The sequence below is a fragment of the Streptomyces canus 299MFChir4.1 genome (assembly GCF_000383615.1).
In the GTDB taxonomy this organism is placed as follows: Bacteria; Actinomycetota; Actinomycetes; order Streptomycetales; family Streptomycetaceae; genus Streptomyces; species Streptomyces canus_C.
The window spans coordinates 87,306-142,973 of the sequence record NZ_KB911593.1 but is presented as its reverse complement, the minus strand read 5'-3'; the positions used below and the strand labels follow the sequence as shown (position 1 = coordinate 142,973).

General features: G+C 70.5%; 55 protein-coding genes (1 of these 55 cut by a window edge). 36 read left to right on the top strand and 19 right to left on the bottom strand.

Going from position 1 to position 55,668, the window contains the following annotated elements; all coding sequences use genetic code 11:
• Together H293_RS0125375 and H293_RS55165 are read right to left on the bottom strand one after the other, a co-directional pair.
• A protein-coding gene (locus tag H293_RS0125375) for a DUF3631 domain-containing protein (RefSeq protein WP_028808185.1) crosses the window boundary here: on the bottom strand, positions 1-1,041 show its 5' portion. Its footprint begins 126 nt before the window's first position; the window shows 1,041 of its 1,167 coding nt (coding positions 1-1,041); the start codon lies at positions 1,039-1,041; its stop codon lies off the left edge, out of view.
• Between the two features lie 678 nt (positions 1,042-1,719).
• The gene (locus tag H293_RS55165) at positions 1,720-1,962 is read right to left on the bottom strand and encodes a helix-turn-helix transcriptional regulator (protein WP_028808184.1); all 243 of its coding nucleotides are present in this window, start codon (positions 1,960-1,962) and stop codon (positions 1,720-1,722) included.
• A gap of 468 nt (positions 1,963-2,430) precedes the next feature.
• Between H293_RS55165 and H293_RS0125365 the strand changes: the two genes are divergently transcribed.
• On the top strand, positions 2,431-2,748 hold the full coding sequence (locus H293_RS0125365) for a helix-turn-helix domain-containing protein (protein WP_028808183.1): 318 nt from the start codon (positions 2,431-2,433) through the stop codon (positions 2,746-2,748).
• A gap of 1 nt (position 2,749) precedes the next feature.
• On the top strand, positions 2,750-4,093 hold the full coding sequence (locus H293_RS0125360; RefSeq protein ID WP_028808182.1) for a tyrosine-type recombinase/integrase: 1,344 nt from the start codon (positions 2,750-2,752) through the stop codon (positions 4,091-4,093).
• Between the two features lie 67 nt (positions 4,094-4,160).
• On the opposite strand, the gene H293_RS0125355 is transcribed toward H293_RS0125360, so the two are convergent.
• Positions 4,161-4,808: a hypothetical protein gene (locus tag H293_RS0125355; RefSeq protein ID WP_199790195.1), complete on the bottom strand. Its 648-nt coding sequence runs from the start codon at positions 4,806-4,808 to the stop codon at positions 4,161-4,163.
• A 303-nt stretch (positions 4,809-5,111) separates the two neighbouring features.
• On the opposite strand from H293_RS0125355, the gene hemL reads away from it, so the two are divergent.
• From hemL to ccsB, 7 genes are all read left to right on the top strand, one after another.
• Positions 5,112-6,431, top strand: coding sequence for a glutamate-1-semialdehyde 2,1-aminomutase (hemL, locus tag H293_RS0125350; RefSeq protein ID WP_028808181.1), 1,320 nt, complete (start codon positions 5,112-5,114; stop codon positions 6,429-6,431).
• Positions 6,428-7,117, top strand: coding sequence for a histidine phosphatase family protein (locus H293_RS0125345; protein WP_020120646.1), 690 nt, complete (start codon positions 6,428-6,430; stop codon positions 7,115-7,117). Before hemL ends, H293_RS0125345 begins: the two co-directional genes overlap by 4 nt.
• A gap of 187 nt (positions 7,118-7,304) precedes the next feature.
• Entirely contained in the window at positions 7,305-8,570 is a 1,266-nt protein-coding gene (locus tag H293_RS0125340) for a polysaccharide deacetylase family protein (protein WP_028808180.1), read from the top strand.
• Between the two features lie 66 nt (positions 8,571-8,636).
• Positions 8,637-9,245, top strand: a complete 609-nt coding sequence (locus tag H293_RS0125335; protein WP_028808179.1) for a TlpA family protein disulfide reductase — start codon at positions 8,637-8,639, stop codon at positions 9,243-9,245.
• Position 9,246: 1 nt separating this feature from the next.
• Positions 9,247-10,020, top strand: a complete 774-nt coding sequence (locus tag H293_RS0125330; RefSeq protein WP_020120643.1) for a cytochrome c biogenesis CcdA family protein — start codon at positions 9,247-9,249, stop codon at positions 10,018-10,020.
• Positions 10,021-10,023: 3 nt separating this feature from the next.
• Positions 10,024-11,805: a cytochrome c biogenesis protein ResB gene (gene resB, locus H293_RS0125325; protein WP_020120642.1), complete on the top strand. Its 1,782-nt coding sequence runs from the start codon at positions 10,024-10,026 to the stop codon at positions 11,803-11,805.
• The gene (ccsB, locus tag H293_RS0125320) at positions 11,802-12,920 is read left to right on the top strand and encodes a c-type cytochrome biogenesis protein CcsB (protein WP_020120641.1); all 1,119 of its coding nucleotides are present in this window, start codon (positions 11,802-11,804) and stop codon (positions 12,918-12,920) included. Before resB ends, ccsB begins: the two co-directional genes overlap by 4 nt.
• A 32-nt stretch (positions 12,921-12,952) precedes the next feature.
• Here ccsB and H293_RS0125315 read toward each other — a convergent pair whose 3' ends face one another.
• From H293_RS0125315 to H293_RS0125305, 3 genes are all read right to left on the bottom strand, one after another.
• Positions 12,953-14,515, bottom strand: a complete 1,563-nt coding sequence (locus H293_RS0125315) for a type 1 periplasmic-binding domain-containing protein (RefSeq protein ID WP_020120640.1) — start codon at positions 14,513-14,515, stop codon at positions 12,953-12,955.
• Positions 14,515-16,632, bottom strand: a complete 2,118-nt coding sequence (locus H293_RS0125310; protein WP_020120639.1) for a hypothetical protein — start codon at positions 16,630-16,632, stop codon at positions 14,515-14,517. Before H293_RS0125310 ends, H293_RS0125315 begins: the two co-directional genes overlap by 1 nt.
• Before the next feature lie 107 nt (positions 16,633-16,739).
• Positions 16,740-17,066: an ArsR/SmtB family transcription factor gene (locus tag H293_RS0125305; protein WP_020120638.1), complete on the bottom strand. Its 327-nt coding sequence runs from the start codon at positions 17,064-17,066 to the stop codon at positions 16,740-16,742.
• 96 nt (positions 17,067-17,162) lie between these two features.
• Here H293_RS0125305 and H293_RS0125300 point away from each other — a divergent pair, with 96 nt between their 5' ends.
• On the top strand, positions 17,163-18,137 hold the full coding sequence (locus H293_RS0125300) for a quinone oxidoreductase family protein (protein ID WP_020120637.1): 975 nt from the start codon (positions 17,163-17,165) through the stop codon (positions 18,135-18,137).
• A 58-nt stretch (positions 18,138-18,195) separates the two neighbouring features.
• Here the strand turns inward: H293_RS0125300 and H293_RS0125295 are convergent, their stop codons facing one another.
• Complete coding sequence (locus tag H293_RS0125295; RefSeq protein WP_020120636.1) at positions 18,196-19,458, bottom strand: PucR family transcriptional regulator; 1,263 nt, start codon at positions 19,456-19,458, stop codon at positions 18,196-18,198.
• 93 nt (positions 19,459-19,551) lie between these two features.
• Here H293_RS0125295 and H293_RS0125290 point away from each other — a divergent pair, with 93 nt between their 5' ends.
• Together H293_RS0125290 and H293_RS0125285 are read left to right on the top strand one after the other, a co-directional pair.
• Positions 19,552-20,001, top strand: a complete 450-nt coding sequence (locus tag H293_RS0125290; RefSeq protein WP_020120635.1) for a nucleoside deaminase — start codon at positions 19,552-19,554, stop codon at positions 19,999-20,001.
• A complete protein-coding gene (locus H293_RS0125285) occupies positions 19,994-20,968 on the top strand; it encodes an isopenicillin N synthase family dioxygenase (RefSeq protein ID WP_020120634.1) in 975 nt (324 codons plus the stop codon). Before H293_RS0125290 ends, H293_RS0125285 begins: the two co-directional genes overlap by 8 nt.
• A gap of 144 nt (positions 20,969-21,112) precedes the next feature.
• On the opposite strand, the gene H293_RS0125280 is transcribed toward H293_RS0125285, so the two are convergent.
• Both H293_RS0125280 and H293_RS0125275 read right to left on the bottom strand, forming a co-directional pair.
• Positions 21,113-22,504: a purine-cytosine permease family protein gene (locus tag H293_RS0125280; RefSeq protein ID WP_020120633.1), complete on the bottom strand. Its 1,392-nt coding sequence runs from the start codon at positions 22,502-22,504 to the stop codon at positions 21,113-21,115.
• 81 nt (positions 22,505-22,585) lie between these two features.
• Positions 22,586-22,975 carry a PLD nuclease N-terminal domain-containing protein gene (locus tag H293_RS0125275; RefSeq protein ID WP_020120632.1) on the bottom strand — a complete coding sequence of 130 codons (390 nt, stop codon included), beginning with the start codon at positions 22,973-22,975 and terminating at the stop codon, positions 22,586-22,588.
• Positions 22,976-23,062: 87 nt separating this feature from the next.
• On the opposite strand from H293_RS0125275, the gene H293_RS0125270 reads away from it, so the two are divergent.
• Genes H293_RS0125270 through mqnP form a run of 3 tightly spaced genes read left to right on the top strand, consistent with a single transcriptional unit; the run spans position 23,063 to position 25,907 of the window.
• Positions 23,063-24,520 carry a menaquinone biosynthesis decarboxylase gene (locus H293_RS0125270; RefSeq protein WP_020120631.1) on the top strand — a complete coding sequence of 486 codons (1,458 nt, stop codon included), beginning with the start codon at positions 23,063-23,065 and terminating at the stop codon, positions 24,518-24,520.
• On the top strand, positions 24,517-24,987 hold the full coding sequence (locus H293_RS0125265; RefSeq protein ID WP_020120630.1) for a hypothetical protein: 471 nt from the start codon (positions 24,517-24,519) through the stop codon (positions 24,985-24,987). The genes H293_RS0125270 and H293_RS0125265 overlap by 4 nt, the downstream gene beginning before the upstream one ends.
• The gene (gene mqnP / locus H293_RS0125260) at positions 24,984-25,907 is read left to right on the top strand and encodes a menaquinone biosynthesis prenyltransferase MqnP (RefSeq protein ID WP_020120629.1); all 924 of its coding nucleotides are present in this window, start codon (positions 24,984-24,986) and stop codon (positions 25,905-25,907) included. The genes H293_RS0125265 and mqnP overlap by 4 nt, the downstream gene beginning before the upstream one ends.
• A 67-nt stretch (positions 25,908-25,974) precedes the next feature.
• Here mqnP and H293_RS0125255 read toward each other — a convergent pair whose 3' ends face one another.
• Positions 25,975-26,568 (bottom strand): rhomboid family intramembrane serine protease, encoded by a 594-nt coding sequence (locus H293_RS0125255; RefSeq protein ID WP_020120628.1) that lies wholly within the window; start codon positions 26,566-26,568, stop codon positions 25,975-25,977.
• 79 nt (positions 26,569-26,647) lie between these two features.
• On the opposite strand from H293_RS0125255, the gene H293_RS0125250 reads away from it, so the two are divergent.
• The 7 genes from H293_RS0125250 (at position 26,648) to H293_RS0125220 (ending at position 31,485) form a co-directional block, all read left to right on the top strand.
• Positions 26,648-27,331: a UbiX family flavin prenyltransferase gene (locus tag H293_RS0125250; protein ID WP_051138155.1), complete on the top strand. Its 684-nt coding sequence runs from the start codon at positions 26,648-26,650 to the stop codon at positions 27,329-27,331.
• A gap of 78 nt (positions 27,332-27,409) precedes the next feature.
• Positions 27,410-27,865 carry an Lrp/AsnC family transcriptional regulator gene (locus H293_RS0125245; RefSeq protein ID WP_020120626.1) on the top strand — a complete coding sequence of 152 codons (456 nt, stop codon included), beginning with the start codon at positions 27,410-27,412 and terminating at the stop codon, positions 27,863-27,865.
• A 49-nt stretch (positions 27,866-27,914) separates the two neighbouring features.
• On the top strand, positions 27,915-29,078 hold the full coding sequence (gene mqnE, locus H293_RS0125240) for an aminofutalosine synthase MqnE (protein ID WP_020120625.1): 1,164 nt from the start codon (positions 27,915-27,917) through the stop codon (positions 29,076-29,078).
• Positions 29,079-29,172: 94 nt separating this feature from the next.
• Complete coding sequence (locus H293_RS0125235; protein WP_020120624.1) at positions 29,173-29,820, top strand: UdgX family uracil-DNA binding protein; 648 nt, start codon at positions 29,173-29,175, stop codon at positions 29,818-29,820.
• A 16-nt stretch (positions 29,821-29,836) separates the two neighbouring features.
• Positions 29,837-30,361, top strand: coding sequence for a GNAT family N-acetyltransferase (locus H293_RS0125230; protein WP_020120623.1), 525 nt, complete (start codon positions 29,837-29,839; stop codon positions 30,359-30,361).
• A gap of 91 nt (positions 30,362-30,452) precedes the next feature.
• Entirely contained in the window at positions 30,453-30,764 is a 312-nt protein-coding gene (locus H293_RS0125225) for a DUF4229 domain-containing protein (protein ID WP_020120622.1), read from the top strand.
• A 46-nt stretch (positions 30,765-30,810) separates the two neighbouring features.
• Complete coding sequence (locus H293_RS0125220) at positions 30,811-31,485, top strand: TetR/AcrR family transcriptional regulator (protein ID WP_020120621.1); 675 nt, start codon at positions 30,811-30,813, stop codon at positions 31,483-31,485.
• On the opposite strand, the gene H293_RS0125215 is transcribed toward H293_RS0125220, so the two are convergent.
• Together H293_RS0125215 and H293_RS0125210 are read right to left on the bottom strand one after the other, a co-directional pair.
• Complete coding sequence (locus tag H293_RS0125215; protein ID WP_020120620.1) at positions 31,478-32,458, bottom strand: MaoC family dehydratase; 981 nt, start codon at positions 32,456-32,458, stop codon at positions 31,478-31,480. The two genes, H293_RS0125220 and H293_RS0125215, sit on opposite strands and share 8 nt — an antisense overlap.
• Positions 32,458-33,747, bottom strand: a complete 1,290-nt coding sequence (locus tag H293_RS0125210; protein ID WP_028808175.1) for a 3-oxoacyl-ACP reductase — start codon at positions 33,745-33,747, stop codon at positions 32,458-32,460. The genes H293_RS0125215 and H293_RS0125210 overlap by 1 nt, the downstream gene beginning before the upstream one ends.
• Before the next feature lie 88 nt (positions 33,748-33,835).
• Between H293_RS0125210 and H293_RS0125205 the strand changes: the two genes are divergently transcribed.
• Both H293_RS0125205 and H293_RS0125200 read left to right on the top strand, forming a co-directional pair.
• Positions 33,836-35,122 (top strand): acetyl-CoA C-acetyltransferase, encoded by a 1,287-nt coding sequence (locus tag H293_RS0125205; RefSeq protein ID WP_020120618.1) that lies wholly within the window; start codon positions 33,836-33,838, stop codon positions 35,120-35,122.
• A gap of 221 nt (positions 35,123-35,343) precedes the next feature.
• The gene (locus H293_RS0125200) at positions 35,344-37,260 is read left to right on the top strand and encodes an AMP-dependent synthetase/ligase (protein WP_020120617.1); all 1,917 of its coding nucleotides are present in this window, start codon (positions 35,344-35,346) and stop codon (positions 37,258-37,260) included.
• On the opposite strand, the gene H293_RS0125195 is transcribed toward H293_RS0125200, so the two are convergent.
• Together H293_RS0125195 and H293_RS0125190 are read right to left on the bottom strand one after the other, a co-directional pair.
• Positions 37,248-37,439, bottom strand: a complete 192-nt coding sequence (locus tag H293_RS0125195; protein ID WP_020120616.1) for a DUF397 domain-containing protein — start codon at positions 37,437-37,439, stop codon at positions 37,248-37,250. The two genes, H293_RS0125200 and H293_RS0125195, sit on opposite strands and share 13 nt — an antisense overlap.
• Positions 37,436-38,290, bottom strand: coding sequence for a helix-turn-helix domain-containing protein (locus H293_RS0125190; RefSeq protein ID WP_020120615.1), 855 nt, complete (start codon positions 38,288-38,290; stop codon positions 37,436-37,438). The genes H293_RS0125195 and H293_RS0125190 overlap by 4 nt, the downstream gene beginning before the upstream one ends.
• 117 nt (positions 38,291-38,407) lie before the next feature.
• Here H293_RS0125190 and H293_RS0125185 point away from each other — a divergent pair, with 117 nt between their 5' ends.
• On the top strand, positions 38,408-38,824 hold the full coding sequence (locus tag H293_RS0125185) for an ATP-binding protein (protein WP_020120614.1): 417 nt from the start codon (positions 38,408-38,410) through the stop codon (positions 38,822-38,824).
• 655 nt (positions 38,825-39,479) lie between these two features.
• Entirely contained in the window at positions 39,480-41,210 is a 1,731-nt protein-coding gene (gene kstD, locus H293_RS0125175) for a 3-oxosteroid 1-dehydrogenase (RefSeq protein ID WP_020120612.1), read from the top strand.
• Here kstD and H293_RS0125170 read toward each other — a convergent pair.
• Genes H293_RS0125170 through H293_RS0125160 form a run of 3 tightly spaced genes read right to left on the bottom strand, consistent with a single transcriptional unit; the run spans position 41,207 to position 42,856 of the window.
• Positions 41,207-41,845, bottom strand: coding sequence for a class I SAM-dependent methyltransferase (locus H293_RS0125170; RefSeq protein WP_020120611.1), 639 nt, complete (start codon positions 41,843-41,845; stop codon positions 41,207-41,209). The genes kstD and H293_RS0125170 overlap by 4 nt on opposite strands.
• A 31-nt stretch (positions 41,846-41,876) precedes the next feature.
• Entirely contained in the window at positions 41,877-42,173 is a 297-nt protein-coding gene (locus H293_RS0125165) for an AzlD domain-containing protein (protein ID WP_397895351.1), read from the bottom strand.
• 14 nt (positions 42,174-42,187) lie between these two features.
• Positions 42,188-42,856, bottom strand: coding sequence for an AzlC family ABC transporter permease (locus H293_RS0125160; RefSeq protein WP_028808174.1), 669 nt, complete (start codon positions 42,854-42,856; stop codon positions 42,188-42,190).
• 68 nt (positions 42,857-42,924) lie between these two features.
• On the opposite strand from H293_RS0125160, the gene H293_RS0125155 reads away from it, so the two are divergent.
• Entirely contained in the window at positions 42,925-43,476 is a 552-nt protein-coding gene (locus H293_RS0125155) for a helix-turn-helix domain-containing protein (protein WP_020120608.1), read from the top strand.
• Positions 43,477-43,569: 93 nt separating this feature from the next.
• Here the strand turns inward: H293_RS0125155 and H293_RS0125150 are convergent, their stop codons facing one another.
• Positions 43,570-43,773, bottom strand: a complete 204-nt coding sequence (locus tag H293_RS0125150) for a cold-shock protein (RefSeq protein ID WP_003992177.1) — start codon at positions 43,771-43,773, stop codon at positions 43,570-43,572.
• Between the two features lie 285 nt (positions 43,774-44,058).
• On the opposite strand from H293_RS0125150, the gene H293_RS0125145 reads away from it, so the two are divergent.
• The 5 genes from H293_RS0125145 to H293_RS0125125 all read left to right on the top strand — a co-directional run bounded on the left by H293_RS0125145 (position 44,059) and on the right by H293_RS0125125 (position 49,427).
• On the top strand, positions 44,059-44,907 hold the full coding sequence (locus tag H293_RS0125145; protein ID WP_020120607.1) for a menaquinone biosynthetic enzyme MqnA/MqnD family protein: 849 nt from the start codon (positions 44,059-44,061) through the stop codon (positions 44,905-44,907).
• 42 nt (positions 44,908-44,949) lie between these two features.
• Positions 44,950-46,854, top strand: coding sequence for a serine/threonine-protein kinase (locus H293_RS0125140; protein WP_020120606.1), 1,905 nt, complete (start codon positions 44,950-44,952; stop codon positions 46,852-46,854).
• On the top strand, positions 46,851-47,579 hold the full coding sequence (locus H293_RS0125135) for a prepilin peptidase (protein ID WP_020120605.1): 729 nt from the start codon (positions 46,851-46,853) through the stop codon (positions 47,577-47,579). The genes H293_RS0125140 and H293_RS0125135 overlap by 4 nt, the downstream gene beginning before the upstream one ends.
• A gap of 92 nt (positions 47,580-47,671) precedes the next feature.
• A complete protein-coding gene (gene mqnC, locus H293_RS0125130; protein WP_020120604.1) occupies positions 47,672-48,871 on the top strand; it encodes a cyclic dehypoxanthinyl futalosine synthase in 1,200 nt (399 codons plus the stop codon).
• A 7-nt stretch (positions 48,872-48,878) separates the two neighbouring features.
• On the top strand, positions 48,879-49,427 hold the full coding sequence (locus H293_RS0125125) for an imidazolonepropionase-like domain-containing protein (protein WP_020120603.1): 549 nt from the start codon (positions 48,879-48,881) through the stop codon (positions 49,425-49,427).
• A gap of 83 nt (positions 49,428-49,510) precedes the next feature.
• On the opposite strand, the gene H293_RS0125120 is transcribed toward H293_RS0125125, so the two are convergent.
• The gene (locus H293_RS0125120) at positions 49,511-50,539 is read right to left on the bottom strand and encodes a chitinase (protein ID WP_020120602.1); all 1,029 of its coding nucleotides are present in this window, start codon (positions 50,537-50,539) and stop codon (positions 49,511-49,513) included.
• Between the two features lie 392 nt (positions 50,540-50,931).
• Here H293_RS0125120 and H293_RS0125115 point away from each other — a divergent pair, with 392 nt between their 5' ends.
• The 4 genes from H293_RS0125115 to H293_RS0125100 are packed head-to-tail and all read left to right on the top strand — an operon-like array spanning position 50,932 to position 55,600.
• Positions 50,932-51,246, top strand: a complete 315-nt coding sequence (locus H293_RS0125115) for a hypothetical protein (protein WP_028808173.1) — start codon at positions 50,932-50,934, stop codon at positions 51,244-51,246.
• 17 nt (positions 51,247-51,263) lie between these two features.
• The gene (locus H293_RS0125110) at positions 51,264-53,540 is read left to right on the top strand and encodes a bifunctional polysaccharide deacetylase/glycosyltransferase family 2 protein (protein ID WP_020120600.1); all 2,277 of its coding nucleotides are present in this window, start codon (positions 51,264-51,266) and stop codon (positions 53,538-53,540) included.
• Positions 53,540-54,880, top strand: coding sequence for an acyltransferase family protein (locus H293_RS0125105; RefSeq protein WP_020120599.1), 1,341 nt, complete (start codon positions 53,540-53,542; stop codon positions 54,878-54,880). Before H293_RS0125110 ends, H293_RS0125105 begins: the two co-directional genes overlap by 1 nt.
• 24 nt (positions 54,881-54,904) lie before the next feature.
• Positions 54,905-55,600 (top strand): demethylmenaquinone methyltransferase, encoded by a 696-nt coding sequence (locus H293_RS0125100; protein ID WP_028808172.1) that lies wholly within the window; start codon positions 54,905-54,907, stop codon positions 55,598-55,600.
• The last annotated feature ends 68 nt before the right edge of the window (positions 55,601-55,668 follow it).

Sequence of the window (55,668 nt, the reverse complement as noted above, 5' to 3'; positions counted from 1 at the left end):
CGTCTCGGTGAGGTCGGGGCAGTGCCGGGCCCAGCTGTCCAGGAACCGATTACGGGCGTACCCCTTGGCCTGCTTGCCCTTGTCGAAGCGGTAGTTGGCCGGGCGGATGTCGAAGTCCCGCAGCAATCTGCCCAGGTAGTAGACGCTGAGCCCCTTGGTGCCGTGCTCCGCCCAGGGGGCGTCGGGATCCTGGAGCAGGGTGGTGACCAGATCCACGGAGGACAGGGCCTCGGGGTTGCCGTGTGCCTGGAAGATGCGGTGGATGTCGCGCAGCAGCCGCGTCTTCAGGTTGGTCTGCTCGTCCTGGACGGCCTCGAACCGGGTCATTGCCACGCAGGCCGCACGGGCATGGGCGGGCCAATGGCCGCCGGCCAGGTCGGCGATGATGACCAGCGGTTCCCAGGTGTCCGCCGCCCGGTCCTCCACCGGCATGGTCGGCGCCATGCGGGCGGCCGTGCCGCGCAGCGGTCCCAGCCAGGCGGCCAGCTTGTCCCGCAGCGCGTTCAGTTCCGGTGTGGCGCAGCGGGAGCGGAACGGGGTCACCTTCTCGCCGGGCTTGCGCTTTTGCATGCGGAGCACGACCGCCCGGTCCGTGATCGTGTCGGGCAGGTCGCCGATCGAGGCCAGTGCAGCCATGGCGAAGGTCGGATACGGGGTCGGCTTGTGCTCCGGACCGGAGATGCGCCAGGCGGGCCGGTTGCGCTGGTGTCCGGCGTTCAGCAGACCGCGCAGTTCCTCGTTCTCGCCCGCCTTGCTAAAGATGGTGTCGGCCTCGTCCACCAGGATCGTGCGCGGGTTCTTGCCGATGACGCGGAAGAGCACTGCCGTGGACATGTTCACCGTCATGATCGGCTGGTGCACGGTCTCGTGGAGCACGTCCAGCACCCGGGACTTGCCGCAGCCCTTCGTCGGGCCGACGACCGCCAGGCGCGGCGCGTGCTGCAGAACGCTCTGGATGTGCGTGGCCGCCACCCACAGGGTGACCGCCGTCAGCGCCTCGTCACTGGGCAGCACGACGTACTTGCCGATCGCTGCCCGCAACTCATCCAGCAGTACGGCACCCTCACCGGAACCCTGTTCCGAAGGGGCTGCCGGTCCCCGAGGAGGCCGGGGACCGACCTCCTGATCCGGTCCCCGTGCGTCGACGGGACCGGTCCCCTCCTGCTGGACGCTGTCCGCCACGAGGGTGTCGGTCCCCACCGACTGGCGGGGATCGTGCTCACCGTCCCCACTGTGGTCCCCTGGTGCAACTGCCGCCTCTTGGGGACCGGTCCCCGATTTCGCGGCGTTGGCCTGCGGGTTTGCATGGGATGTCGATTCGGGGACCGGGACGTGCGGGGACCGAGTGCCGGGCACGTCGCGGGGACGGTCCCCAACTGCAGCATCGGTAGACGGCTGGGGACGATCCCCGTCTGCTTCCGCTTCCGCCGGGTGTTCGGCGGTCCCCGACGCGGGGGACTGCGTGTCCTGCTGATCCTGGCGGTGCCAGGGGATGCCCTCGCCGGGGACCGCGGGAGTGGGCCAGGTGGCGGGGGAGGTGTTCGTGGTGCTGGGGGACGTAGAGTCCTCCATAGGCGTTCCTCTCCGGTGAGAGGCAGGACGGCAAGGTCCCGCCCCTCACCAGCTCGTTCGTTCAGGGATGGGCAATCCGCAGGGGAGTCTTCGGCCCTCGGCGTTGGCGCGCCGGGGGCCGCTTCGTCGTCCGCGTCAGATGCGGGGTCAGGCCGTGAGGTCGTACGACGTCTGGGCGTCCAGCCACGCGTCCACCTCCCGCCAGCGGTAGCGCAGGTGACGGCCGACCTTGTGGACGCTGGGGCCGATGCCCCGGTACTTCCACTGGTAGAGGGTCTTCACCGGCACCCCGAGATAGGCGGCGACCTCCGCAGGGGTGGCAAGTGGGCCGCGCTGGGCAGCAGCAGCGGCGGCAGGTGAGTTGGTGCTACGGGGAGGGGGCTTCGGCACAGGGCTCCTTTTTCGGTCTTGAACAATGGGCTGGACAACACAGCCACACCACCCGGAGAAAAGTCCAGAGTTGGTTCTGAAACTCCTCACTACTTCTTTCGGCGTGGCTGGGGAGAGGGAAACAGTAAGGGTGGATCCCCGGTTGCCGAAATCGATCCCGCCGGGCCCGAAATTGTCTTGCGGCGAAGCAACTGGTCGAGGTGCCGGAATCCGGTACCTCCGCAGCTCAGAGGTGACACCTGGTGGTCAGGGGCGCCGTGACTGACCCGCCGGGCATCGCGGCTGATGTGTGTTCAAATCGCCCATCTCGAAAACGGCGAAGGAAGGTAACACGGCACCTCGGCCGAAACGCCTCGCGATGTACCGGAATTCGACGAGACGAACGCCACTTCGCCCCCGAACGACTATTGGAGAGTTTAAGAGCTAACTCTTGCCATGGCGCCCGGCTGCAAGTTACAGCTATCTGTCATGCCCAACCGACCTGTCGAAATTGGCCCCGCTGGCCTCCACACCGCCCGCGCCATCGAGCACCTACGTCTCGTGCGCGGCCTGACTCAGCACCAGCTCGCCGCCCGCTGCACCGAGCTGGGCCGTCCGATGGCCAACACCGCCCTCAGCCGCACCGAACGCGCCCGCCGCCGATGCGACGTAGACGACCTCGTCGCCCTCGCCGCCGCGCTCGGCGCCGCTCCCGCAGCTCTGCTGCTCCCGTGGCCGACGCACTCCCCGGAGTCCGACGTCACCTCCCACTCCCTCACCCCCATCCAGGAGACCCTTCTTGGCTGACGTGTACGACCGCTGGCACAAGTCCCACCCCAAGCCCGCCGAGACCGAGTGCGGCGACCACAAGAGCCGTACGAAGCGAATGGTCCCCACCGCCGACCACGGCATCGGCAAGCGCTGGCAGGTCCGTTACCGCGACCTGGACGGCCACCAGCGCAAGGAGAACTTCCACACGAAGGCCGAGGCGGACAACCGCGCCGCCGAAGTCGACGTCGAGATCCGGCGCGGCTCCTACGTCGTCCCGGCCGAGACGAAGCAGACGCTCGGCGTCTACGCGCAGAAGTGGCTCGACGCGAACTCCGTCGGCCCGACGACCGCGCTCCGCTATGAGGCGACCGTTCGCAATCACATCGTCGGACACCTCGGCCGACGCGAGCTGCGGTCTCTCAACCAGCCCTCGATCATTCAGGGTTGGATTCGCGCGCTCCAGGACGCCGAACTGGAGGTGTCGACGATCGAGGGCATCTTCGACATCCTCTCCAGCATCCTCGGCATGGCCGTGGAGGACGGGCTGTTGCCGAAGAACCCCTGCAAGGCGAAGTCGGTCAAGCTGCCGACGGCGATCAAGAAGAAGATCATCCCGTGGTCGTTGGAGCGCGTGCGTGCCGTGATAGCCGGGCTGCCGAAGCGCTTTCAGGCCGGTGGCAAGCTCGCCTTCGGCTGCGGCCTCCGCCAGGGTGAGGTCTTCGGCTTCGCCGTCGAGGACATCGACTTCAAGGGCGGCTGGATCCACGTCAACCGTCAGGTACGGCTCGTCGGCACGAAGCCCGTCTTCGCCCTGCCCAAGGGCAACAAAATCCGGTCAGTGCCTCTATCGGCTCAGCTTGCCGCCGCCCTCAGGGGCCACATGAAGAAGTTCCCGCCCGTCGAGGTCACGCTGCCCTGGGCCAAGCCGGACGGTGATCCGAAGACCTTCCGTCTCCTCTTCGTCGACGCGAAGGGACGGGCCTACAACCGCAGTGTCTTCAACATGGGCGACTGGAAGCGCGCCCTGGCCGCCGCCGGCGTGATCCCTCCGCGAGAGCGGGGCGCGCGCTACCTCCAGGCGGCCCCCAAGGACGGCATGCACGCCCTCCGGCACGCCTACGCCTCCGTACTCCTGGACGCGGGGGAGAGCATAAAGGCGCTCTCCGAATACCTCGGCCACTCGGACCCGGGTTTCACGCTGCGGACGTACACGCACTTGCTGCCGTCCAGCGAGACCCGCACCCGCAAGGCGATCGACGACGCCTTCACGGAAACGGAAGCCGAGGCGGAAGCGGAAGCCGACGGCGGCCCGCCCGCAACCCAGGGCACATCAGCACCCCCAGCAAAACCAATGTGCCCTCAATGTGCCCTGGCCGCCTGATGGCCCCTCTCCGGCACCCAAAAGGGCGAGGTCCGAAGACCCCGCCCGAATCGCGCGAAACCCCAGCTCAGGGCCACACAAGGCAATACGGCTGATGCCCCGCCTCATGCAGCCGATGCGAGAAGTCCTGCCACTCGTGCAGCAGTTGGTACACGTTGAACGCGTCCCGCGGGCCGCCCCGGTCCGGGACCGTCGACCAGATGAACGCCGCCGCGCCGACCGCTTCCTCGCCTATGCCGCGCAGGGGGTCCACGACCGTCATGGGGAGCTTGACCACCGCGTAGTCGGGGTGCAGGACGACCAGTTCGAGCGGGGGGACCTTGTGGAGGGGGACGCCTTCGATGCCGGTGAGGACCATGGCCGCCATGGTCTCCGGCTTGATCTTGGTGAACATGCCGTTCATGCCGAGCTCGTCGCCGCCGAGTTCCTCGGGGCGCATCGAGATCGGGACACGGGCCGCGGTCGCGCCGTCGGGCGCGCCGAAGTACTTGTACGTCACCCCCACCCGACCACCATTCCTGCTTCCCGCCCTCAACGGATCGATCCGACGTTCGATACGTCGTTCGTCGCGTTCCGACTCATCCGGGGTGCCCGAGGCACTGCGTCCCTGACGTGTCTCGGCCGCTTCCTCCGCCTCGCGCCGGTGCCTTCCCCGCCGGGCACGTCGAGGACCCAGGTCATCAGTCCCCTCGCCCAGTCCGCCACCGCGATGCATATCTCCACCCGACTGCTTTTCTAGGACGCGCAGGCCCCGCCGCGCAACCCGATCATCGTGTCAGTGACCTCCCCCACGGCCGCCCGCCGAAACGTGCGTTGAAACACCTGTCCGCAGGATCTTCGCAGCCTCTGAACAGACGGCTCCGTGCCGTCGTCTCCGTGAGCTGTGTGTATCTGCATCCAGTTTCGCAGATCGTGGGGCGCCGGGGGCTTTCGAGGGCTGGCCTACCCTGAGGTAGTCACCGGCAACGGAGTCCGAGAAAGCCGAACAAACCGGAGAAGGTCGGAGTAGTCGCAGGATATGAGTGAATTGCCCTATTCATACGAGGCGCCTGTCTCGCAGGCCCTGTTCGACCGCGCGTCCGCCGTCACGCCCGGCGGCGTGAACTCCCCGGTCCGTGCCTTCCGAGCCGTGGGCGGCACCCCCCGCTTCATGGTGTCCGGCACCGGGCCCTATCTGACCGACGCCGACGGGCGGGAGTACGTCGACCTCGTCTGCTCCTGGGGTCCCATGATCCTCGGGCACTCGCACCCCGAGGTGATCGCGGCCGTCCAGGAGGCGGTGTCGAAGGGCACCTCCTTCGGCACCCCCGGCGAGGGGGAGGTCGCGCTCGCCGAGGAGATCGTCGCCCGGGTCGAGCCCGTCGACCAGGTACGGCTCGTCTCCAGCGGGACCGAGGCCACCATGTCCGCGATCCGGCTCGCCCGCGGCTTCACCCGGCGCACCAAGGTCATCAAGTTCGCCGGGTGTTACCACGGTCACGTCGACTCGCTGCTCGCCGCGGCGGGCAGCGGAGTGGCCACCTTCGCGCTGCCGGACACCCCCGGCGTCACCGGTGCCCAGGCCGGCGACACGATCGTGCTGCCGTACAACGATCTCGAAGCCGTCCACGAGGCCTTCCACCGGCACCCCGGCGAGATCGCCTGTGTCATCACCGAGGCCTCGCCCGGCAACATGGGTGTCGTGCCGCCCCTGCCCGGGTTCAACCAGGGGCTCAAGGACGCCTGCGCGCAGAACGGCGCCCTCTACATCTCCGACGAGGTCATGACCGGGTTCAGGACCAGCCGGAGCGGTTGGTACGGCATCGACGGGGTCCGCCCCGATCTCATGACCTTCGGGAAGGTCATGGGCGGCGGATTCCCCGCCGCCGCCTTCGGGGGCCGCGCGGACGTCATGGCCCACCTCGCTCCCGCCGGGCCCGTCTACCAGGCCGGCACCCTCTCCGGGAACCCGGTCGCCACCGCCGCGGGACTCGCCCAGCTGCGACTGCTCGACGACGCGGCCTACGTCAAGGTCGACGCCGTCTCCGAGCAGATCCAGTCGCTGGTCTCCGAGGCGCTCGGCAAGGAAGGCGTCGCGCACACCGTGCAGAACGCCTCCAACATGTTCTCGGTGTTCTTCACCGACCGGCCGGTGCGCAGCTACGAGGACGCCAAGGCGCAGGAGTCCTTCCGCTTCACCGCCTTCTTCCACTCCCTTCTGGAGAACGGCGTCTACCTGCCGCCGTCCTCCTTCGAGTCGTGGTTCGTCTCCACGGCACACGACGAGCAGGCGGTTCAGCGGATCGCCGACGCCCTTCCGGCGGCGGCCCGAGCGGCGGCGGAGGCCACGGCAGCATGAGCACCCCGAACAACAGCGACATCACCGTCGTCCACCTCATGCGGCACGGCGAGGTCGCCAACCCCGACGGGGTCCTGTACGGCCGTCTCGCCGGCTACCACCTCTCCGAGCTCGGTCGGCAGATGGCCGACCGGGTCGCCGAGCACCTCGCCTCCCGGGACGTCACCTACGTCTGCGCCTCCCCGCTGGAGCGGGCGCAGGAGACCGCCACGCCGATCGCCAAGGCGCACGGCCTCGACCTCGCGACCGACGAGCGGCTCATCGAGGCCGAGAACGTCTTCCAGGGCAAGACCTTCGGCGTGGGCGACGGGGCGCTGAAGAACCCGGAGAACTGGAAGCACCTCGTCAACCCGTTCAAGCCGTCCTGGGGCGAGCCGTACGTCGACCAGGTCGTCCGGATGAAGGGCGCGCTGGACGCGGCCCGGGACCGGGCGCGCGGACACGAGGCCGTCCTGGTGAGCCATCAGCTGCCGATCTGGATCGTGCGCTCGTACGTCGAGAAGCGGCGGCTGTGGCACGATCCGCGCAAGCGGCAGTGCACGCTGGCGTCCTTGACGTCCTTCACGTATCAGGGGGACCGGATCGTGTCCGTGGGGTACTCCGAGCCGGCGATCGATCTTGTGCCGGTTCATCTGCGGGCTGGTGCCAAGCCTGTGAAGGGTAAGTCCAAGGCTTTTGGGGCGTAGTGGTTCGTGGGGGACTGCGGCGCCGTGGTGGCTGGTCGCGCCCACGCGGCGGAGCCGCATATCGAAACGGGCCCGCGCCCCTTTGGGCGCGTTCCTGTTACCGAATCCGCAAATTGTGCCGGAACCTTCCGCCTCCCCGTCACCTCTGACTGGGTGACCACCCAGGAACGTGACGAATCGGGGAAGCATGCCCACTCTCAGCCGAAGGGGAGCACTCGGACTCGGGGCGGGGGCCGCGGCCGCCGTTGGACTGTCGGGGTGCGGGTCCCTCACCGGGTCGGACGGGGTGACCCACACCCCTACCACCTCGGACCCCAAGCCCTCGCCGAAGGCCACGGCCCGCCCCATCGGCGACGGCTCCACCGCCTTCACCGGCAAGCAGCCTCACCAGCCCGGCAAGCCCGTCCCGCTGGAGCCCGGCCAGACCCCGCCGCAGTTCGTCGTCTTCTCCTGGGACGGCGCCGGCGAGGTCGGCAACGGCCTCTTCCCGCGCTTTCTCGACCTCGCCAGGCAGCACGACGCGCACATGACCTTCTTCCTGTCCGGGCTGTATCTGCTGCCCGAGTCCAAGAAGCGGCTCTACGACCCCCCGAACAACCCCCGCGGCGCGTCCGACATCGGCTACCTCACCGACGAGCACGTCAGGGCGACCCTCACCAACGTCCGCCGGGCCTGGCTCGAGGGCCACGAGATCGGCACCCACTTCAACGGCCACTTCTGCTCGGGCTACGGCACCGTCGGCAACTGGACGCCCCAGCAGTGGAAGAGCGAGATCGAGCAGGCGAAAGCTTTCGTCAAGGAGTGGCGCACCAACACCGGCTGGACCGACCTGCCCGCGCTGCCCTTCGACTACGACAAGGAACTCGTCGGCGGCCGTACCCCCTGCCTGCTGGGCCAGGACAAGCTGCTGCCCACCGCCCGCGAGCTCGGCTGGCGCTACGACGCCTCCTCGCCCGGCGGCCGCCAGGTCTGGCCCGAGAAGAAAAACGGCATATGGGACCTGCCGCTTCAGCAGATACCTTTCCCCGGCCGCAGCTTCGAGGTCCTGTCCATGGACTACAACATGCTCGCCAACCAGTCGATCAACTCGACCAACGCGCCCGCCTACAACTACCCGGCCTGGCGCAAGCAGTCCGCCGGTGCCTACATCTCCGGCTTTCAGCGGGCCTACGAGACCAACCGCGCCCCCTTCTTCGTCGGCAACCACTTCGAGCACTGGAACGGCGGCATCTACATGGACGCCGTCGAGCAGGCCTTCAAGCACATCGCAAGGGAGAAGGAGAAGGGCGCGGACGTCCGCATGGTCTCCTTCCGGCAGTTCGTCGACTGGATGGACGTACAGAAGCCGGAGGTGCTCGCGAAACTCCGCACCCTCGATGTCGGCCAGGAGCCGGCGGGCGGCTGGAACTCGTTCCTCAAGGCGCCCGCGACACCCTCGTCGAACGCTGCCTGAAATGCGGGTTTCCGCCCGCAAGGGGGGTGCCCAAGATCCCCGGAACGGGCATGCGAAACTTTTCACATGAGTGCCGCCAGCCGTAGCCGCTCCCGAGTCCGTACCACCCTGTTGACCGCGGGGGCCGCAGCCGCAGCGCTGACCCTGTCCGCCTGCAGTTCGGGCGGCACCTCGGGCGGAGGCGGCGACACCAACTTCGTCATGGGCGCGGACGGCATCTCGACCGCCGACCGGGGCGACCGCGGCACCGCCCCCGACCTGTCCGGCAAGACCGTCGACGGGGGACAGCTCGACGTCGCCGACTACAAGGGCAAGGTCGTCGTCCTGAACGTATGGGGCTCCTGGTGCGCGCCCTGCCGGGCCGAGGCGCCCAACCTGGAAGCGGTCTACAAGGACCTCAAGACCCGGGACGTGCAGTTCGTCGGCATCAACACCCGCGACACCAGCGCCCAGAACGCCCGCGCCTTCGAGAAGGACCTCGGCGTCACCTTCCCCAGCCTGTACGACCCGACGGGCAAGCTGATGCTCCGCTTCACCAAGGGCACGCTCAACCCGCAGGCCGTGCCCTCCACGCTCGTCATCGACCGGGACGGGAAGATCGCCGCCCGCTCCCTGGCCGCGCTCAGCGAGAGCAAGCTGCGCAAGATGATCGACCCGGTCCTCGCGGAGAAGTGACGTGAGCGCAGTCGTCACGCTCGCCGCCGACACGGGCTACAACGGCACCGTCCTCAACGGCGCCCTGCTCGTCGCCCTGCCCATCGCGGTCCTCGGCGGCCTCGTCTCCTTCTTCTCCCCGTGCGTCCTGCCGCTGGTCCCCGGCTATCTGTCGTACGTCACCGGTGTCACCGGTACCGATCTGGCCGAGGCCCGGCGCGGCCGGATGGTCGCGGGCGCCTCCCTGTTCGTGCTCGGCTTCACCGCGGTGTTCGTCTCCAGCGGGGCGCTGTTCGGCTACTTCGGCCAGTCGCTCCAGGAGCACCAGGGCGTGCTGTCCAAGGTGCTGGGCGTGCTCATGATCCTCATGGGCGTCTTCTTCATGGGCCTCATGCCCTGGATGACCCAGCGGGAGTTCCGCTTTCACAACAGGCCCACGATGGGCCTGCTCGGCGCCCCGCTGCTCGGCGCGCTGTTCGGTATCGGCTGGACCCCCTGCATCGGCCCGACCCTCGCCTCGGTGATCGCCCTGTCCTCCCAGCAGGGCAGCGCCGGCCGCGGTGCCATACTGACCGTCGCCTACTGCCTCGGCCTCGGGGTGCCCTTCGTGCTCGCCGCGGTCGCCTTCCGCAAGGCGCTCGGCGCCTTCGGCTGGGTCAAGCGCCACTACGTCTGGGTCATGCGCATCGGCGGCACCATGATGATCGTGACCGGGCTGCTGCTGCTGACCGGCGCGTGGGACCGCCTTGTGCAGGACGTCCAGTCCTGGTCCGCCGGCTTCACTGTGGGGATCTGATCCATGAGCAAGACCACACCCGCCACCCCCGACGCCTCCGTCGGCGACCAGGACCTCGGTGCCGCCGGCTCCCAGCTGTCCACCGCGCCCACGGAGAGCCTGAGCGTGCCCGCCCTGGGGGTCGTCGGCTGGGCCCGCTGGTTCTGGCGCCAGCTGACCTCGATGCGGGTCGCGCTGCTGCTGCTCCTGCTGGTGGCCCTCGGCGCGATCCCCGGCTCGCTGATCCCGCAGTCCGGGACCGACGCCACGAAGGTCGCCGACTTCGTCAAGAACAACCCCACCCTCGGGGACGTCTACGACAAGCTCGGCCTCTTCCACGTCTACAGCTCGGTGTGGTTCTCCGCGATCTACATCCTGCTGTTCGTCTCCCTCGTCGGCTGCATCGTGCCCCGCACCTGGCAGTTCGTCGGGCAGCTGCGCAGCCGGCCGCCGGGCGCCCCGAAGCGGCTGACCCGGCTGCCCGCCTACACCACCTGGCGCACCGCGGCCGAGCCCGAGCAGGTCCGCGAGGCCGCGCTCGCCCTGCTGCGGAAGCGGCGCTTTCGCGCCCACCTCGCCGGTGACAACGTCGCCGGGGAGAAGGGCTATGTGCGCGAGGTCGGCAACCTCGCCTTCCACATCGCGCTGATCGTGCTGCTGACCGCCTTCGCCTGGGGCCAGCTCTTCAAGTCCGAGGGCAACAAGCTGGTCGTCGAGGGCGACGGCTTCTCCAACACCCTCACCCAGTACGACGACTTCAAGTCCGGGAACCTCTTCGACACCGGCGACCTGGTGCCGCTCAGCTTCCGGCTGAACAAGTTCACCGGCACCTACGAGACCAACGGCCCCAACAAGGGCACTCCGCGCCTCTACCAGGCGGCCATCACCTACAGCGAGGGCGCCTACGGCAAGGGGCGCAAGACCCTCGTCAAGGTCAACGAGCCGCTGGAGATCGGCGACGCGAAGGTCTACCTCACCGCGCACGGATACGCCCCCCTCATCACCGTCCGGGACGGCAAGGGCAACGTCGTCTTCCGCGACGCGGTCGCGCTGCTGCCGCTGGACTCCAACGTCACCTCCACCGGTGTGATCAAGGTCCTCGACGGCTACCAGAACGCCAAGGGCGTCAGCGAGCAGCTGGGCATCTCGGCCTTCTTCCTGCCGACCTACACCAAGGGCAGTGAGACGGCCTCCACCTTCCCCGCGCTGAACAACCCGGTGCTCAACCTCACGCCGTACCACGGCGACCTCGGTGTCGACTCGGGCATCCCGCAGAGCGTGTACCAGCTCGACAAGTCGCATGTGAAGGACTTCAAGGACGCCAAGGGCCAGGAGCTCAGGGAGAACCTGAAGCCCGGCCAGACCATGAAGCTCCCGAACGGCGCCGGCTCGGTGACCTACGAGGGCACCAAGCAGTGGGCGAACTTCCAGGTCGTCCAGCAGCCCGCCAGCGGGTGGGCCCTCGCCGGCGCCCTCACCGCGATCTTCGGCCTCGCCGCGTCCCTGTTCATCCAGCGCCGCCGGGTGTGGGTGCGGGCGGTGCGCGGCGCCGACGGCACGACGGTCGTCGAGATGGCCGGCCTCGGCCGCAGCGAGTCGGCGAAGCTGCCGGAGGAACTGGGCGAACTGGCGGGGGTTCTCTACGACCAGGCGCCGGGGGTGCCCGACCGCGACGCCGCCCCCGACGAGCCGCCCGACGCTCAGCGCCCCGCACAGTCCCCGGTTGCCGACCCCGCCTTGGAGCCGAGCACCGAGCCAACCACCCCCGACCCTCAAGTCGTCCCTGCCGAAAGGCCTGAGAAGTGACTCTCGCCGCCGCAACCGAGTTGGCCACCGCCACCAACGAGCACCTCGCCAACATCAGCAACACGCTGATCTACTCCGCGATGGCCGTCTACACCCTGGCCTTCTTCGCGTACATCGCCGAATGGCTCCTCGGCAGCCGCAGCAAGGTCGGCCGCACCGCCGCCGCGCTCACCGCCGACGCGAAGGCCAAGGCCCAGGCCAAGGCCCAGGGGAAGGCGCCGGCCGTCACCGTGAACCAGGGCGGCAGCACCGCCGTACTGGAGCGGCCGCAGGTCGTGGTGCGGTCGGCGGCGGGGTCGCGCGACGTGCCCGACGGGCCCGGGGCGCACGGCGGGGACGCGCAGGGCGACCTCTACGGGCGTATCGCCATCTCCCTCACGGTGCTCGCCTTCCTCATCGAGCTCGGCGGGGTCGTCGCCCGCGCCGCCTCGGTGGAGCGGGCGCCCTGGGGCAACATGTACGAGTTCAACATCACCTTCTCCACGGTGGCCGTCGCCGTGTACCTGGGGCTGCTGGCCCTGAAGAAGAACGTGCGCTGGCTCGGGCTGTTCCTGATCACCACGGTCCTCCTCGATCTCGGCCTCGCCGTCACCGTCTTGTACACCGCCAGCGACCAGTTGGTTCCCGCCCTTCACTCGTACTGGCTGTACATCCACGTCTCCACCGCGATCTTCTGCGGTGCGGTGTTCTACGTCGGCGCGGTCGCCACGATCCTGTACCTCTTCAAGGACAGCTACGAGAACAAGATCGCGTCCGGCGGCACGCCCGGCCGCTTCGCGAACTCCGTCCTCGACCGGCTGCCGGCCTCCGCGAGCCTCGACAAGTTCGCCTACCGCGTCAACGCGGCCGTCTTCCCGCTGTGGACGTTCACGATCATCGCGGGCGCGATCTGGGCGGGCGACGCGTGGGGCCGTTACTGGGGCTGGGACCCCAAGGAGACCTGGTCGTTCATCACCTGGGTCGCCTACGCCTGCTACCTGCACGCCCGTGCCACAGCCGGCTGGAAGGGCCGCAAGGCCGCCTACCTGGCGATGGTCGCCTTCGGCTGCTGGCTGTTCAACTACTACGGCGTCAACATCTTCGTCTCCGGAAAGCACTCGTACGCCGGCGTCTGAGCGGCTGAGCGCCAAAAACCCTGCCTGCCGTCCTATGAGGGCGGCAGGCACTCCTTTGCCGGGGGCTTGCCCTCCGGCCAGGCGATCCGCACGAAGCGGGCGGTGCCCTGCGGGGTCAGTTCCACGATCGGTACGGCCTTGTCGTACGGGTTGCCGTGGTTGTCGAGGCAGATCCAGCCGCTCGCTCCGTTGACGCGCTGCTGGGTGCCCTTGACGAGCCGCCACTCGTTGCGGACCTCTTCGAGGGTGGGGACGTCCTTGCTGCCCTTGGCGAACCGGATGCCCTGGTACGTCAGCCGCATCGCGTCGTAGGCGATGATCAGCTGGCCGTCCTCCAGGTCGACGTCACCGATCGGGCCCACCTTGTCGCCCTGGCCCTCGCGCACCAGGTCCTGCAGGGCCCTGGCCTCGGCGGCCGAACCCCCGGTGGCGGGCGGGGACTTCACCCAGGCGTCCGGGTGGGCGAGCGCGGTGTAGCGGACGGTGAGGTTGCGGTTCAGGGCGTCCCGGTTCAGGGCCTTGTCGCCAGTGAGGTAGGACGCCTCGTCGCCGGTGAGCAGGGTGAACCTCCGCTTCTGGCAGCCGCGTTCGCCGAGCGCGTTGATGAACTGCCGCAGCTGGGTGTGGCGGCCGGCGAACAGGATGGTGTCGGTGCCGGCGTCCGTGTCGCAGACCAGGTGGGTGATCTGCTCGAAGTCGTTGGCGGTACTGCCTTCCAGGCTGCGGTCGTCGGGCGGGTTGAACGACCAGGGGGCGTACGGCGATCCCTTGAGCAGTTTCTCGAAGGAGCGCTGGAGGGTCAGCGAGTAGGGGTCGCCGTTGTCCCTGTCGTCCGCCTTCTGGTCGTAGACCAGGACCGCCTTGTCGGCCGCGACCCGGGCGAAGGAGGTGAGCGCGCGGGCCTCGTCGGTGTTGGTGGGGGCGACCCGGGCGAGTCCGGGGAAGGGGTCCTTGCCGTGCTGTCCGTTGGCGAGGTTGTCGGCGGTGATGGAGGTGCCGATCACCGCGATGCCGCGGGCGGTGAGCGCGGTGACGGCCCGCTTGTTGTCGGCGGTGCTCAGCCCGACGCCGGCGACCGCCCGCAGCCGGTCCTTCTCCCCGGTCATGCCCGCCAGCTGCTCGATGGTGTGTTCCCAGTGGGCGCCGGTGGCACCGGGGTTGGCGAGCACCAGCCGGATCGCGGGGACGGTCCCGTTGGAGCGGTGGTTGGCCTGGTACTGCGCGAGATACGCGCCCTGGAGTTCGTGCAGCACGTCGCCGAGGTTGTCGGCGTCGGTCGCGGTGAAGGGTTCGAGGAGGGCCACGGTGACGTACGGGCCCTTGATGGAACGGTTCTCGCGGTCGATCGCCCGCACGACCGGTCGCAGCGGGGCGCGGTCCCAGTCGTAGCCGGTCGCCGAGACGCCGACGCACTCGTCGCTGCCCTCGGGCCTGACGACCCCGGCCGCGCAGGAGCGGTCGTCGTGGGCGAGGGTGCGGACGACGAAGCCCAGGGCGCCCAGCACCACGAGGGTGAGCAGCAGGGCGACGTACCGGCGCAGGGGGATCTCCCAGACGCCCTCGCGCAGCCATGTTCCGAAGCCTCTGCCGGCCATCACGCCGCCCCCTCGCCGTCGCCGCTGTCCTCGCCGCTGTCGTCGTCGTTGCCGTCGGGGACCCTGAGTGGGCGGCCGGCGAGCGCGTCCTCGGGCCAGTCCCGGGAGGCCCGCCACAGCAGCGCGTTGCCGGCCGGGCGCAGGTTGGACAGCTGCTCCAGTTCGAAGCGCAGCCGGTCGCAGACCTTCGGGTCGGGCAGTGCGAGCGGATCGGTCAGCTGCCACACGGCGTGCAGCAGCCGCCGTATCCGCAGGTGCAGTGCGACGGCCGAGGGGTCCAGGGAGTCCGGCAGCAGCTGGGCGGCGTCCGTGTGGCCGAGCGCGATCGCCGCGCGCCGGTCGTCGTGGGCGGCGAAGTCGTGGCCCTCGGCGTCGTGCGCGTGGAAGTAGGGCGCCGAGGCGACGAAGCGCAGGGTGCGCAGCCAGGTGCGGGTGTCCAGGGCGGTGAAGGTGTCGCGCAGGTGGGCGACGGCCGACTCGGTGGAGCCCAGGGCGAGTTCGTGGTGCAGGCGGTAGCGGGTGTGGGCCTCGTCCGGGCCGGGGGGCGCGTAGTGCGCGATCAGGGTCTCGTGTGCCTCGCGCCAGCGTCCGTGGTCGGCGGAGCGGTGGTGCAGCCGGAGCAGCAGCAGCGTCCGCACGAAGGGGTCGCCGACGAACCGGCCCGGCACCTCCGGCAGCCCCTCCTGGACGAGCCGGGTCTGCAGCGCCCGTACGTCGGCCGGGCCGAAGTCGTCCGGCAGGAGGGCCGCGGCCAGGGCGGTGGCGGAGTCGTGGTCGTGGGCGGCGGCCAGCACCGTCAGCTCCTCCAGCCGGTCGGCGGGCACGAGCCGGTCCAGGAGTTCCACGTAGGCGGGTCTGGCGTCGCGGTCCTCGCGCAGCCGTACGTCGGAGGTGAGCAGTTCGCCGAGGGAGGCCGTGCCGTTCTGCGCGGCGGATTCGGTGAGCAGCGTGATGCCCAGCGGGTTGCCTCCGGTCAATCGGTGGACGGCGTGCGGGAGTTGGGGCGACACCTGGTGCTCGTCGACGATGTGCAGGGTGTCGTCGGCGGTCAGCGGCGGCAGCGAGACCAGCAGGGCGCGGGAGGAGGGGGAGGCGGGGTCGGGCGTCCAGTCGGTGCGCCGGGCGACCTCCGGGAGGGTGCGCCGTACGGCGTTGCGCAGGGCGGGGCGGCCGGTGCCGCGCAGTGCGGTGATGAAGACGACCTGGTCGGCGATGCCCTCGGAGCGGTCGCGCAGGACGGGGTCGGTGAGGCCGGGGCCGGGCCCGGACTGCGCGTTGTCGACGAGGACGAGGGGCCGGCCCAGGCGCTGCATGCGGGGCAGCACGCCGGTGTAGGCGTCGGTGAGGTCGGCGAGCAGGGCGCGGACGAGATGGCGTTCGGCGTGTTCGCGGGAGGTGCCGCCGGCCCTGAAGTGCCCGGACAGCAGCATGAGTCCGCGCCGGGCGTTGCGGCTCGCGTTGGGGTAGTCGCGCCACCAGGTGGCCGCCCGCTGCTGCCGTCGGTGGACGAAGCCGTCGGAGATGGACTCCAGGGTCGCCTCGATGGCGGACTGGAGCAGCGGGCCGGTCCCGGTCGCGGCGGCGGCGACATTGGCGGCGACCCGCCCGGCCCAGCGCCCGGCGAACCCGGCGATCCACGACCCGCTCTCGTTGAGCAGCAGGATCCGCTCGACCTCACGCCGGATGCGCTCGGAGTCGGCGTCCCGCCACCCGCCCGCGGCCACCGCGACCAGCCCCGACATCAGCCGCGGGAAGGTGATCCGCCCGGCGCCGGTCACCGGCTGCGCGAGCTGCTCGGCGATCACCAGCAGGGCCTGCGACACCGGCGACCAGGCCTCGGCGTCCCGGCCCGGGGGCGGCGCCGTGAACTCGGCCGCCCCGCAGTCGACCAGGGCGACCGGGGTGTGCCCGTGGTAGGCCTTCCGCAGTTCGTCGAGCAGGGCGGTCTTGCCCGTTCCGCGGGCGCCGGTGAGCACGACGAAGGGCAGTTCCTGCGGATGCTCCACCGCGGTGGCCCGGTGCTGGTGCGGCCGCAGCCCCACGAGCCGTGGTGCGAGCCCCGCCGGTTCCGTGTCGAACAGCGCTCCGCGCCCGTGCAGCTGTCTGTGCACCCGCATTCCCCCCATGCGCGCTGTTTATCAATACCAGAGTAAGGAGGGGGAGTTGGTTCGCACTAGATCGCGTGATGTCCGTCTGGTTACGAAAAGTCTCGGCACGCGACCGGTTAGCAGTCGGTTCGGAGCACGAGTTCCAGCAGGCCCGGGAAGCGCGCGTCGAACTCCGCCCGGCGGAGCCGGTTGACGCGCCGCGGTCCCTCGTCACGCTGCTCCACGAGCCCGGCCGCGCGCAGCACCGTGAAGTGGTGGCTGAGGGCCGCCTTGCCGACGGGCACGTCGAAGGAGCCGCAGGCCCGGCTCCACTCGGGCGAACCGGACAGCTCCCGCACCAGGGTGAGGCGGACGGGGTCGGCGAGCGCGGCGAGTGCGGTGAGCACCGGGACGTCGTCGGGGTGGGTGTGCTCGGGGGCGGTCCGGTGCCGGGGCGTGCTCATGGATCGCTTCCGTTCCTTCCGTTCCGCTTGCCGAGTGTTCGATGAAAACCATACAGTGGCAAGTGTTCGGTTTTCGTTGAACAGTAGGGGTGAGGCATGCGCGCGGTGGAGTTCCAGGAGTACGGCGGCCCTGAGGTCCTCAAGGTCGTGGAGGCGGGCGTTCCGGCACCCGGGCCCGGCCAGGTGAGCATCGACGTGGCGTACGCCGGGGTGAACTTCGCCGACCTGAAGGCGCGCTCGGAGGGCTACCGGGTGCCCGGGCTGCCCTTCGTCCCCGGCCTTGAGGTGTCCGGGCGGGTCCGGGCGCTGGGCGAGGGCGTGACCGGCCTGAGCGTCGGCCAGGAGGTGACGGCCGCCCTGACGGTGGGCGGCGGGTACGCGGACGTGGCCGTCGCCGACACGGCGAACGTCTACCCGCTCCCGTCCGGCGTCGACCTGCGCACGGCGGCCGGCCTGCCGGCGGTCCTCCCGACGGCGTACGCCCTCGTGCACACCGTCGGCCGGCTCCAGGCGGGCGAGACGGTCCTGGTGCAGGGTGCGGCGGGCGGCATCGGCACCGTGGTGGGCCAGTTGGCGAAGGCGGCCGGCGCGACGGTGTACGGCGTGGTGTCGGGCGCGGCCAAGGCGGCGTACGCCCGCGACCACGGGTACGACGAGGTGTTCGTCGGCGACTTCGCGGAGCCGGTGCGGGCGGCGACCGGCGGCCGCGGGGTCGACCTCGCCCTGGACCCGGTCGGCGGCGACACCCTCCGCGACTGTCTGGCCTCCCTCGCGGTCTACGGCCGCCTGGTCTCCTTCGGCAACGCGAGCGGCGCACCGGCGTGGACCGTGGGCCAGCCCGAGCTGTACCCCCGCGGCCTCTCCGTCGCCGGCTTCTCCATCCTCACCCTCGCCCAGACCGCCCCCGCCGAGCTGCGGACCCTGTCGGAGCGCGCGTTCGCGACGGTGGCCGACGGCACGGTCTCCCTGCCGGTCACCGCGGAGTTCGCCCTTGAGGAGGCGGCCGAGGCGCACCGGCTGATGGGCGCGCGGACGAGCACGGGCAAGCTGCTGCTGAGGGTGAACGGCTGATTTCGGGCTCCGGCCCCGCACCCGCCGACGCAGGGGCCGTTCTTCTCGTCCCCCTTCGCTAGGCCACCGTCCGCAGCCCGCCCCGTGCGACGGCTTTCGCCGTGCGCACCACCCGTTGCGCGCAGGTCGCCGTCAGCAACTCGCCCAGCAGGTCCGGATCGTCGATCTCCAGGCCCAGCAACGACTCGATGCGCTCAAGGCGTTGGTACAGGGACTGGCGGCCTATGTGGAGAAGGGCCGCCGTGCGGGTCGGTGAGCAGCCGTTGCGCAGGTGGACCTCCAGGGTGCGCACCAGGTCGCTCGGGTGGGCCGCCTCCCAGGCCAGCAGCGGCCCCAGGGCGTGCTGGACCAGCGCCGCCAGGCGGTCCCTGTTGGCGTCCACACCGCCCCGGGTCAGCTCCCGCTCCAGCGCCAGGGCCCGGGAGGAGGTCACCAACGGGCCCTCGGGGGAGGCCGGTTCGGCCGGCGGCACGGTCAACGCCAGTTCCAGTGTCGTACGGGCCGCCCGCAGCGTGTCGCTCCAGCGCAGCCAGCCGCCGTCGGAGGCGGAGACGGCGTGGCCCACCGCCACGGTGAGCCCGGGTGCGGCCGCCGTGCGGAAGGCCTCCTGCACCGCTTTCACGGGGTCACCGGGGAGCGTCCCGGGCAGGGACAGCAGCGCCAGGACGTCCCCCGGGAACGCGGCCCGCATGACCCCGGCCCCGCCCAGCAGCCGTACCGCCCGGTCGACGGTGCCCACTTCCCGGGTGCCGTGCAGCGACACCCCGACCAGCCGGGCCCCCGGGCCCGGATGGAACCCGGCGAGCGCCGCCCGCGCCTCCACCTCCGGCTGGTTCAGTGCCGCCCGGTCGGCGAGGTCGGCGAGCAGGGCCGCCGTATGGTCGTCGCCCCACGGCCGTACCACCGAGCGGCCGGACAGCCCGCGCGCGACGATCGCCCGGTTGGCGGCCTCCGTGATCCGCACGAAGGGCACGACCCGGCGCAGGGCCAGCAGGGGCAGGCCCAGACGGCGGGCCTCGTCGGTGACCTCGGGCGGCATGGCGGGCAGGGCGCGGCCGACCTCCACCGCGAGCCCGGCGGCGCCCCGGGCGGCCAGCTCGCGGACGTACCGGCGGCGGACCTCCTCGTCGGCGTCCGTCAGCCCGAAACCGTTGGTGAGTAGCAGCTCACCGCCGTCCAGGAAGTTCGCGCCCTCGTACACCTCGCTCGAATGGACCCAGCGCACCGGGCCGTCCAGCGCGGTGTCTCCGGCCAGCAGCTCGGGCTCGGCGGCGCGGACCGGATCGAGGGCCAGGATCTCGCGAAGGGTGAGTGCGGGCATGCGCGCCTCCCGACAGTTCGTCCGGCTGTGGGCTGCCCGGAGAGTACTTTCCGCACGTTGCCCTCGTGTTTCGACCACAGGAGAGTGAGAGACATGGATCAGGCACAGGCACACCGGTGGCTCGCCACCGCCGTCGAGGAGGCCCGCGCCGGGCTCGCGGAGGGCGGCATCCCCATCGGGGCCGCGCTCTACGGCGCCGACGGCACTCTCCTCGGGCGCGGCCGCAACCGGCGCGTCCAGGACGACGACCCCTCCATGCACGCGGAGACGGCCGCTTTCCGGGCGGCGGGACGGCAGCGGTCGTATCGCGGTACGACGATGGTGACCACCCTCTCGCCCTGCTGGTACTGCTCCGGTCTGGTCCGGCAGTTCGGGATCGGGCGGGTCGTCGTCGGGGAGGCCGCCACCTTCCACGGCGGCCACGACTGGCTGGCCGAGCACGGCGTGGAGATCGTGCTCGTCGACGACGCCGAGTGCGTACGGATGATGACCGACTTCATCGAGAAGAACCCGGCACTGTGGAACGAGGACATCGGTGAGTGACACCCCCCAGCCCCGCATCCCGACCATCGACCTGCGGCCCTGGCTCTCCGCGGACCCCGGCGCCCGCGCCGCCATCGCCCGCACCCTGGACGAGGCCCTGCAGACCGCCGGGTTCTTCCTGGTCACCGGCCATGGTGTCGACCCGGAGCTGCGCTCCCGGATCCGGGAGGCCGCGCGGGCGTTCTTCCGGATGCCCGTGGACGTCAAGCAGCCGTACTCCGCGAAGGTCGGCGGCCGCGGCTGGCTCGGCCCCGGCGCCGAGGCCAACGGCTACTCGGAGGGCACCGAGACCCCGCCGGACCTGAAGGAGTCGCTGACCTTCGCCACCCACGAGCCCTTCGAGGACCCGGTCGTCAACGCGGAGTGGTACGCACCGAACGTCTGGCCCGCCGAGGTGCCGAGGCTGCGGACGCTGTGCGAGGAGTACCTGGAGAAGATGGGCGAGCTGGAGAAGCGGCTGCTCTCCCTGCTCGGTGAGGCCCTCGGGCTCGCACCCGACTTCTTCTCCCGGCACATGGACCATCCGACCTACGGCTTCAACATCAACTGGTATCCGGGGACGGAGGTGACCGGGGAGCCGGAGCCCGGGCAGTTCCGCATCGGCCCGCACACCGACTTCGGCACGGTCACGATCCTCGACCGGCAGGCCGGCAAGGGCGGCCTCCAGGTGTTCACCGACGAGGGCGGCTGGGAGGACGCGCCCTTCGACCCGGACGCCTTCACCATCAACATCGGCGACCTGATGGCCCGTTGGACGGGTGACCGCTGGCGGTCCGGACGGCACCGGGTGCTCCCGCCGCCGGCGGACGCGCCCGCCGAGGAGCTGATGTCCCTGGTCTACTTCGGTGAGTGCACCCCGGGCACGACCGTCGAGTCCGTCCCGGCCCCGGTCGGACGGGTGGCCTACGAACCGGTCGACTCCCACGTGTACCTGCGGGCCAAGCTGGACTCGATCACGGTCGGCTGAGACTCGATCACGGTCGAGTGAAGGGGCACGGGGGGCTCCGTGGGCTTCCTGGCGTGCGGGATCGCCCCCCTCTCCGAGATGACCCGCTGTCACGAGGGATCCATCGGCGGTCCGTGACCCGGACACGCAGGGGCTGAAGAACCCTCAGCGCCCCGGCGACCGCCTCCGCAGCGCCGCGTACAGCAGCGCGCTCAGCGCGAAGCCGACCACGGGGGTGATGTCCCCGAACGACGGCCAGTGCTCCGGTACGTAGCCGACGTAGTCCTCCTGGTTGGAGAACAGCGGCACGGAGACCGCCACGCCGATCAACAGGGCGGCGAGCCCCGGCCAGTTGGTGAAGGAGCGGTCGGTCAGGCGGGCCGCCGACTGCTCCTGCGGCACCCGGGCCCGCAGCCACCGCTCCACCAGGACCACGCCCAGCCAGGGCGCCACCCAGTACGCGATCACCAGTAGGAACGCCTCGTAGGCCGCCCCCGCGTCGGAGAGCGAGGCCCACGCCGCCGCCGTACCGGCGACCCCGGACACCACGACCAGCACGCTCCGGCTCAGCCAGGCCGGGAGGTCCAGGCCGAAGGAGGCGATCGAGATCGCGCCGGAGTACACGTTGAGGGCGTTGGCCGAGACCGCGCCCAGGATGATCGCGATCAGCACCAGGTCGCCCAGCCAGCCCGGGAGATGGCCGGTGAAGGCCGCCGTCGGGGTCGCGTCCTTCGGGGCCAGGATGGTCGCCGAGGCCGCGCCGGTCACGGCCACCACGGTGACCGACAGGAACAGGCCGAGCGCCGGGTAGAGGACCGTCCTGGCCTTGTTCGCCGTACGGGGGAGATAGCGCGAGTAGTCCGAGGCGTACGGGTTCCAGCCCGCCGCGTAGCCCCAGGCCGCGCTGAACGCGAGCAGGAAGCCGCCGATGCCGCCGCCGGTGCCGCCCCCGCCGAGATCGGCGTCCTTGAAGGTCCACACCCCGGCCAGCAGGAAGATCACCGCGAGGGCGGGGAAGGCGTACTTCTCGAAGGCGTGGACGAAGTTGTGGCCGATGAAGCCGATCAGGATCTCGGCGGCCACCACGAGGAGGAGCGACGGCAGCGGGCGCAGCCCGGTCAGGGTGTTGAGCGCGAAGGCCGCGCTGACGCTGTTCACCGCGAACCAGCCGACGCCCGCCACCAGGCCGTTGGCCGCGGCGGGCAGGATGTTGCCGCGGTGGCCGAAGGAGAGACGGCCGATCACCATCTGCGGCACCCCGAACCGGGGCCCGTCCAGGGACAGGACGCCCTGGGTGATCGCCCCGAGAGCGGTGCCGAGCACGATGGCGGCCGTGGCCTGCCAGAAGCTCAGGCCGAAGAAGAGGACCGCGATCACCCCGATGAAGACGGTCGCGAACTCGATGTTGGGGGAGGCCCAGGTCCACAGCAACTGGAGCGGGCCGCCGTGGCGTTCGGCGTCGGGGACGGGTTCCGAGCCCGTCGCCTCGACGGCGATGACCTTGTCACCGTATGCGGGAGCGAGGGTGCCGGCGGAGTCGGCGGGAGCTGTCGTCATGCGAGGTAAGTGTCCGGCCCCCGCCCGCTTCCGCCCAGGGGCGCGATGTCCGCTTCGGGGGGCTCTACGACGTACAGCTTGTCAGCCTGCCTTGGGGTCCTCGCCCTGCTCCCGGCGCTTGAGCTCCTCCTCGCGGCGGCGCAGGTCGGCCTCCCAGTCCTTGAGGAGCGCCTCGTCCCTCTTGTGCTCCGCCTTGAGGGAGTTCAGGAACTCCGGGTTGTCGTCGGGGGCGACGTACTCCATGCGGTGGTTGCGGTGCCACTCGGAGGGGGTGCGGCCGTTCGCCGGCGGGGTGCGCAGCTTGCCCGCGGCGAGCCAGGCGATCGGGCCGACGATCCAGAACAGCAGGATGATGAAGACCCAGGCGATCTTGGGAAGGTGCTTCGCCTCGTCCTCGGGGGTGTTGAGGCAGTCGATGAACGCGTAGATCGTCAGTGCCAGCGGGATCAGGTACATCAGCAGCCGGAACATGTCTTGTGGCCCCCCAGGGAACGTGGTGTGGAGCCTGTGGCGGGCCCCTGACGGGGTCAGGGTAGCGGCTCGGGGATACTTGACCCCATGGCTTACGACGATCTTCGCTCCCTGCTCAGGGCACTGGAACGCGAGGGAGACCTCAAGCGGATCAAGGCCGAGGTCGACCCATATCTGGAGGTCGGGGAGATCGTCGACCGGGTGCAGAAGGCGGGCGGCCCCGCGCTGCTCTTCGAGAACGTCCGCGGGTCGGCCATGCCGCTCGCGATGAACGTCTTCGGGACCGACCGGCGGCTGCTGAAGGCCCTGGGCCTGAAGTCGTACGGCGACATCTCCGACAAGATCGGCGGCCTGCTGCGTCCCGAGCTGCCGCAGGGCTTCGTGGGGGTGCGCGAGGCCTTCGGGAAGCTCGGCTCGATGACGCACGTCCCGCCGAAGAAGGTGAAGTCCGGGGACGCCCCGGTCCAGGAGGTCGTCCTCACCGGCGACGACGTCGATCTGGACCGACTCCCGGCCCTGTTCACCTGGCCGCAGGACGGCGGGTCCTTCTTCAACCTGGGGCTCACCCACACCAAGGACCCGGAGTCCGGGATCCGCAACCTCGGTCTGTACCGCCTCCAGCGCCACGACAAGCGCACGATCGGCATGCACTGGCAGATCCACAAGGACAGCCGCAACCACTACCAGGTCGCCGCCCGGCGCGGTGAGCGCCTCCCGGTCGCGATCGCCTTCGGCTGCCCGCCCGCCGTCACCTACGCCTCCACGGCCCCCCTCCCCGGCGACATCGACGAGTACCTCTTCGCCGGGTTCATCGCGGGCAAGCGGATCGAGATGGTGGACTGCAAGACGGTCCCGCTCCAGGTCCCGGCGCAGGCCGAGGTGGTCATCGAGGGCTGGCTGGAACCGGGCGAGATGCTGCCGGAGGGGCCCTTCGGGGACCACACCGGGTTCTACACCCCGCAGGAGCCGTTCCCGGCGCTGACGATCGACTGCGTGACGATGCGGAAGCGGCCGCTGCTCCAGTCGATCGTGGTGGGCCGCCCCCCGACCGAGGACGGACCGCTGGGCCGCGCGACGGAACGCTTCTTCCTCCCCCTGCTGAAGATCATCGTCCCGGACATCGTGGACTACCACCTGCCCGAGGCGGGCGGCTTCCACAACTGCGCGATCGTCTCGATCGACAAGAAGTACCCGAAGCACGCGCAGAAGGTGATGCACGCGGTCTGGGGGGCACACATGATGTCCCTGACCAAACTGATCGTGGTCGTCGACGCGGACTGCGACGTGCACGACCTGCACGAGGTCGCCTGGCGGGCGCTGGGCAACACGGACTACGCCCGTGACCTCTCGGTCGTCGAGGGACCGGTCGACCACCTCGACCACGCCTCCTACCAGCAGTTCTGGGGCGGCAAGGCGGGCATCGACGCGACGAGGAAGTGGCCCGAGGAGGGCTACACGCGGGACGGCGGCTGGCCCGAGATGGTGCTGTCCGACCCGGAGACGGCGGCGAAGGTCGACCGCCGGTGGAAGGAGTACGGACTGTGAGCCCCATCGCCGCGGGCGGCCCGGCCCTGTTCATCGGCACCGACACCGACTACGTGGCGCTCGTGCGGCCCGCGCTGGACCCGTCCGACCCGGGCGTCCGGCAGGCCGCCGAACAGGCGGGCGTCACCCCGGAGGAACTCGCCGGCCCCGGTGACACCTGGGCGGTCCTCTTCGAGCACGGCGGCGAAGGCGACGGCTTCGAGCTGCCCGGGGTGCGCGACGCGGAACCCGCCGACTTCGCGGAGCGGCTGCGCGCGGGACTCGCCGCGGCGGACGGTCCGTTCACGGTCGACGGCGGAGCGGCGCTGCGACTGGACGCCTCTCCGGCAGGCCCGGACGGATACGCCTTCACGGCGCACGTCACCCCGCCCGACGACGCCGGGACACCGGTGACCGTGGAGACCGGTCCGCTGCCCGCCGCCGCACTCCTGACCGACCTCGACGCCTTCCTCGGGAGCCTCGCATGATGACCACCGCCGACGGGGTCGTGGGCCCGGGCCCGGCGCCGCAGCCGACCGGGAAGGTGAAGGGCTTCCTGCGCCTCGTGATGATCGAGCACTCGGTCTTCGCGCTGCCCTTCGCGTACATCGCCGCGCTGACCGCGATGTACGAGTGGGACAAGAACATCCACTGGGGGCGGCTGCTCCTGGTGACGATCTGCATGGTCGGCCTGCGCACCTTCGCGATGGCGGTCAACCGGATCATCGACCGGGAGATCGACGCACGGAACCCCCGGACGGCGCAGCGCGAGCTGGTCACCGGGGCGATGTCGGTCAAGCACGCCTGGACCGGGGCACTGGTCGCGGTCGTGGTCTTCCTCGGCTCGGCGGCGCTGCTGAACCCGCTGTGCCTGGCGCTGGCTCCCGTCGCGGTGATCCCGATGGTGGTCTACCCGTACGGGAAGCGGTTCACGAACTTCCCCCAGGCCATCCTCGGTCTCGCCCAGGCGATGGGTCCGGTGGGCGGCTGGCTCGCGATCACCGGGGAGTGGTCCTGGGACGCGGTCATCCTCGGCCTCGCGGTCGGCATCTGGATCGGCGGGTTCGACCTGATCTACGCCTGCCAGGACGTGGAGACGGACCGGGAGATCGGCGTCATGTCGGTACCGGCGCGGTTCGGCATCCCCGCGGCGGTGTGGGGCGCCCGGGTCTGCCACTTCCTGACGATGTCCCTGCTCGTCTGGTACGCCGTCGCCACGGAGGCCGGTGGGTTCTTCTGGGTGGGACTGATGATCGTCGCGGGCGCGTTCGTGTACGAGCACTCGATCGTGCGGCCGCATGATCTTTCCCGGCTGAACCGGGCGTTCTTCAGCGTGAACGGGTTCATCGGGATCGCGCTGTTCGTGTGTGCGCTGCTGGATCTGCTGGTGCGGGGGTTGACGGTCTGAGCCCGGGTCCGCAGGTTCGTTGCGGGCTGCGGGCCGGTGGGGGCTTGTCGCGCAGTTCCCCGCGCCCCTAGGTGGGTACAGGTGCTCGGCGTTTGAAGGCGAATGCCGTTGCCACTCCCGCCAGCAGGCCCAGCAGGTGGGCCTGCCAGCTGACCCCGGTCTGGGTCGGCGCCAGGCCCATCACGATCGAGCTGCCCCAGACCGCACCGACCAGGACCCCCGCCAGTACGCCCAGCGGGCGGCGCTCCACCACCCCGCTCACCACCAGGTAGCCGAACAGGCCGAAGATCAGGCCCGACGCGCCCGCCGTGTTGGTGTGGGCCGGGGCTATGAGCCACACGCCCAGGCCGTCGGCCACGATGATCAGGGCGCAGACGGCGAGGAATCGGCGGATGCCGGCCAGCGCCGCCAGGAAGCCCATGACCAGCAGCGGGACGCTGTTCGCGGCCACGTGGGCGAAGCCGAAGTGGATGAACGCGGCCGGTACGACGTCGACCAGCTCGGACGGGGTGCGGGGCGTGATGCCGAGGCCGTCCAGGGCGTGGCCGCTCGCCACGTCCACCACCTCCAGCAGCCACAGCAGCGCGACCCAGCCCACCATCAGCTTGGCCGCCGCCTTCGCGCGATCACCGCGCGACCACTCGAGTTCCCTGTCCGTCATGGCAACCCCCTCCCCTTCAGAGGAACGCCCGACCCCCTTGGCCGGTTCCCACCCTGTGACGCCGGATAGGCTCGGGGGTGTGAACCCAGTCAAGCCAGGAGAGACGCGGCGTACGCCTTGGATCGTAGGGGTGTCCGGCGCCTCCGGCACCCCGTATGCCGCGTCCGTGCTGCGCGCGCTGCTCGCCGCCGGTGAAAGCGTCGACCTGGTGGTCTCCCGTGCCTCGCGGCTCACCCTGCTCGACGAGACGGGGATCTCCTTCCGGGACGCGCACTGGCGCGAGGACCTGCGGGAATGGCTGGCCCGCGGGGCCGACGGCAAGCCCGCGACCTTCGACGTCGACACCGACGCCGTGCGGTACTGGCCCGCCGGGGACCTGGCCGCGGGGCCGTCCTCGGGGTCGTACCCGAGCAAGGGGATGCTGATCGTCCCCGCCTCCACCGCCTGCGTCGCCGGAGTCGCCCTCGGCCTTTCCAAGGACCTGCTCCAGCGGGCCGCGAGCGTGACCTTGAAGGAGCGCAGGCCGCTGGTCGTGGCCGTGAGGGAGACCCCCTTGAACGGCCAGACCCTGCGGCACCTCGTCGCGCTCGACGACGCCGGCGCGAGCGTGGTCCCGGCCTCGCCGGGCTTCTACGCGGGCGCCACCCACATCCAGGACCTGGTGGACTTCGTCGCCGGGCGGGTGCTGGACGCGGCGGGTGTCGGGCACGACCTGTACCGGCGCTGGCAGGGCGAACTGGGCGGCGGCGCGCCGGGTCGGTAAGGCACGTGGGTCAGCAGGGCAAGCAGTGGCAGTACCTCTCATCACTTCAGGCATTTTTCAGCGGAAGGCTTCGATCCCATGGACGCGGTGGACAGGCAGCTCATCCAGGCCCTGAGGGAGAACGGCCGGGCCTCCTACGCGGAGCTGGGGCGCCTCGTCGGTCTGTCGGGACCCAGTGTCACCGACCGCATCAACCGGCTGGAGGCGGCCGGTGTCATCACCGGTTACCGCGCCACCGTCGACTCCGCCTCGCTCGGCCTCGGCGTCACCGCGCTGATCGGTATCTCGCTGTCCGACGCGGTCGACCACGAGGACGTGGCACGCCGGCTCAGGGCCCTCACCGAGATCGAGGACTGCTGGTTCATCGCGGGCGACGACTCGTACATGCTGAAGGTCCGGGCGTCCGACGTGGACGGCCTGGAGAAGATCATCCGGCGGCTGTCCGGGACCGAGGGGGTCTCCAGGACCCGTACCACGATCGTGCTGTCCACGAAGTGGGAGAACCGGGTCGGAGAGCTGCCCGAAGAAGCGTAGAGGCGGGGACGTACGGTTGTCGCAGTCGTCGGAGAAAGGTGTGACCCCCATGGACGTCGGGCTCAAGCGCGAGCTGGAGGACAAGGTCAGGGCCGGTGAACGGCTGACCCGCGAGGACGGCATCGCGCTGTACGAGTCGGACGACCTGGCCTGGCTCGGCGGCCTCGCGCACGAGGTGCGGACCCGTAAGAACGGCGACGTGGTCCATTTCAACGTGAACCGCCACCTCAACATGACCAACGTGTGCACGGCGTCCTGCGCCTACTGCTCCTTCCAGCGCAAGCCGGGGGAGAAGGACGCCTACACGATGCGCATCGAGGAGGCGGTGAAGCTCGCCAAGGCGATGGAGGGCGAGAACCTCACCGAGCTGCACATCGTCAACGGCCTGCACCCGAACCTGCCCTGGCGCTACTACCCGCGCTCGCTGCGGGAGCTCAAGGCGGCCCTCCCGGACGTCTCGCTGAAGGCGTTCACCGCGACGGAGATCCACCACTTCGAGACGATCTCGGGTCTGTCGGCCTCCGAGATCCTCGACGAGCTGATCGACGCGGGTCTGGAGTCCCTCACCGGCGGTGGCGCGGAGATCTTCGACTGGGAGGTCCGCCAGCACATCGTGGACCACCGGACCCACTGGGAGGACTGGTCCCGGATCCACCGCCTGGCGCACGAGAAGGGTCTGAAGACCCCGAGCACCATGCTGTACGGCCACATCGAGGAGCCGAGGCACCGCGTCGACCACGTCCTGCGGCTGCGCGAGCTCCAGGACGAGACCGGCGGCTTCCAGGTCTTCATCCCGCTGCGCTACCAGCACGACTTCGTGGACGTGAAGGACGGCAAGGTCAGGAACCGCCTCCAGGCGCGGACGCAGATGGCGACCGGCGCGGAGGCCCTGAAGACCTTCGCGGTCTCCCGCCTCCTCTTCGACAACGTCCCCCACGTCAAGGTCTTCTGGGTCATGCACGGCGTCCAGACCGCCCAGCTGGCCCTCCAGCACGGCGCGGACGACATGGACGGCTCGGTGGTGGAGTACAAGATCACCCACGACGCCGACAACTACGGCACGCCGAACAAGCTGACGCGTGAGGATCTGCTGGATCTCATTCGAGACGCGGGGTTCCGGCCGGTGGAGCGGAACACCCGGTACGAGATCATCCGGGAGTACGACGGGCCGGACGCGGGGCGTCGGGAGTCTCCTCAGCCGATGCGGGTTTGATTTTCGACTGCGGGTGCGTGGGGGCTGGTCGCGCCCACGCGGCGGAGCCGCAGATGTCCGGGTCCCGCGCCCCTGGGGTGGGTACTCGGATCGTATGGCTGACAAGGCGCCCGAGGATGCCTACAGCGCGGAACCGTTTGTGCCGTCCCGCGGCGGGCTCCCCGCCCTGCGCAAGGCCGCAGCCGGCTGCCGTGGCTGTCCGCTGCACCGGGACGCGACCCAGACCGTGTTCGGCACCGGCGACCCCCACGCGCGCGTGATGCTCGTGGGGGAGCAGCCCGGTGATCAGGAGGACCGGCTGGGGAAGCCGTTCGTCGGGCCCGCGGGCAAGCTGCTCGACCGGGCTCTCGCGGAAGCCGGTGTCGATCCGGCGGAGGCGTACGTCACCAACGCCGTGAAGCACTTCAAGTTCACGCAGGCCGAGCCGCGCAAACGCCGTATCCACAAGGCGCCCACCCTGCGGGAGATGACGGCCTGCGGGCCCTGGCTCGCCAGGGAGCTGGAGCTCGTCGAACCGGAGCTGATCGTCGTCCTCGGCGCCACCGCGGGCAAGGCCCTCCTCGGGGCGTCGTTCCGGGTCACGCAGGTGCGGGGGACCGTGCTGGAGGAGGAGATCCACGGCAGGCCCGAGCGGCTGGTGCCGACCGTGCATCCCTCGGCCGTCCTGCGGGCCGACGACAGGGAGGCCGCGTACCGGGGCCTGGTGGCGGACCTGGAGGTCGCGGCGCGCGCATTGGCGTAAGGCTTACGATGCTGCTGTGTCCCTTACGTTTACTCTCGACCTGGCCGTCACTCCCGCTCTCCGGGACGGCATCCTCGATCTGTGGACGGACGTCAGCAACGCGGGCGGTGCCGTCGGTTTCGTCGCGCCCGTGGAGCGCGAGACCATACGCCCCGAGCTGGTGAAGCACTTCGCGGCGATGGCGGACGGACGCTCCCGGCTGCTCGTCGGACAGGATGCCGACGGCCGGGTGGCCGCCGCCGTGTTCCTCGCCTTCAACACGCACCGGCTGATGACCCACTGGCTGTGGCTGTACACCGTGATGGTGCACCCGCGGCACCAGGGCAAGGGCTACGGCCGTGACCTGCTGGGCGCCGCCGCGGACGCGGCCCGCGGGATCGACGGCATCGAGGCGATACGGCTCACCTGCCGGGGCGGCCTCGGCCTGGAGCGCTTCTACGGCTCCTGCGGCTACAAGGAGGTCGGCCGGATCCCCGGCGCGATCCGCGTCGCACCGGGCGACGACCGCGACGACGTGATCATGCTGCTGCCGCTCTGCTGACCCCCGTCGAAGATCGGGTGCCCGGCGTGCTTCACTGGACGGTGCCCCTTTGTGGGGTTCAAAACCGTTCGAAACGGAAGAGTGGATTGACATGCTCCGCTACACGCTGATGCGCCTCGGAATCCTCGTGGGCTGCCTCGTGGTCGTCTGGGGCCTCGTCTACTCCGGCCTCGCCCCGCGCGGCCTCGGCGACTCCAACGGCATGTGGATCGTCCTGCTCTCCCTGCTGCTCTCGGCCCCCATCAGCTTCGTCGTGCTGCGCAAGGAGCGCGACCGCGCCTCCGCCCAGGTCGTCCAGCGGGTCGACCGGATGAAGGCCAACCTGGAGGCCAACCGCAGCCAGGAGGACGAGGCCGCCGACCAGGCCGCCCCCTCCCAGGGACAGACCCCGCAGACCTCCTGAGCCCAACGCCCCCGCTGCCGTGCCCGCGTGACCGTAGGCTTTGGGCATGGGTGTCGTGAAGAGCAAGCGCATGCCGCGTGCCGTGCGGGAGCAGCAGATGCTGGACGCCGCAGTGGAGATCTTCGGGCAGCGTGGGTACATGGCCGCCTCGATGGACGAGATCGCCGAACTCGCCGGTGTGTCCAAGCCGTTGGTCTATCTGTACCTGAACTCGAAGGAAGACCTCTTCACCGCGTGCATCCGCCGGGAGGCGGCCGCGCTCACCGAGGCCGTGCGGACGGGGGTGCGGACCGAGCTGCCCGCCGACCGGCAGTTGTGGGACGGTCTGTTGGCCTTCTTCACCCACACCTCGCAGCACCCGCACGGCTGGTCGGTGCTGCATCTGCAGGCCCGTATCCACGGTGAGGCGTTCGCCGCCGAGGTCACCGCGATGCGCGAGGAGATCGTGGAGTTCGTGACCCATCTGATCGTGGTCGCGGCCCGCGAGGCCCACCGCGACCCGGACCTGCCCGAGCGCGAGGTCGCCGGCCTCGCCGAGGCGCTCGTCGGAGCCGCCGAGTCGCTCGCCGCCTGGGCCAACGCGACCGCGGGCGTGACGGCGAGGCAGTCCGCGGCGACCCTGATGAACTTCGCGTGGGCCGGGCTCGGGAACATGATGGAGGGCCGGCCGTGGACCCTCCAGGACACGCCTTCCGGCAGCGCCCCGCTCCAGGTCAGCTGACCGCGCCGTCCGCGGCGGCCCCGGTGAGCGGGTACACGCCCCCGCTCACGTGCACGCGGTCCCCGCCGCACAGCTCGAACCGCTCCCCGTCCGCCGCGTAGGTCACCGTCCCCGGCAGCAGCACCGGCGCCCTGAACTCGGCCCGCACCAGCACCGCTTGAGGTGTGCCGTGCGCCGCCAGGCAGCGGGCCGCCGTCCACATGCCGTGCGCGATCGCCCTCGGGAAGCCGAAGAGGCGGGCCGTGAGCGGGTACAGGTGGATCGGGTTGCGGTCGCCGGACGCGGCGGCGTAACGCCGTCCGATGTCCCCGGCCAGCCGCCACTCGGCCACCCCGGGCAGCGGTCCGTGCGACTCCCGCTCCCGCTCCCCGCCTGCGTCCTTCGTGCGGTGCCGCGCAAGGTACGTGCTCACCGACTCCCAGACGGCCTCCGCGCCCACCCGCAGCTCGGTGACGACCGCGACCTCCGTGCCGCGTCGGTGCGGCGCCAACCCGTCGACGTACACGGTGAGTTCGTACTCGCCCGACGCGGTCAGCTCCCGGTACCGGGTGATCTCGATCGAGGTGTGCACAAGGCCGAGCAGCGGCAGCGGGAAGTCCCGCCCGCTCATCAAACGCATGGCCAGGGGAAAGCCCAGCACATGCGGATACGTCACCGGCAGCGCGTCCTCCCCGGTCGCGAACCCGCACACCCGCTCGTAGGCGGCGAGCCGCGCGAGGTCGATCCGCAGACCGGGCAGCACGAGACGGGTCCGGGGGAAGTCCGCGGTGGCCGAGGGCCGTTTGAAGGGGGAGCGCAGTGCGCCCAGGGCGAGGCGGGGGAGGAGGGAGGGGGACCGGTCCAGGACGGTGGACGGACGTGCGCCGGGACCGTCCGGGCCCTCGGCCCGTCCGTCCTTCCCGTAGGCCCCCTCGGCCCCTCCGCCCTCTCCGTACGATCCCTCCGCCTGCGTGTCGTCCGAGTACGTCGCCACTACGCCCCCAACAGGCTCTGACCGCACACCCGTACGACCTGTCCGTTCACCGCGCCGGAGGCCGGATGGGCCAGCCAGGCCGTCGTCTCGGCCACGTCGACGGGCAGTCCGCCCTGTCCGAGGGAGTTCATCCGCCGTCCCGCCTCCCGGATGAGCAGCGGGATCGCCGCCGTCATCTTCGTCTCGATGAACCCCGGGGCGACCGCGTTCACCGTCACCCCGTGCTCGGCCGCCGCCCGGGGTGCCAGGGAGCGCACCAGGCCGACGACACCGGCCTTGCTCGCGCCGTAGTTCGTCTGCCCGGCGTTCCCGGCGAGCCCGGCGATGGACGCGGTGGCGACGATCCGGCCGCCCCGCCGCAGGGTGCCCGCCTCCAGCAGCGCGTCCGTGGTGCGCAGCACGCTCGCCAGGTTCACGTCGAGCACCGAACTCCAGCGCTCACCGGGCATGTTGGCCAGCCGCCGGTCCCGGGTGATGCCGGCGTTGTGGACCAGCATGTCCAGCCCGTCGGGCAGCGCCTCGGCGATCCGCGCGCCCGCGTCCGGGGCCGTGATGTCCAGCGCGAGGGCACTGCCCCCGAGCCGCTCGGCCAGCCGCTCGGCATCCGCCGACGCCCCCGGCACATCGAGGACGACGACCCGCGCCCCGTCCCTCGCCAGGGTCTCGGCGACCGCCGCGCCGATGCCCCGCGCTCCGCCGGTCACCAGGGCCGTCCGTCCGGCGAGGGGGCGAGACCAGTCGACGTCGGCCTCCTGCGGCTGCCCGACCTCGATCACCTGACCGCTGACGTACGCCGACCTGGGGGAGAGCAGGAAGCGCAGGGTCGACTCGGCCGCGGACGCGTCGGTCAGCCGGACGAGGTTGACCGTTCTGCCCCGGCCGATCTCCTTGCCGAGCGAGCGGGTGAACCCCTCCAACGCCTGCTGGGCGGAGGCCTGGTGATGATCCCCCGAAGAGAGCGGCGCCCCCAGGACGACGACCCGGCCGCTCGCGGCGACCGAGCGCACGACCGGATGCAGGGCCGCGTGCACCTCGGCGAGCCCCTCGACGTCCCGCACGCCGGTGGCGTCGAGGAGGACCGCGGCGGGCGCGTCCGACGGGGAGGGGAACTCCGGGAACGCCGGTCCGGACAGCTCCGACTTGCCCGCCGTGAGGTGCAGCACCCCGCCCTTGAACTCCGGGGACTCCGGTGACCAGCGCCGCAGCGCCGCCGGCTGCGGAAGCCCGAGGCGGCGGGTGAGGAACCGACCCGGCGCGGTACCGGTGAAGCTCAGATAGCGGTCGGCCATGTCCATCTCCAGGGTCGGTCGCAGATTCCTTACTCTGGAGTAAGGTTACCGTAGGTAAGTCGATGTTCGTGGTGAGGAGCTGGTGGAGATGAGCCCCCTGAAGCCGCCGGTCGCCCGGCGCGTGGCGATCGTCGCCGGCAGCCGTGTCCCCTTCGCCCGCTCGGACGGCCCGTACGCCACCGCCTCGAACCAGGACATGCTCACCGCCGCCCTCGACGCCCTCGTGGAGCGCACCGGGCTCCAGGAGCCGGGCGCCGTGGGGGAGTTCGTCGCCGGTGCCGTCCTCAAGCACGTGCGCGACTTCAACCTCGCCCGCGAGACGGTACTCGGTTCGAAGCTGGACCCGCGCACCCCGGCGTACGACATCCAGCAGGCCTGCGGGACCGGTCTCCAGGCGGTCATCGCCGCCGCCAACAAGATCGCACTCGGCCAGACGGAGTCCGCGATCGCGGGCGGCGCGGACACCGCGAGCGACGCGCCCCTCGGCGTCAACGACGACCTGCGCCGCATCCTGCTGGAGGCCCGGCGCGCGAAGTCGGCCGGCGGGCGCCTCAAGGCGCTCGCGCGCATCCGTCCGGCCCATCTCGTGCCCGACATCCCGCGCAACGCCGAACCCCGCACCGGTCTGTCGATGGGGGAGCACGCCGCCGTCACCGCCCGCGTGTGGGGCGTGACCCGGGAGGCCCAGGACGAGCTGGCGGCGACGAGTCACCAGCGGCTGGCGGCGGCCTACGAGCGGGATTTCTTCCGGGAGCTGGTGGTCCCCTTCCGGGGCCTGGCCCGCGACCAGAACCTGCGCCCCGGTTCGACGGCCGGCAAACTCGCCGCACTCAAGCCGGTGTTCGGCCTCAAGGACCCCGATCCCACCATGACGGCCGGGAACTCGACCCCGCTGACGGACGGCGCCGCGGTCGTCCTGCTGGCCTCGGAGGAGTGGGCCGAGGCGCGCGGCCTTGAAGTGCTGGCGTACCTCACCGCGTACGAGACGGCGGCCGTGGACTTCGTGCGCGGCGATGTCGCACAGGGGGAGGACGGGCTGCTCATGGCCCCCGCCCACGCCGTCCCCCGGATGCTGGAGCGGGCCGGGCTCGGCATGGAGGACTTCGACCTGGTGGAGATCCACGAGGCCTTCGCCTCCCAGGTCCTCGCGACCCTCGCCGCCTGGGAGAAGCGGGGCCTGGCCCCGGTGGACCGGGACCGGCTCAACGTCACCGGGTCCTCCCTCGCCACCGGGCACCCCTTCGCGGCGACCGGCGCACGGATCGTGGCCACGCTCGCCAAGCTGCTGGCCGAGCGGGAGGGCCCGGGCCGCGGGCTGATCTCGGTGTGCGCGGCGGGCGGCCAGGGCGTCACGGCGATTCTCGAGCGGCCGTAGAAGTCGACAGTTGACAAAGCCTCATTTTGCGGTCGAGGTTGCACAGTCCCGGCTCCGGACCATCAACGAACCCGCACAGACCCATCACTTGAGCCACTTAGGATCACCGTCCTAACCCCTGGTAACCCTTCCCGGCGCACTCGCGGGTGAACGCCCCGGTACGTCCCCTGCGTACCTCATGCAGCGGAGCGGTACCGAGCTGCACGTCCCAGGAGCTGACCATGTCCCTCTCGTACGTGTCCGGCCACGACTACGACGGCGCACCCGTGCTCGTGGAACCAGAGATCGTGCGGCTGGACGGTGAGGTCCGCGAGGTGTCGGTGCCGCCGCTGGTCCCGCCGGTGACCCACGGCTCGCTCGCCGACCTGCCGTTCGACAACGCGCAGGCGGCACCGGAGCAGCGGGTGATGAGCCGCCGTACGGACGACGGCCGCTGGGTCGACCTCACGGCCGCGGAGTTCGCGGGGGAGGTGCTGGCCGTGGCCAAGGGCCTGATCTCGGAGGGCCTGATGCCGGGCGACCGGGTCGCGATCATGGCGCGCACGACGTACGAGTGGACGCTCCTGGACTTCGCCGCCTGGGCCGCGGGCCTGGTGACGGTCCCCATCTATCCCACGTCCTCCGTCTTCCAGACCCGGTTCATCCTCCAGGACTCCGGTGCCGTCGCCCTGGTGACGGAGACGGCCGCCCAGTCCGCCGCCCTCGGTCCGGAACTCAGCCGCCTGCCCGACCTGCGCCACATGTGGATCATGGAGAAGGGGCATGTGGAGCGCCTGGGAGAGCTCGGCCAGGCCGTCCCCGAGCAGGAGATCGGGGTCCGGCGGGGCATGCTGGGCCCGGCCACGGTCGCCACCGTCGTCTACACCTCCGGCACCACCGGCCGCCCCAAGGGCTGTGTGCTCAGCCACGGCAACTTCCTCGCCGAGATCGACAACGCGATCGAACTCCTCTACCCCGTCTTCAAGTCGAAGTCGGACGAGGCGGACCTGGCGACCCTGCTCTTCCTGCCCATCTCGCACGTCTTCGGACGCATGGTCGCCATCGCCTGCGTCCGCGCCCGCGTCCGCCTCGGCCACGCGCCGAGCCTCCAGGCCGAGGACCTCCTCGCCGACCTGGCCAGCTTCAGACCGACCTTCCTCCTGGTGATCCCGTACATGCTGGAGAAGGTCTTCAACAACGCCCGCGCCAAGGCGGAGAGCGGCGGCCGGGTCACCGTCTTCGACCGCGCGACCAACGTCGCCGTGCGCTACGGCGAGGCGATGGAGTCCCGCCACGCCGGTACCGGCTCCGGCCCGGGCGCGGCCCTGAAGACGGCCCGCACCTTCTACGACCCGCTCGTCTTCCGCCGTATCCGCAACGCCATGGGCGGTCGCATCCGGCACATCATCTCCGGCGGCTCCCCGCTCGGCCGCCGCCTCGCCGCGTTCTACGCGGGCGCGGGCATGGAGATCTACGAGGGCTACGGCCTGACCGAGTCGACCGGGGCCGCGACCTGCACCCCACCCCTCAAGCCCCGCCTGGGCACGGTGGGCTGGCCCATCCCCGGCACCCGGATCCGGATCGCTGCGGACGGCGAGATCCTGCTCAACGGCGGTCAGGTGTTCCGCGGCTACTGGGACCCGTACGGCGAAGGGGTGGCCCCCGCCTCCGCCGACGGCTGGTTCCCGACCGGTGACATCGGACAGCTGGACGACGAGGGCTATCTGACGATCACGGGCCGCAAGAAGGAGATCCTGATCACGGCCGGCGGCAAGAACGTCGCCCCGGCCCCGCTGGAGAACTGGCTGCGCTCCCACCCCCTGATCTCGCAGTGCATGGTGCTCGGTGACCGCCGCCCCTACATCTCGGCCCTGATCAGCCTCGACATGGACGGCGTCAACCACTGGCGCCAGATGAACGGCAAGCACCCCGTGCCCGCGGAACTCCTCGTCGATGACGAGGAGTTGAGGCAGGTCCTGCAGCGCGCGGTGGACGAGGCGAACAAGATGGTCTCGCGCCCCGAGTCCATCCGCCGCTTCACCGTCCTGCCGACCGATTTCACCGAGGTGGCCGGCCACCTGACCCCGTCGATGAAGCTGCGCCGGGAGGCGGTCATGCGGGACTTCGCGGGGGAGATCGAAGGGCTCTACGAGCGCTGAGCGCCACGCAGGAAGGCCGACCAGGCGGTGGGGGAGAGGGTGAGGTGCGGGCCGGTCGGATGCGGGTGCTTGGAGTCGCGGAGGTGAACGGTTTCGGGGGTGACGGCGACTTCCAGGCACTCGCCGCCCTCGCCACCGCTGTAGCTGGACTTGAACCAAGTGAGCTGCTCGATGTTCATAGCTCCTCCAGCTTCTGCTCGATCAACTTCCGGGACTCCGAAGGGGAGAGTGCCATCGCTCGCATGATCCCATAGCGATCGGTGATCTTCCGGACCTCTTCCGACTCGGTGATCAAGCGGGGGTACCCCTGGACCTCCGTGTACGCCACCTGGTTGTGCCCCTTGGGAGTCAGCAGGTTGAACGCGCCGTCCATATTGGGGTGTTCCTCCAGTGTGGACGGCATCACCTGGATCTCGACGTTCTGCATCCGGCCGACCTGCAACAGCCGCCGCAGCTGGTCCGCGTGCACTCGCCGTCCGCCGATCGGCCGGTCCAGCACGATCTCTTCGAGGACGTAGCTCACGATCGGGACGGGCCAACGCCCGAAGACCTGCTGTCGGGAGAGGCGGTCCGCGACCCGCTTCTCGATCGTCTCCTCGTCCAGGAACGGTCGCCGTTTGGCGAACACGGCCCGCGCGTAGTCTTCGGTCTGGAGGAGGCCCGGCACCCCGTGGTTGGCGTAGAAATGCAGCTCGACCGCCTCCGCCTCCAACCCCGCATAACTCCGGTACCACTCCGGATGCCGGGTCCGAGCCTTCGCCATCGCCTCCTCGACCTCGGGGACGACCTCCTTCAACAGGCCCCCGGCATCGAGCAGTTCGTCCGCCTTCAGCAGGACCTCCGGCCGTAGAGTCCGAACGCCCCGCTCCATGGCCGAGACCGCGTCAGGGCCGTACCCCACCAGCTCCCCGAACTCCTTCTGCGTCAGCCCCTTCCGCTCCCGCAGTAGCCTCACCATCTTGCCCAGCGCGACGAACAGCCCCGCCGTACCGTCCGCCTCCGCAGGTGTCTCCGGCCTCCGCTCACCCACGCGCCTCACCCCTCCCACCCGACAACGCGTACACCGAACCGACCGCACCCGTACAGCTACTCAGCGTCGCCGAGTCGCACCTGGTCAGCGTAGGGACAACCCAGCACGCTCAGTCACGTGAACGCCGAAATCTCCACCCCCACCGACGAACTGACCCAGCGTCTGAGCGCCACCCCGCGAGGCGCCCGCCTGGCTCGCAGGCTCACCGCCACGCAGCTGGAGGCGTGGGGGTGCCCCCATGACAGCGAGGTGAACGACACCGCGCAGCACCTCGTCGCCGAACTGGCCGCCAACGCGGTGACTCACGGCCGCGTACCCGGAAGGGACTTCGAGCTGCGTCTCCTCCTGCTGCCGGAGAACACGCTCCGTATCGAGGTGAGTGACGCCCGCGGAGACCGTCAACTCCGGTTCGCCCATGAGGAGGACGGTGAACACGGCCGCGGCCTGATCCTCGTCACCCTCCTCGCCGACACCTGGGGCGTCACGGAGCGGGACGTCGGCAAGACGGTGTGGGCCGAGATCGGGCTCGGGTGATGACGCCGACGATTGGCTCCACAGCCACGCTTCGTCCGGGGGCTTCGGGCACAGCGTGAGCGGTGGGATGCGGGGAAAGGAATGGTGACGGTCTTCATCCGGGGCGGGCAGCCTTCGTCGTCGACCTGGTCGGGAGGATGTGCGAAAGCGGCAGTGATGAGGAGATCCATGCCTGAGCGGCGGCTTCACGGATGTTTCGGAACGGTGATGGGGCTTGCTCTCGCGGCGCTCACCGCCATGCTCCTCGGTAGAGCGCTGAGCGCCTGCGACGCCGGCGTCAACGGCGCAGCGAACGGTACGTTCATCATCGTCCTTTTTATCCCGTCCCTCTGGGGCCTTCTGACCCTTGGTTGGGTGATGGTGGGAGTTCTCCTGGGGAGACAAGCCCTCCTCCACGCACTCGCCCTCACGGTGGTGCTCCCCGCTCTGTGCTGGTGTGCTGTCTCCTTCTTCTGGGGTGGCGCCACGTACGAATGCCCCAGCGGCGTACCACTGTGGTGGCCCGGCTTCCTCCCCGCTCCCGGATTCTGAGCTGAGGGCCTGTACCCCCGCTCGGCGGGACACCCTCGCCGTCCTGCACGCCCCTTGACTTCTCAAGAGCCCCGCGCGACGTTCCGGACCTCTTCGTCCATACCACCGCAGGGGGGACCCGACCATGAGCGTGACCCGAAGACACCTGCTGGCCGCCGGTGCCGGGGCGGCCGTCACCGCCGGGGTGCACCAGGGCGCGAGCGCCGCCGACCTGCCGCCTCTGGGCACGTACGACGTCGTCGTCATCGGTTCCGGCGCTGCCGGCATGACCGCCGCGCTCACCGCCGCGAAGCAGGGGCTCAGCACCGTGGTGCTGGAGAAGGCGCCCACGTTCGGAGGGTCCGCGGCCCGGTCCGGGGCCGGGATCTGGATCCCCAACAACCCCGTCCTCCTCGCCGCCGGTGTCCCGGACACCCCCGCCAAGGCGGCCGCCTACCTCGCCGCCGTCGTGGGACCGGACGTCCCCGCGGCCCGGCAGCGGGCCTTTCTCACGCACGGCCCCGCGATGATCTCCTTCGTCCTGGCCAACAGCCCGCTGCGCTTCCGCTGGATGGAGGGGTACAGCGACTACTACCCCGAGCTCCCGGGCGGCCTGCCGAACGGCCGCTCCATCGAGCCCGACCAGTTCGACGGCAAGCTCCTCGGCGCCGAGCTGGCCCACCTGAACCCGCCGTACCTCGACGTCCCCGCCGGACTGGTCGTGTTCAGCGCCGACTACAAGTGGCTCGCCCTGTCCGCCGTGAGCCTCAAGGGCGCCGCCGTCGCCGCCGAATGCCTGGCACGGGGCACGAAGGCGGCCCTGCTCGGGCAGACGCCGCTCACCATGGGACAGTCGCTGGCGGCCGGGCTGCGGAAGGGGCTCCTGGACGCGAACGTGCCCGTCCGTCTCAACACCCCCCTCACCGAGCTCTACGTCGAGAACGGCACCGTCGCCGGCGCGGTGACCCCGGGCGGCCTCTACCGTGCCCGCCGGGGTGTGATCGTCGGGTCCGGCGGCTTCGAGCACAACGCGGCGATGCGGGCCCAGTACCAGCGGCAGCCCATCGGCACGGAGTGGACCGTGGGCGCCAAGGAGAACACGGGGGACGGCATCCGGGCCGGGCAGCGCCTGGGCGCCGATGTCGCGCTCATGGACGACGCCTGGTGGGGACCGGCCATCCCGCTCCCCGGCGAGCCGTACTTCTGCCTCGCCGAACGCACCCTCCCCGGCGGCCTCGTCGTCAACGCGGCCGGGCGGCGGTTCGTCAACGAGGCCGCCCCCTACAGCGATGTCGTCCACACCATGTACGACCGCAACCCCACCGACCCCGACATCCCGGCCTGGCTGATCGTCGACCAGAACTACCGCAACCGGTACCTCTTCAGGGACATCGCGCCCACCTTCGTCCTCCCCGCCGACTGGTACGGCTCCGGCGCCGCCCGCAAGGCCTGGACCTTCGACGCCCTCGCCACGTCCATCGGCGTCCCGGCCGCCGCCCTGCGGACCACCGTCGACCGCTTCAACTCCCTTGCCCTGAAGGGCGACGACACGGACTTCGGACGCGGTGACAGCGCCTACGACCACTACTACACGGACCCGTCCGTGCTCCCGAACTCCTGCCTGGCCCCGCTCTGGCTGCCCCCGTACTACGCCTTCCGGCTCGTCCCGGGGGACCTGGGCACCAAGGGCGGCCTGGTGACCGACGCCCGCGCCCGCGTCCTGCGGCCCGACGGCTCCGTCGTCCCCGGCCTGTACGCCGCCGGGAACGCCAGCGCGGCCGTCATGGGCCACAGTTACGCGGGCGCGGGCTCGACGATCGGGCCCGCGATGACCTTCGGGTATGTCGCGGGGCGGGACATCGCCGGGGTGCTCTAGGGACGGCGGGCGATCAGGAACGCCTGCTGCGACACCTCTTCGGGGCCGGGTTCGCGCACCGTCTGCGAGACGAGCGAGAATCCGGCCGCGCGGAGCAGCCCGACGATCTGCTCCGGCCGCCGCCTCAGGAAGGTCAGCGCGACCGGCCGCCCCCACGGCCGGTCGTGATGCCGGTCCTTGTCACCGGCCTGGAAGGCCACGAGGAGGTGCCCGCCCGGGGCCAGCACGCGGTGGAACTCGGCGAACAGGCGCGGGAGTTCGTCCACAGGGGTGTGGATGGAGGAGTACCAGGACACGGCGCCGGCGAGCGCCCCGTCGGGAAGATCCAGCTCCAGCATCGAGCCCCGCTCGAACCGCAGCCCCGGGTTCTCCCGGCGGGCGATGGCCAGCATCGACTCCGACAGGTCGAGGCCGAAGACGGACAGGCCGAGGGCGGCGAGGTGTCCCGTGACGCGCCCGGGCCCACACCCCAGGTCCGCCACCGTTCCCTCGGTGCCCACGAGTTCGGCGAACCCGGCGAGCGCCGCTCGGTCCAGTGGCGCGTCGGCGAGACCGTCCCGGAACTGCTCGGCGTAGTCCTCGGCGACGGTGTCGTAGAAGGTGCGGGTGGCGGTCACGAAGTCGGTGTCGGTCATGGCCGGGGACCCTAGCGGCCCCCACTGACACTCATGTGACACCGGCCGCCCGCAGTAGGGCAGTTGTGGCCGCCGCCCCCAGCACCACGACCACGAACGGCGCCCTCCGCCAGGCCAGCACCGCCCCCGCCAGCACCCCGGCCGGGCGGGCCCACCCCGCGAAACCGCCCCCCTCCGTCAGCGCGCCCGTCGCCAGCAGCGCCACCAGCAGGACGATCGCGCCCGCCGACAGCAACTCCTGGAGCCGCTCCGGCAGTTCCACCCGCCCGTGCAGCACCGGCCCGACCAGCCGGAAGGCGTACGTCCCGACCGCCATCGCCAGGATCATGGCGACCGTCGCGTTCACGCCGTCCTCCTGTTGCCGTGGAGGACCAGCCCGGCCAACGCCACCAGCACCGGCACACCGGCCGGGACCGCCGGTGTCACGGCCAGCGCCAGTCCGGCGCCGAGCAGCGCGGACCGCCGGATCGCGGGGGAGGCGCGCAGCGTGGGCAGCACCAGCGCGACGAGCACGGCGGGAAAGGCCGCGTCCAGGCCGTAGGTGCCGGTGTCGCCCAGTGCGCCCCCGGCGAGGGCCCCGGCCAGGACGCCGAGGTTCCACACGGCGAACAGGCCGACTCCGGAGATCCAGAAGGCCGCCCGGCGCCGCGCCGGATCCGGCTGGGCGAGAGCGAAGGCCACCGTCTCGTCGGTGACCAGATGGGCGCCGAGGAACCGGGCGAGCCGGCCCCGGCCGAGGATGTCCGCGACGGCGAGGCTGAAGGCCGCCGTACGGGTGTTGAGCAGCAGACCGGTGGCCGCCGCGGCGACCGGACCGCCCCCGGCCAGCAGGACGCCGATCGCGCTGAACTGGGCGGAGCCCGCGTACACGACCAGGGACATCACCACCGGCACCCACACCGGCAGGCCGCCGGTGACGGCGATCGCGCCGAAGGAGACCCCCACCACCCCGCTCGCGAGCCACACGAGCGCACTGTCACGGACCAAGACTGTTCGCTCTGCCGTACGCATGTTCACTACACTGGACGCCAGGCGTCTTGTTCGTCAAGGCGAACGATCGTACCGATGGAGCGAACAGAATGCCCGAACGCCCTCTGGACTGGATCGCCGCCGCGCTCCGCCGTGAACGCACTCGCGTCGGCCTCTCCCTCTCCGAGTTGGCCAAGCGCGCCGGAATCGCCAAGTCCACGCTGTCCCAGTTGGAGGCGGCGGGCGGCAACCCGAGCGTTGAGACGCTGTGGGCACTCGGGGTGGCGCTGGGGGTGCCGTTCAGCACGCTCGTGGAGCCGCCGGTGTCCTCGCTGCGGGTGGTCAGGGCGGGGCAGGGCCCGACCGTGGCCTCGGAACGGGCCGACTTCGCGGCCACCCTGCTCTCGGCCAGCCCGCCCGGGGCGCGCCGGGACATTTACCACCTACGGGCCGAACCGGGCGCGGTACGTACATCGGAGCCGCACATTCCGGGGACCGTGGAGCATCTGATCGTGAGTTCCGGGAGAGTGACGGCCGGACCGGCGGGGGAGGAGGCCGAGCTGGGTCCCGGTGACTACATGACCTACCGCGGGGACATCGCCCACTCGTACGAGGCACTCGCGCCCGGCACGACCTTCGTGCTGGTCATGCAGCACACATAAAGGCAGGAGCCCCGCTGCCGTGCGGCGCGGGGCTCCTTGGGTGCTGCATTCAGGTCCGGATCAGAGGCTGGAGCGCCTATGAGACGGGATCGCTCAGACGGGGGTGACGTTCTCCGCCTGCGGGCCCTTGGGGCCCTGGGTCACGTCGAAGGAGACCTGCTGGTTCTCCTCCAGCGAGCGGAAGCCGCTCGCGTTGATCGCGGAGTAGTGGACGAAGACGTCGGGTCCTCCGCCCTCCTGGGCGATGAAGCCAAAGCCCTTTTCGGCGTTGAACCACTTCACGGTTCCGGTAGCCATAAGCCCTCCTTGGGCCCAAAAGGGTTGCCCTGCTCCAGAACCTGCAAGTGTGAAAACAGTGCCGCACAACTGCATTCTTCTGAAAACGACTAGAGCCCGCGGTTACATGCTCCGCAGGCTCTGTACTGCAAGGGAAACCAAACTGCAACTTGCGGCGAGCCTAGCACGCAGGCAGCCGAAAGCAATAGAGGTCAAGATCACGTCACTCGGATGTTTGAAGATCGCGGCGAGGTTGACCGGGGGGCCGAAGTCGGAAGCGTACCCCAAGGGGTCTAGTGTCGCGATGTGGACAATTCTCGCACCCGGCCGCGCGTCGGCCACATCCAGTTCCTGAACTGCCTGCCCCTGTACTGGGGGCTCGCGAGGACGGGCACGCTCCTCGACTTCGAGCTCACGAAGGACACCCCGGAGAAGCTCAGCGAGAAGCTGGTGCAGGGAGATCTCGACATCGCGCCCATCACCCTCGTCGAGTTCCTGAAGAACGCGGACGACCTGGTCGCCTTCCCCGACATCGCCGTCGGCTGCGACGGCCCGGTCATGTCCTGCGTCATCGTCTCGCAGGTCCCGCTGGACGAGCTGGACGGCGCCAGGGTGGCCCTCGGGTCGACCTCGCGCACCTCCGTCCGTCTCGCCCAGCTCCTCCTCGCCGAGCGCTACGGCGTGCGGCCCGACTACTACACCTGCCCGCCCGACCTCAGCCTGATGATGCAGGAGGCGGAGGCGGCCGTACTCATCGGGGACGCGGCGCTGCGGGCGAACCTCCTCGACGGCCCGCGCTTCGGCCTTCAGGTCCATGACCTCGGCTCGCTCTGGAAGGAGTGGACCGGGCTGCCGTTCGTCTTCGCGGTGTGGGCCGCACGCCGGGACTACCTCGCACGCGAGCCGGTCATCACCCGCAAGGTCCACGAGGCCTTCCTCGCCTCCCGGAACCTCTCCCTGGAGGAGGTCGCCAAGGTCGCCGAACAGGCGGCCCGCTGGGAGGCCTTCGACGAGAAGGTCCTGGAGAAGTACTTCACGACGCTGGACTTCCGCTTCGGGGCCCCGCAGCTGGCGGCCGTCGCGGAGTTCGCGCGCCGGGTCGGGCCCACAACGGGTTTCCCCGCGGACGTGAAGGTGGAACTGCTTCAGCCGTAACCTGCATCCGTACCTTTACGGGGGACTTACGGGGGAGGCAGGATGCAGCCGCTCGGCGTCGACGAGCCCACCGCCGTGGGGCCCTACCGGCTGCTCGGCCGGCTCGGCTCCGGCGGCATGGGCCGGGTCTACCTCGGCCGCAGCGCCGGCGGCCGCACGGTCGCGGTCAAGATCGTGCACCCGCACTTCGCGCTCGACGAGGAGTTCCGTGCCCGCTTCCGCCGCGAGGTGGACGCGGCGCGCAGAGTGGGCGGGGCCTGGACCGCGCCGGTCCTGGACGCCGACCCGGAGGCGGCGGTGCCCTGGGTCGCCACCGGGTACGCGGCGGGCCCTTCCCTGGCCTCGGCGGTCACGGACGGCGGCCCGCTGCCCGAGCATTCCGTACGGGTCCTGGGCGCGGGGCTGGCCGAGGCGCTCGCCGCCGTGCACGAACTGGGGCTCGTCCACCGGGACGTGAAGCCCTCCAACGTCCTGCTCACCGTCGACGGCCCCCTCCTCATCGACTTCGGCATCGCCCGCGCCACCGACGGCACCGCGTCCCTCACCTCGACCGGTGTCTCCATCGGTTCACCCGGCTACATGTCCCCCGAACAGATCCTGAGCAAGGGTGTCTCGGGCGCGGCGGACGTCTTCTCCCTGGGCGCGGTCCTGGCGTACGCGGCCACGGGGGCGCCGCCCTTCCCTGGTGACTCCTCGGCCTCCCTCCTCTACAAGGTCGTCCACGAGGAGCCCGAACTCGGATCGCTGAGCGGTGAGTTGCGGGACGTCGTGGAGAGATGCCTGGACAAGTCGGCGCAGGAGCGGCCGACTCCGGGCGAGGTGGCCCGGCGGCTGGCTCCGCAGGGCGCGGCGCGGCTGGTGGCGGCGGGGTGGCTGCCGGGGGCGCTGGTCGAGCAGGTGGGGCGGAGTGCCGTACAGCTGCTGAATCTTGAGGCGGCGGGGGAGCGGACGGGGGAACAGGCGTCGGGGCCGGTGGGGTTCAGCAGTCCTTCCGTGGGCGGAGGTTCGGCGGGGGCGACAGGTTCTCCGGGTTCTCCGGGTTCCATGGGTGCGTTCGGGCCGCCCCCGGTGATGCCGGTGGTGTCGGCGGGGGCGCCGCCGGCTGCCGCGGCCGGGCCACCGGCGTATCCGGTCACGCCGCCGGCTCCCGCGGACGCTCCCTCAGGGACCGCAGGGACCGCAGGGACCGCAGGGACCTCAGGGCCCTCTGCGCCCGAGCCCAGGGACGCGGTGCCGTACGAGACTGTCGTGCCCTCGGGCGCGCGGTCCGGTCCCGGAAAGCTCTCCGTCTCCGTGGCGGCCACGTCCACGTCCGGCGACAACGGCCGCGGGCGCCGGCTGAGTTGCACCGTGGCGCTCGCCGTCGCGGGCGCGCTGGCGGCCGTGACCGTGGGGTCGGTGTTCCTGTTCGACCTGCTGCCGGGGCGAGGCGGCGACGACGACTCGGCGGGTTCCCCGCCCGGCAGCGACGCGTACACGTCGGCGCCGACGTCCGTACCGTCCGCTTCCGCACCGTCGGCGTCCTCCCCCGTCTCCCCGTCCGGGTCCCCGTCGCTGTCGACCGAGCCGTCGAGCGGACCGGCCGGACCGACCGTGGTCCCCGCCCGCTATCTCGGCACCTGGGAGGGCCAGGGCACGGGTCTCGGCGGGAGCCTGCCGATGGGGACCTTCCGGATCACCGTCAAGAAGGCGAGCGTCGGTGAGGAGTTGGGCCGCCTCCAGCAGACCGACGCGATCGGCGCGGTCTGCACCGACGTCCTCACCCTGAAGAAGGTCACCGACAAGGAACTCGTCACCACGGCCGTCGGCGCCGAGGACAACCACGCCGGCTGCAACCCCACCGCCCACACCGTGCGCCTCACCACGGTGGGCGACGACCTGAAGTACACCTCGGAGAGCGAGGCCGAGGGATACCCCGAGGCACGGATGTCGAAGGTCGGGCGGTGACGCAGCTGCTCGTCCTCGTGGCCGCGTTGTGGGGCGCGGCGGCTGGTGCGCTGCTGCCGCGAGCGGCCTACCGCTTCTCCGTCCCGTCCGGGGAACCGTGGCGCGGGACCTGCCCCGACGGGCACCCGCTGGTCGGCTGGCTGGGGCGGGCGAGCTGCGGGAACTGCGGCACACGGCAGCCGTACGGTCCCGGCACCCCGCTCCTCTCCGCCGTCACCGCCCTTCTCTGCGCCGCCCTCGCCGCTGCCACCGGCACCCGCCCGGAGATCGCCGTCTGGCTGCTGCTCGCCCCCGTGGGCGTGCTGCTCGCCGTCGTCGACCTGCGCGTACGACGACTGCCCGACCCGCTCACCCTCCCCCTCGCGGCCGCCGCGCTCGTGCTGCTCGGGGTCGTCTCCTTCGTGCCGGAGCACACCGGGAGCTGGCTGCACGCCCTGTTCGGCGCCCTCGCCCTCGGCGCCGGCTACTGGGTGCTGTGGCGGGTCAACCCGGGCGGCATGGGCTTCGGCGATGTGAAGCTGGCGCTCGGGGCGGGGGCGGTCCTGGGCTGGTACGGCTGGGACACCGTGCTGCTGGGGACCTTCGCGGGCTTCCTGCTCGGCGCGCTCTACGGCGGTGCCCTGGTCCTGGCGGGCAGGGCGGGGCGCAAGACGGCGATCCCGTTCGGGCCGTTCCTGATCACGGGGGCGTACGCGGGGCTGCTGATCGGTGCGTACGCGGCCTGAGGGCGAGGGCGCACGGCCTGACATACGGCTTGTCACAGGGCTGGCGTAGGCTGGCCCAGACCGCCAGAACCCTTGACGAAAGGCACGCCCCGGTGACCGAGAAGGCCGACCTTCAGTCCGTCCTCGACCGTGCCGCCGAGGGTGGGCGCATCACTCCGGAGGAGGCGCTCGACCTCTACCGCGACGCCCCGCTGCACGCGCTGGGCTCCGCCGCGGACGCGGTGCGCCGCCGCCGGTACGCGGGTACCGAGCACATCGCGACGTACATCATCGAGCGGAACATCAACTACACCAACGTGTGCGTCACGGCGTGCAAGTTCTGCGCCTTCTACGCCCCGCCCACCGCCAAGGACAAGGGCTGGACCCGCGACCTGGACGACATCCTGCGCCGCTGCGCGGAGACCGTCGAACTCGGCGGCACGCAGATCATGTTCCAGGGCGGCCACCACCCCGACTACGGCGTCGAGTACTACGAGAAGCACTTCGCGGCGATCAAGCGGGAGTTCCCCCAGCTGGTCATCCACTCCCTCGGTGCCTCCGAGGTCGAGCACATGGCCCGGATCTCCAAGGTGAGCGTGGAGGAGGCCATCCAGCGCATCCACGCGGCCGGCCTCGACTCCTTCGCGGGCGCCGGTGCCGAGATGCTCCCCGAGCGCCCCCGCAAGGCCATCGCGCCGCTCAAGGAGTCCGGCGAGCGCTGGCTGGAGATCATGGAGACGGCGCACAACCTGGGCGTGGAGTCCACCTCGACCATGCTCATGGGCACCGGCGAGACCAACGCCGAGCGCATCGAGCACCTGCGGATGATCCGTGACGTACAGGACCGCACGGGCGGCTTCCGGGCCTTCATCCCGTACCTCTACCAGCCGATGAACAACCACCTGAAGGGCCGCACACAGGCCACGATCTTCGAGTACCTGCGGATGATCGCGATCTCCCGGCTCTTCATGGACAACATTGCCCACATCCAGGGCTCCTGGCTCACCACCGGCCAGGACGCGGGCCAGCTGACCCTGCACTACGGCGCGGACGACCTCGGCTCGGTCATGCTGGAGGAGAACGTCGTCTCGGCGGCCGGCGCCAAGCACCGCTCCAACCTCCAGGAAATGATCGACATGATCCGCACCGCGGGTCGGGTCCCGGCCCAGCGCGCCACGACGTACGAACACCTCGTCGTCCACGACGACCCCGCTAACGACCCGGTCGACGCGCGCGTGATGTCCCACATCTCCTCCACGGCGATCGAGGGCGGCACGGCACACCCCGAGCTGAAGATCCTCGCGTCCAACTAGGCGTGCGGTGCTGACGATCCACACCGCCGACCTGCTCGTCCCGGGCGGCGGAAGATCACCGCTGCCCGGTGGGGCGGTACTGGTCGAGGGGCAGCGGATCGCCGCCGTGGAGGTGTACGACGACCTGGCGGCCGCACACCCGTCCGCAAGGGTCCGCCGCTGGCCGGGAGTTCTCACCCCGGGCCTGCTCGAGCCGCACGGCCCGGAACTCCTGGAGCGGTCCTACCACCCGGACCCCCGGGAGGACTTGGGCACCGAGCCCCTCACGGGCGAGGCGCTGGCGTCCCTCGCCATGACGGATACGCGATGGGGCGCGAGCGCGAGACGGGGCGTACAGCGGTTGCTGGCGCGGGGGACGGTGGCGGTGGTGGGTCCGCTGAGGCGCCCCGCCGTGATCGACGCCGTCCACAGGTCGGGCCTGAGGATTCAGGACGGGGCCACGGAAGCGGTACCGCCCGCCTTGGTTCCGGGTGCGGAAGCGACGTTCGCGGTCTTCGACGCACCGGAATGCGTGGCCACGGTGATCAGGGGCCGCTTGCTGCACAGGCGCAGGTAAGAGCTTTTGGGGGCGCGGGGCTGTATCAATGTGCGGCTCCGCCGCGCGGGCGCGACCAGCCCCCACAGGCCCGCACTCGGAACTCAACCCGCCAACGCCTCCCCAAACGCCCCCGAACTCTGGGAAACCCCACTGCAATTGGTCAACGGGTCATCCTCATCGGAGTCCCCCGACTCACACTGCTGATCCCGAAACGTGGACCACATGGATACCCAGGCCACCTCTTTCGCCTCAGCAAAAGCCCGCACCTGCGCCGCGTCGGACAACGTGAACGTCTCCCCGTCCACGTCATTCGTCCCGATCATCGAGGTGAGCGCCATGGCCCGCCACGCAGTGGAGTCGGACGTTCCGAAGACCGACTTCAACTGCGCCTGCGCCGCCTTCGCCGAGGTGATCGCGTAGGCCCCCATGTCCCCGTCGTAGGACTCCCCGTAGTTCATCGTCATGATGTTGACCGTCGAGACCTGAACCGACTTGTTGTTCGCGGACTCCAGCAACGCCACGCTGTCGTCGTCGAGCCCGGACGGCATCACGGGAAGCGTGAACGACACGGCGAGATCGCTCCGTTCCTCCTGGAGCGACGCGATCGCCTCGGACCGCAGATCCACCGAGTCCGAGTCGGTCAGCGCGTCCCCCTCGATGTCGAAGTCGGCGAGCGAGGAACCGGCCGCGTCCAGCGCCTTCCCGTAAGCCGCCGCAAGCTTCGCCGCACTGGAGCAGGTCTCGGCCAGCTCCTTCCCGGACGCCCCGCCGAAGGAGACCCGGACCTGCCCCCCGTTCTCCTTCAGCGCGCCGATCCGGGAGGTGACCGACGAGTCGCCGATGGCGGACGTGCCGTTCCAGGACGGTGTGCAGTCACTCCCGTCGGCGATCACGAACGCGAGGTTGTACACCGAGGGCGAGCCCGCGGAGTCGTTGTCCGAGGCATCGGTGGCGCTCACGTACGGGGCGTAGGAGGTGGTGGACGAGGCTGCCTGGGTGGCCTTCTGCGTCACTGACGGCGTCGCTGCCGGTGTCGCTTCCCGCGCGGTCCCGGACTCCGCGGAACACCCCGTGGCGGCCAGGGCAAGCAGACAAGTGAGCCCGGCGGTCGGCCTCAGGAAACCCCGCATTGTTCATGCACCCGCTCTCGTGATGTTCGTCTCAGGCTCGAAACAAAGGCTTATTCAAAAAGAGAACGTCTCATGCGGAGCCGGTGTTCAAGGCGACAGTCGATCCATAGGAGATCCACGGGCGGCATTGCGTGAACCAGGCCAATCGGGCGAAATGAACGGGGCATTCGGTGCACTTGCCTCCATGGCGACCCGCGCAGGTGTTCACGAAGTCTCTCAGGAGAAAGACAGGTTATGGCGTTTCTCCTATGCGTCTCACAAGAACGGCCGACTCGGTCACATAAAGACTCCTTAGCGTCTGGGGAATGCATTTCGAGACTGCCACCGAAAACCGTGCGGACACGCGCGGTCGCCGCCGCAAACGCGGTAGTAACGGGTCCGCCGAGGGTCCCGTGTTCGTTGACAACTCCGGACGCCGCTCCAGGATGCTGCGCCGCATCGGCCTTCTCCTCGGTGTCCTGTCCCTCGGGTACGCCGTCGTGCTGGGCCTGGCCTTCATGGGCATCGGCGTCTCCAGCACGACCCTGCTGCCCTTCGCGGGCGGCGGCCCCGGCGGTTCGTCGAACTCCGGCCCCGGCGGTCTCCAGCCGCAGGGCGGTGTCGGCACCCCGCCGTCGAGGCCCACGGGCGCCCCGCCCACCGGCACCGCCACGGGCGCTCCGCCGAGCGCCGCCCCGACCGCGACCGCCTCCGCGGCCTCCAACTGACCGGAACGGCCCACCACATGACCACGACGACGCCCTCCCGCGGCCGCCGGCGTGCCCCCACCCGCATCGAGCGGGCGGCGGGCAAGGCCGCGGCGCTGCAGAAACCGCGGGTCATCCTCGCCCTGCTGCTCCTGCTCGGCCTGACCAGCGTGATGCTGCTCGACGGCTATCTGCGCGCCGAGGTCGGCGGCGACCAGCGGGTGCGCGACGGCGCCGGCTCCAGCAAGGTCCCCGACAAGATCCTGGGCGGCGGGCCGATCATCAGCTTCCGGGGCGGCCAGGCGACCACGACCTCCGTACCGTCCAAGACGATCGCGCTCACCTTCGACGACGGCCCGAACCCGACGTACACGCCCCAGGTCCTGAAGATCCTGGAGAAGTACGACGTCCCGGCGACCTTCTTCCTGGTGGGCTCGATGGTCTCGCGCTACCCGGGGATCGTGAAGGACATGGTCGACCAGGGCAATGAGGTGGGCATCCACACCTTCACCCACGTCGACCTCTCCTACCAGAGCGACGCCCGCATCCGGCGCGAGATGACCCAGACGCAGCTCGCCCTCGCGGGCGCGGCCGGCATCACCACCACGCTGTTCCGGGCGCCGTACTCCTCGGAGACGGACGCCATCGACAACTACAGCTGGCCCGTCTACAAGAAGCTCGGCGAGGAGGGCTACACCAGCGTCTTCGTCGACACCGACAGCGACGACTGGAAGAAGCCGGGCGTCTCGAAGATCGTCAAGTGGGCCACCCCGTCCGGGACCTCGGGCGCCTCGGTGCTGATGCACGACGCCGGCGGTGACCGGGAGCAGACGATCAAAGCGCTGCCGGAGTACATCGAGAAGATGCGGGCGAAGGGCTACACCTTCACCACCATCAGCGGAGTCATCGAGGCGCAGAACACGAACAGCGCTCCGGCGGGCGGGCAGACCGGCCGGCAGCAGCCCCAGGGGGCTGCGAACGGCCCGAACGCCGACGGCACCGACCGTCTCCAGGCCGCGCACCGCGAGGCCACCGGCGCGACCCTCTACGAGGGCAAGGCGCTCGTCGCGGCCGTCGCCGTCGCCGAGTACACCGTGCCCACGCTGTCGGTCGGGCTCGTGATCGTGGGCGTGGCAGTGATGGGGCGGTTCGGGATGATGCTGATCCTCGCCCGCCGCCACTACAGACTGCGCAACAAACGCCGCTTCAGCTGGGGGCCCACGGTCACCCGGCCGGTGACGGTGATCGTCCCGGCGTACAACGAGAAGGAGTGCATCGCCAACACCCTGGAGTCGCTCGCGAGGAGCACCCATCCGATCGAGGTCATCGTCGTCGACGACGGCTCCTCGGACGGCACCTCCGAGATCGCCCGCGAGGCGGCCCGCTCCCTGGGCATGACGAACGTCCGTGTCATCCGCCAGGAGAACGCGGGCAAGCCGGCCGCCCTCAACAACGGGGTGCGCAGCGCCAGCCACGACATCGTCGTGATGATGGACGGCGACACCGTCTTCGAGCCGGACACCGTACGGCAGCTGGTGCAGCCCTTCGCGGACCCGGAGGTCGGCGCGGTCGCCGGAAACGCCAAGGTCGGCAACCGCGACACGGTCATCGGCGCCTGGCAGCACATCGAGTACGTGATGGGCTTCAACCTCGACCGCCGGATGTACGACCTGCTGCGCTGCATGCCCACCATCCCGGGCGCGATCGGCGCGTTCCGCCGGGAGGCGGTGCTCCTGGTCGGCGGCATGAGCGAGGACACCCTCGCCGAGGACACGGACATCACCATCGCGATGCACCGCGCGGGCCGGCGGGTCGTCTACCAGGAGCACGCACGCGCGTGGACCGAGGCGCCCGGCTCCCTCAAGCAGCTGTGGTCGCAGCGCTACCGGTGGTCGTACGGCACCATGCAGGCGCTGTGGAAGCACCGCGGGTCCCTCACCGACAAGGGGCCCTCGGGCCGCTTCGGCCGGGTCGGCATGCCGCTGGTGGTGATCTTCCAGATCGTCACGCCGGTCTTCGCCCCGCTGATCGACGTGTTCACCGCCTACTCGATGATCTTCGTCGACTTCCGGGCGGCGCTGTACGCGTGGCTCGCGGTCCTCGGCATCCAGCTCGTGTGCGCGGCGTACGCCTTCAGGCTGGACAAGGAGAAGTACCGCTATCTGCTGATGATGCCGTTCCAGCAGCTGGCCTACCGCCAGATGATGTACCTCGTCCTCATCCACTCCTGCATCACGGCGCTCACCGGCGGCCGTCTGCGCTGGCAGAAGCTGAAACGGACCGGCGAGGTCGGCACCCCGGCGGGGGTCGGCTGATGAGCTGGGAGCAGCAGGGGTATCCGCAACAGGGGCACCCGCAACAGGGGTACGACCAGGAGTACGGGTACTCGGGGTATCCGCAGCAGTCGTATCCACAGCACTCCTGCACGCGGCAGCCGTATCCCCAGGATGACGTCGACCCCGGGTACTACGGACAGGGCGTGCCGGACGCCCCGTCCCCGTCCTCGTCCCCGTTGCCGGTGGTGGAGCAGGAGCCGGAGCCACCGGTTCTCGATGCCCCCGCTGACGCCGAGGCGGAGGAGGAGAAGCCTCCGTCTCGGCCCCCGGGCCGTGACCGCTACTTCGACACGCTGCGGGCCGTCGCCCTGATCCGCGTCGTCACCTATCACACGTTCGGGTGGGCCTGGGCCGGCATGGTCTTCCCCTCCATGGGCATCATGTTCGGCCTGGCCGGGACGCTGATGGCGAAGTCCCTGGAGCGCCCGGCGGCCACGGTGATCAGGAGCCGACTGCGCCGCCTGCTGCCCCCGTTCTGGTTCTGGGGCGTCTTCGTGGTCCTCGCGATGCTGGTCCACGACTGGATGCCGGGCTGGCAGATCGTCTACTGGGTCGTGCCGCTCGGCGATCCGCCGGGCAACGCGTGGGGTGAGCAGGCCTGGGAGATCCTCTGGTACCTGCGGACGTACCTGTGGTTCGTCCTGCTGTCCCCGGTGCTGCTGAGGGTCTTCCGCCTGTCGCCGGTGCCGGTCCTGGTGCTCTCTCTGGCCCCGATCGTGGTCTTCCAGTTCCTGTGGGAGCCGCCGGACGACCGCGTCGGCAGCGCGCTGACCGACCTGGCCACCTTCCTGTTCTGCTGGATCCTCGGTTTCGCGCACCGGGACGGGGTCCTGGAGCGGCTGAAGCCGGCGGCCGTCGTGCTGCTCTCGCTCGCCGCGATCGGGTTCGGCGGCTGGTACGCCTTCACCCACCAGGGTGAGACGGAGTCGTACGACCTCGACGCCCTCCCCCTCGCACAGGCCTTCTGGTCCGCCGGGTACGTGCTGCTGCTGATGTGGGCCAAGTCGTACTTCGGGATCGACTTCGCCTGGCTGACCCGCTTCCGGCGCACCGACCGGGTCGTGACGGTCTTCAACTCCCGCGCGGTGACGATCTACCTGTGGCACGAGATCGCGCTGATCCTCGCCGTGCCGCTGATCGACCGGCTATGGAACGTGCCCGCGTTCGAGAAGTGGCTGCCGCTGGAGAGCCAGTGGTTCATGTTCGGCGTCGGCTGGATCCTGATCGCGGGGTTCGTGCTGCTGTGCGGATGGGTGGAGGACGTGGCCGGGAAGAAGAAGCCGCAGCTTCTTCCGGGAGGGCGTCGGGGCTCTTCGTGAGGGCGGCCTGCAAGAATGGGGAACGTGACCCGCGCTTCCCTGAACAAGCAGCCGCACGAAGTCGCCTCGATGTTCGACGACGTGGCGGAACGGTACGACCTGACGAACGACGTGCTGTCGCTCGGCCAGGACCGGGTGTGGCGCAAGGAGGTCGCCAGGGCCGTCGACGCCCGCCCCGCCCAGAAGATCCTGGACCTGGCGGCGGGTACGGCCACCTCGTCGCTGCCCTTCGCCCGCACCGGCGCCTACGTCGTGCCCTGCGACTTCTCGCTCGGCATGCTCCAGGTCGGCAAGCGCAAGCACACCTGGCTGCCGTTCACCGCGGGCGACGCGACGAGGCTGCCCTTCAAGGACGACACCTTCGACGCCGTCACCATCTCCTTCGGGCTGCGCAACGTCCAGGACACCGACTCCGCGCTGCGCGAGATGTACCGGGTGACCAGGCCCGGCGGCCGGGTCGTGATCTGCGAGTTCTCCCACCCGACCTGGGCGCCGTTCCGCACGGTCTACACCGAGTACCTGATGCGGGCCCTGCCGCCGGTCGCCCGCGCGGTCTCCTCCAACCCCGACGCGTACGTCTACCTCGCCGAGTCCATCCGCGCCTGGCCGAACCAGCCGGCCCTGGCGGAGCGCCTCCAGAAGGCGGGCTGGTCGAAGGTGGCCTGGCGGAACCTGACGGGCGGGATCGTGGCCCTGCACCGGGGCGTCAAGGAGAGCTGAACGGCCTCGGCGGCGGTCGTCGGAGTTCGGTGGTGCGGCGGGTCTCGGCGGTTGTCGGAGTTCGGTGG

Excerpts from the sequence above, each read along its gene's own strand:
- mqnP (WP_020120629.1), top strand. The coding sequence starts at position 24,984 with ATGATGACCACCGCCGACGGGGTCGTGGGCCCGGGCCCGGCGCCGCAG.
- H293_RS0125270 (WP_020120631.1), top strand. The coding sequence starts at position 23,063 with ATGGCTTACGACGATCTTCGCTCCCTGCTCAGGGCACTGGAACGCGAG.
- H293_RS0125105 (WP_020120599.1), top strand. The coding sequence starts at position 53,540 with ATGAGCTGGGAGCAGCAGGGGTATCCGCAACAGGGGCACCCGCAACAG.
- H293_RS0125155 (WP_020120608.1), top strand. The coding sequence starts at position 42,925 with ATGCCCGAACGCCCTCTGGACTGGATCGCCGCCGCGCTCCGCCGTGAA.
- H293_RS0125255 (WP_020120628.1), bottom strand. The coding sequence starts at position 26,568 with ATGACGGACAGGGAACTCGAGTGGTCGCGCGGTGATCGCGCGAAGGCG.
- H293_RS0125210 (WP_028808175.1), bottom strand. The coding sequence starts at position 33,747 with ATGGCCGACCGCTATCTGAGCTTCACCGGTACCGCGCCGGGTCGGTTC.
- hemL (WP_028808181.1), top strand. The coding sequence starts at position 5,112 with ATGAGTGAATTGCCCTATTCATACGAGGCGCCTGTCTCGCAGGCCCTG.
- H293_RS0125310 (WP_020120639.1), bottom strand. The coding sequence starts at position 16,632 with ATGCGGGTGCACAGACAGCTGCACGGGCGCGGAGCGCTGTTCGACACG.
- H293_RS0125275 (WP_020120632.1), bottom strand. The coding sequence starts at position 22,975 with ATGTTCCGGCTGCTGATGTACCTGATCCCGCTGGCACTGACGATCTAC.
- H293_RS0125365 (WP_028808183.1), top strand. The coding sequence starts at position 2,431 with ATGCCCAACCGACCTGTCGAAATTGGCCCCGCTGGCCTCCACACCGCC.
- H293_RS0125235 (WP_020120624.1), top strand. The coding sequence starts at position 29,173 with ATGGCTGACAAGGCGCCCGAGGATGCCTACAGCGCGGAACCGTTTGTG.
- H293_RS0125195 (WP_020120616.1), bottom strand. The coding sequence starts at position 37,439 with ATGAACATCGAGCAGCTCACTTGGTTCAAGTCCAGCTACAGCGGTGGC.
- H293_RS0125220 (WP_020120621.1), top strand. The coding sequence starts at position 30,811 with ATGGGTGTCGTGAAGAGCAAGCGCATGCCGCGTGCCGTGCGGGAGCAG.
- H293_RS0125160 (WP_028808174.1), bottom strand. The coding sequence starts at position 42,856 with ATGCGTACGGCAGAGCGAACAGTCTTGGTCCGTGACAGTGCGCTCGTG.
- H293_RS0125345 (WP_020120646.1), top strand. The coding sequence starts at position 6,428 with ATGAGCACCCCGAACAACAGCGACATCACCGTCGTCCACCTCATGCGG.
- H293_RS0125355 (WP_199790195.1), bottom strand. The coding sequence starts at position 4,808 with ATGCATCGCGGTGGCGGACTGGGCGAGGGGACTGATGACCTGGGTCCT.
- H293_RS0125120 (WP_020120602.1), bottom strand. The coding sequence starts at position 50,539 with ATGCGGGGTTTCCTGAGGCCGACCGCCGGGCTCACTTGTCTGCTTGCC.
- resB (WP_020120642.1), top strand. The coding sequence starts at position 10,024 with ATGAGCAAGACCACACCCGCCACCCCCGACGCCTCCGTCGGCGACCAG.
- H293_RS0125305 (WP_020120638.1), bottom strand. The coding sequence starts at position 17,066 with ATGAGCACGCCCCGGCACCGGACCGCCCCCGAGCACACCCACCCCGAC.
- H293_RS0125280 (WP_020120633.1), bottom strand. The coding sequence starts at position 22,504 with ATGACGACAGCTCCCGCCGACTCCGCCGGCACCCTCGCTCCCGCATAC.
- H293_RS0125150 (WP_003992177.1), bottom strand. The coding sequence starts at position 43,773 with ATGGCTACCGGAACCGTGAAGTGGTTCAACGCCGAAAAGGGCTTTGGC.
- H293_RS0125300 (WP_020120637.1), top strand. The coding sequence starts at position 17,163 with ATGCGCGCGGTGGAGTTCCAGGAGTACGGCGGCCCTGAGGTCCTCAAG.
- H293_RS0125225 (WP_020120622.1), top strand. The coding sequence starts at position 30,453 with ATGCTCCGCTACACGCTGATGCGCCTCGGAATCCTCGTGGGCTGCCTC.
- kstD (WP_020120612.1), top strand. The coding sequence starts at position 39,480 with ATGAGCGTGACCCGAAGACACCTGCTGGCCGCCGGTGCCGGGGCGGCC.
- H293_RS0125295 (WP_020120636.1), bottom strand. The coding sequence starts at position 19,458 with ATGCCCGCACTCACCCTTCGCGAGATCCTGGCCCTCGATCCGGTCCGC.
- H293_RS0125165 (WP_397895351.1), bottom strand. The coding sequence starts at position 42,173 with ATGATCCTGGCGATGGCGGTCGGGACGTACGCCTTCCGGCTGGTCGGG.
- H293_RS0125315 (WP_020120640.1), bottom strand. The coding sequence starts at position 14,515 with ATGGCCGGCAGAGGCTTCGGAACATGGCTGCGCGAGGGCGTCTGGGAG.
- H293_RS0125340 (WP_028808180.1), top strand. The coding sequence starts at position 7,305 with ATGCCCACTCTCAGCCGAAGGGGAGCACTCGGACTCGGGGCGGGGGCC.
- H293_RS0125290 (WP_020120635.1), top strand. The coding sequence starts at position 19,552 with ATGGATCAGGCACAGGCACACCGGTGGCTCGCCACCGCCGTCGAGGAG.
- H293_RS0125200 (WP_020120617.1), top strand. The coding sequence starts at position 35,344 with ATGTCCCTCTCGTACGTGTCCGGCCACGACTACGACGGCGCACCCGTG.
- H293_RS0125110 (WP_020120600.1), top strand. The coding sequence starts at position 51,264 with ATGACCACGACGACGCCCTCCCGCGGCCGCCGGCGTGCCCCCACCCGC.
- H293_RS0125170 (WP_020120611.1), bottom strand. The coding sequence starts at position 41,845 with ATGACCGACACCGACTTCGTGACCGCCACCCGCACCTTCTACGACACC.
- mqnE (WP_020120625.1), top strand. The coding sequence starts at position 27,915 with ATGGACGTCGGGCTCAAGCGCGAGCTGGAGGACAAGGTCAGGGCCGGT.
- H293_RS0125205 (WP_020120618.1), top strand. The coding sequence starts at position 33,836 with ATGAGCCCCCTGAAGCCGCCGGTCGCCCGGCGCGTGGCGATCGTCGCC.
- H293_RS0125245 (WP_020120626.1), top strand. The coding sequence starts at position 27,410 with ATGGACGCGGTGGACAGGCAGCTCATCCAGGCCCTGAGGGAGAACGGC.
- H293_RS0125140 (WP_020120606.1), top strand. The coding sequence starts at position 44,950 with ATGCAGCCGCTCGGCGTCGACGAGCCCACCGCCGTGGGGCCCTACCGG.
- H293_RS0125335 (WP_028808179.1), top strand. The coding sequence starts at position 8,637 with ATGAGTGCCGCCAGCCGTAGCCGCTCCCGAGTCCGTACCACCCTGTTG.